General features: G+C 38.3%; 50 protein-coding genes (1 of these 50 only partly in view). 13 read left to right on the forward strand and 37 right to left on the reverse strand.

The window, feature by feature from the left end; genetic code table 11:
* Positions 1-23 precede the first annotated feature (23 nt).
* The 6 genes from BUB03_RS02425 to BUB03_RS02450 form a co-directional block, all read right to left on the reverse strand.
* Positions 24-719, reverse strand: a complete 696-nt coding sequence (locus tag BUB03_RS02425) for a VIT1/CCC1 transporter family protein (RefSeq protein WP_040994231.1) — start codon at positions 717-719, stop codon at positions 24-26.
* Between the two features lie 249 nt (positions 720-968).
* On the reverse strand, positions 969-3434 hold the full coding sequence (locus BUB03_RS02430; protein ID WP_083538856.1) for a glycoside hydrolase family 3 N-terminal domain-containing protein: 2466 nt from the start codon (positions 3432-3434) through the stop codon (positions 969-971).
* A gap of 115 nt (positions 3435-3549) precedes the next feature.
* The gene (locus BUB03_RS02435) at positions 3550-4425 is read right to left on the reverse strand and encodes an alpha/beta hydrolase (RefSeq protein ID WP_073060022.1); all 876 of its coding nucleotides are present in this window, start codon (positions 4423-4425) and stop codon (positions 3550-3552) included.
* Between the two features lie 8 nt (positions 4426-4433).
* Positions 4434-5600 (reverse strand): esterase, encoded by a 1167-nt coding sequence (locus BUB03_RS02440; protein WP_073060024.1) that lies wholly within the window; start codon positions 5598-5600, stop codon positions 4434-4436.
* Positions 5601-5760: 160 nt separating this feature from the next.
* On the reverse strand, positions 5761-8052 hold the full coding sequence (locus tag BUB03_RS02445; protein ID WP_073060026.1) for a glycoside hydrolase family 3 protein: 2292 nt from the start codon (positions 8050-8052) through the stop codon (positions 5761-5763).
* Between the two features lie 10 nt (positions 8053-8062).
* Entirely contained in the window at positions 8063-10288 is a 2226-nt protein-coding gene (locus tag BUB03_RS02450; protein ID WP_073060028.1) for a TonB-dependent receptor, read from the reverse strand.
* 398 nt (positions 10289-10686) lie between these two features.
* Between BUB03_RS02450 and BUB03_RS02455 the strand changes: the two genes are divergently transcribed.
* A complete protein-coding gene (locus tag BUB03_RS02455) occupies positions 10687-11436 on the forward strand; it encodes an NUDIX hydrolase (RefSeq protein WP_040994221.1) in 750 nt (249 codons plus the stop codon).
* 11 nt (positions 11437-11447) lie between these two features.
* On the opposite strand, the gene BUB03_RS02460 is transcribed toward BUB03_RS02455, so the two are convergent.
* The gene (locus tag BUB03_RS02460) at positions 11448-11840 is read right to left on the reverse strand and encodes a winged helix-turn-helix transcriptional regulator (RefSeq protein WP_040994219.1); all 393 of its coding nucleotides are present in this window, start codon (positions 11838-11840) and stop codon (positions 11448-11450) included.
* A 54-nt stretch (positions 11841-11894) separates the two neighbouring features.
* Here BUB03_RS02460 and BUB03_RS02465 point away from each other — a divergent pair, with 54 nt between their 5' ends.
* The 3 genes from BUB03_RS02465 (at position 11895) to BUB03_RS02475 (ending at position 15042) form a co-directional block, all read left to right on the forward strand.
* Positions 11895-12758: an SDR family oxidoreductase gene (locus tag BUB03_RS02465; RefSeq protein ID WP_228374776.1), complete on the forward strand. Its 864-nt coding sequence runs from the start codon at positions 11895-11897 to the stop codon at positions 12756-12758.
* Between the two features lie 19 nt (positions 12759-12777).
* Positions 12778-13095: a hypothetical protein gene (locus BUB03_RS02470; RefSeq protein ID WP_073060030.1), complete on the forward strand. Its 318-nt coding sequence runs from the start codon at positions 12778-12780 to the stop codon at positions 13093-13095.
* Positions 13096-13530: 435 nt separating this feature from the next.
* On the forward strand, positions 13531-15042 hold the full coding sequence (locus BUB03_RS02475; RefSeq protein WP_073060031.1) for a serine hydrolase domain-containing protein: 1512 nt from the start codon (positions 13531-13533) through the stop codon (positions 15040-15042).
* A gap of 113 nt (positions 15043-15155) precedes the next feature.
* On the opposite strand, the gene BUB03_RS02480 is transcribed toward BUB03_RS02475, so the two are convergent.
* The 8 genes from BUB03_RS02480 to BUB03_RS02515 form a co-directional block, all read right to left on the reverse strand.
* Positions 15156-15827, reverse strand: coding sequence for a MarR family winged helix-turn-helix transcriptional regulator (locus BUB03_RS02480; protein ID WP_073060033.1), 672 nt, complete (start codon positions 15825-15827; stop codon positions 15156-15158).
* A 63-nt stretch (positions 15828-15890) separates the two neighbouring features.
* Entirely contained in the window at positions 15891-17174 is a 1284-nt protein-coding gene (locus tag BUB03_RS02485) for a cryptochrome/photolyase family protein (RefSeq protein WP_073060035.1), read from the reverse strand.
* Positions 17175-17217: 43 nt separating this feature from the next.
* Entirely contained in the window at positions 17218-17907 is a 690-nt protein-coding gene (locus BUB03_RS02490; protein ID WP_073060037.1) for a lycopene cyclase domain-containing protein, read from the reverse strand.
* Entirely contained in the window at positions 17904-18356 is a 453-nt protein-coding gene (locus tag BUB03_RS02495) for a sterol desaturase family protein (RefSeq protein WP_040994205.1), read from the reverse strand. The genes BUB03_RS02490 and BUB03_RS02495 overlap by 4 nt, the downstream gene beginning before the upstream one ends.
* A gap of 1 nt (position 18357) precedes the next feature.
* The gene (locus BUB03_RS02500; RefSeq protein ID WP_073060039.1) at positions 18358-18825 is read right to left on the reverse strand and encodes an SRPBCC family protein; all 468 of its coding nucleotides are present in this window, start codon (positions 18823-18825) and stop codon (positions 18358-18360) included.
* Between the two features lie 53 nt (positions 18826-18878).
* Entirely contained in the window at positions 18879-19715 is an 837-nt protein-coding gene (locus BUB03_RS02505) for a phytoene/squalene synthase family protein (RefSeq protein ID WP_073060040.1), read from the reverse strand.
* Position 19716: 1 nt separating this feature from the next.
* Complete coding sequence (locus BUB03_RS02510; RefSeq protein ID WP_073060042.1) at positions 19717-21207, reverse strand: phytoene desaturase family protein; 1491 nt, start codon at positions 21205-21207, stop codon at positions 19717-19719.
* 37 nt (positions 21208-21244) lie between these two features.
* Entirely contained in the window at positions 21245-21904 is a 660-nt protein-coding gene (locus tag BUB03_RS02515; protein ID WP_073060044.1) for a MarR family winged helix-turn-helix transcriptional regulator, read from the reverse strand.
* Between the two features lie 399 nt (positions 21905-22303).
* On the opposite strand from BUB03_RS02515, the gene BUB03_RS02520 reads away from it, so the two are divergent.
* From BUB03_RS02520 to BUB03_RS02530, 3 genes are all read left to right on the forward strand, one after another.
* Entirely contained in the window at positions 22304-22771 is a 468-nt protein-coding gene (locus BUB03_RS02520; protein ID WP_073060046.1) for a PA2169 family four-helix-bundle protein, read from the forward strand.
* 97 nt (positions 22772-22868) lie between these two features.
* A complete protein-coding gene (locus BUB03_RS02525) occupies positions 22869-23711 on the forward strand; it encodes a transporter (protein ID WP_073060047.1) in 843 nt (280 codons plus the stop codon).
* Positions 23712-23821: 110 nt separating this feature from the next.
* The gene (locus BUB03_RS02530; protein ID WP_073060049.1) at positions 23822-25063 is read left to right on the forward strand and encodes a YaiO family outer membrane beta-barrel protein; all 1242 of its coding nucleotides are present in this window, start codon (positions 23822-23824) and stop codon (positions 25061-25063) included.
* 7 nt (positions 25064-25070) lie between these two features.
* Here the strand turns inward: BUB03_RS02530 and BUB03_RS02535 are convergent, their stop codons facing one another.
* Genes BUB03_RS02535 through BUB03_RS02550 form a run of 4 tightly spaced genes read right to left on the reverse strand, consistent with a single transcriptional unit; the run spans position 25071 to position 33843 of the window.
* Positions 25071-28502, reverse strand: coding sequence for a sulfatase-like hydrolase/transferase (locus BUB03_RS02535; protein ID WP_073060051.1), 3432 nt, complete (start codon positions 28500-28502; stop codon positions 25071-25073).
* Complete coding sequence (locus tag BUB03_RS02540; protein WP_073060053.1) at positions 28496-29563, reverse strand: HEAT repeat domain-containing protein; 1068 nt, start codon at positions 29561-29563, stop codon at positions 28496-28498. The genes BUB03_RS02535 and BUB03_RS02540 overlap by 7 nt, the downstream gene beginning before the upstream one ends.
* 6 nt (positions 29564-29569) lie before the next feature.
* On the reverse strand, positions 29570-29926 hold the full coding sequence (locus BUB03_RS02545) for a response regulator transcription factor (protein ID WP_073060056.1): 357 nt from the start codon (positions 29924-29926) through the stop codon (positions 29570-29572).
* 11 nt (positions 29927-29937) lie between these two features.
* Complete coding sequence (locus tag BUB03_RS02550; protein ID WP_073060059.1) at positions 29938-33843, reverse strand: response regulator; 3906 nt, start codon at positions 33841-33843, stop codon at positions 29938-29940.
* 270 nt (positions 33844-34113) lie between these two features.
* Here BUB03_RS02550 and BUB03_RS02555 point away from each other — a divergent pair, with 270 nt between their 5' ends.
* Complete coding sequence (locus tag BUB03_RS02555) at positions 34114-34902, forward strand: PhzF family phenazine biosynthesis protein (RefSeq protein WP_073060062.1); 789 nt, start codon at positions 34114-34116, stop codon at positions 34900-34902.
* An 85-nt stretch (positions 34903-34987) separates the two neighbouring features.
* Here the strand turns inward: BUB03_RS02555 and BUB03_RS02560 are convergent, their stop codons facing one another.
* The 18 genes from BUB03_RS02560 to BUB03_RS02640 form a co-directional block, all read right to left on the reverse strand.
* A complete protein-coding gene (locus BUB03_RS02560) occupies positions 34988-35734 on the reverse strand; it encodes a M17 family peptidase N-terminal domain-containing protein (RefSeq protein ID WP_073060065.1) in 747 nt (248 codons plus the stop codon).
* A gap of 130 nt (positions 35735-35864) precedes the next feature.
* The gene (locus BUB03_RS02565) at positions 35865-37235 is read right to left on the reverse strand and encodes an alginate export family protein (RefSeq protein WP_073060068.1); all 1371 of its coding nucleotides are present in this window, start codon (positions 37233-37235) and stop codon (positions 35865-35867) included.
* A 1-nt stretch (position 37236) separates the two neighbouring features.
* Complete coding sequence (locus BUB03_RS02570; RefSeq protein WP_040994179.1) at positions 37237-37662, reverse strand: DoxX family protein; 426 nt, start codon at positions 37660-37662, stop codon at positions 37237-37239.
* 133 nt (positions 37663-37795) lie between these two features.
* Positions 37796-39334, reverse strand: a complete 1539-nt coding sequence (locus tag BUB03_RS02575) for an amidohydrolase (protein WP_262484326.1) — start codon at positions 39332-39334, stop codon at positions 37796-37798.
* A 47-nt stretch (positions 39335-39381) separates the two neighbouring features.
* A complete protein-coding gene (locus tag BUB03_RS22015; protein ID WP_228417744.1) occupies positions 39382-39567 on the reverse strand; it encodes a hypothetical protein in 186 nt (61 codons plus the stop codon).
* 67 nt (positions 39568-39634) lie between these two features.
* On the reverse strand, positions 39635-40324 hold the full coding sequence (locus tag BUB03_RS02580) for a hydrolase (protein WP_040994175.1): 690 nt from the start codon (positions 40322-40324) through the stop codon (positions 39635-39637).
* 487 nt (positions 40325-40811) lie between these two features.
* Positions 40812-41522 carry a 6-phosphogluconolactonase gene (pgl, locus tag BUB03_RS02585; RefSeq protein WP_073060071.1) on the reverse strand — a complete coding sequence of 237 codons (711 nt, stop codon included), beginning with the start codon at positions 41520-41522 and terminating at the stop codon, positions 40812-40814.
* 21 nt (positions 41523-41543) lie between these two features.
* Positions 41544-43025, reverse strand: coding sequence for a glucose-6-phosphate dehydrogenase (zwf, locus tag BUB03_RS02590; protein ID WP_073060074.1), 1482 nt, complete (start codon positions 43023-43025; stop codon positions 41544-41546).
* Between the two features lie 9 nt (positions 43026-43034).
* Positions 43035-44453, reverse strand: a complete 1419-nt coding sequence (gene gndA / locus BUB03_RS02595) for an NADP-dependent phosphogluconate dehydrogenase (RefSeq protein WP_073060077.1) — start codon at positions 44451-44453, stop codon at positions 43035-43037.
* A 147-nt stretch (positions 44454-44600) separates the two neighbouring features.
* Entirely contained in the window at positions 44601-45476 is an 876-nt protein-coding gene (locus BUB03_RS02600) for a pirin family protein (protein WP_073060080.1), read from the reverse strand.
* Between the two features lie 238 nt (positions 45477-45714).
* The gene (locus BUB03_RS02605; protein WP_040994165.1) at positions 45715-46299 is read right to left on the reverse strand and encodes a Crp/Fnr family transcriptional regulator; all 585 of its coding nucleotides are present in this window, start codon (positions 46297-46299) and stop codon (positions 45715-45717) included.
* 9 nt (positions 46300-46308) lie between these two features.
* On the reverse strand, positions 46309-46620 hold the full coding sequence (locus tag BUB03_RS02610) for a hypothetical protein (RefSeq protein ID WP_073060083.1): 312 nt from the start codon (positions 46618-46620) through the stop codon (positions 46309-46311).
* 130 nt (positions 46621-46750) lie between these two features.
* Complete coding sequence (locus BUB03_RS02615; protein ID WP_073060086.1) at positions 46751-48361, reverse strand: Na+/H+ antiporter; 1611 nt, start codon at positions 48359-48361, stop codon at positions 46751-46753.
* 100 nt (positions 48362-48461) lie between these two features.
* Positions 48462-48809 (reverse strand): cupin domain-containing protein, encoded by a 348-nt coding sequence (locus BUB03_RS02620; RefSeq protein WP_040994161.1) that lies wholly within the window; start codon positions 48807-48809, stop codon positions 48462-48464.
* Positions 48810-48895: 86 nt separating this feature from the next.
* Complete coding sequence (locus BUB03_RS02625) at positions 48896-49516, reverse strand: alpha/beta hydrolase (RefSeq protein WP_073060088.1); 621 nt, start codon at positions 49514-49516, stop codon at positions 48896-48898.
* Between the two features lies 1 nt (position 49517).
* The gene (locus tag BUB03_RS02630; RefSeq protein WP_073060091.1) at positions 49518-50471 is read right to left on the reverse strand and encodes a VOC family protein; all 954 of its coding nucleotides are present in this window, start codon (positions 50469-50471) and stop codon (positions 49518-49520) included.
* An 82-nt stretch (positions 50472-50553) separates the two neighbouring features.
* Positions 50554-50847 (reverse strand): GNAT family N-acetyltransferase, encoded by a 294-nt coding sequence (locus tag BUB03_RS02635; protein WP_073060094.1) that lies wholly within the window; start codon positions 50845-50847, stop codon positions 50554-50556.
* 60 nt (positions 50848-50907) lie between these two features.
* Entirely contained in the window at positions 50908-51840 is a 933-nt protein-coding gene (locus BUB03_RS02640; protein WP_073060097.1) for a ring-cleaving dioxygenase, read from the reverse strand.
* 425 nt (positions 51841-52265) lie between these two features.
* On the opposite strand from BUB03_RS02640, the gene BUB03_RS02650 reads away from it, so the two are divergent.
* From BUB03_RS02650 to BUB03_RS02670, 5 genes are all read left to right on the forward strand, one after another.
* Positions 52266-53087, forward strand: a complete 822-nt coding sequence (locus BUB03_RS02650) for an alpha/beta fold hydrolase (protein WP_073060102.1) — start codon at positions 52266-52268, stop codon at positions 53085-53087.
* A 399-nt stretch (positions 53088-53486) separates the two neighbouring features.
* Positions 53487-53924: an SRPBCC family protein gene (locus tag BUB03_RS02655; protein WP_073060106.1), complete on the forward strand. Its 438-nt coding sequence runs from the start codon at positions 53487-53489 to the stop codon at positions 53922-53924.
* 231 nt (positions 53925-54155) lie between these two features.
* Complete coding sequence (locus BUB03_RS02660) at positions 54156-56558, forward strand: hypothetical protein (RefSeq protein WP_073060109.1); 2403 nt, start codon at positions 54156-54158, stop codon at positions 56556-56558.
* A 214-nt stretch (positions 56559-56772) separates the two neighbouring features.
* Complete coding sequence (locus BUB03_RS02665) at positions 56773-57093, forward strand: helix-turn-helix domain-containing protein (RefSeq protein WP_073060113.1); 321 nt, start codon at positions 56773-56775, stop codon at positions 57091-57093.
* Positions 57094-57281: 188 nt separating this feature from the next.
* On the forward strand, positions 57282-57671 hold the 5' end (the start) of the coding sequence (locus tag BUB03_RS02670) for a cytidine/deoxycytidylate deaminase family protein (RefSeq protein ID WP_073060117.1). It continues 1767 nt past the right edge of the window; 390 of the gene's 2157 nt are visible here — the first part of the coding sequence; the start codon lies at positions 57282-57284; its stop codon lies beyond the right edge, outside the window.

A 57671-nucleotide genomic window follows, 5' to 3' on the forward strand; every position in this document is an offset into this window, starting at 1 on the left:
TTATTTTTTATTTGATCATATCTTTACGCTACAGAAACTCCAAAGAGATGCCCAATTAAAGCCGTAATTCCCATCGCAACAGTTCCCCAAAAGCAAATCCTCAATACAGCAATTCCCATTTTAGAACCGCCTGTTCTTGCTGAAATCGCTCCCAAAATCATTAAAAATATAATTGAAAATCCATACTGAAAATATACCATCTGTTTAATGGGTGCCAACAGCGAAACTGCAAAAGGAAGCAAAGCACCCAAACCAAAAGAAGCAAAAGAAGCCATCGCTGCCTGCAAGGGTTTTGCCTGTGTAATTTCATTGATGCCCAGCTCATCATGAGCGTGAGCCGCCAAAGCATCGTGCGCTGTAAGTTCTGTAGCAACCTGCATAGCAGTTTCTTTGCTCACCCCTCTCCTTTCGTAGATTTTTGCCAGCTCCTGCAATTCTATCTCAGGAATTTCTTCAAGTTCACGCTGTTCCCTGGCTAGATCTGCTTTTTCCGTATCTTCCTGAGAACTCACAGAAACATATTCTCCTGCAGCCATCGACATTGCACCGGCAATCATTCCGGCTAAAGCAGCAAGAATTATCGTATTTCTATCCGGAGAAGCAGCAGCTACTCCAATCACAATGCTTGTGGTTGATAACAACCCGTCATTCGCACCTAAAACTGCAGCACGAAGCCATCCTACCCTATTGACGTAATGTTTTTCTAATTGATGATGCATACGCTGTTCGTTTTAAAAAACATGACTTGCCAAACAATATTCAACAAGTCAAGTATTAAAATTTATTTGAATCTTAAATTTAAGCAAATAATATCAGAAGTCATCGCCGTCAGATATATCAATGTTTTTTAGCTTCTCAGTTTCTTTTTTTGAAACATATTTGGTTTCGCCTGATTAATATTTGTTGGATAGCCGATCCGAAAGAAAATCCTGAAGAAAAAATTTCAAGTGATCATACTTATGAATTACCTATTCTTTTTTGGGCTTCAGATCTTCAAATTGCTTATCAGCAGGAAGAATGTGCTGTACCTTTTCAATCACCAGCTCTTTCGTTAAATTAATTTCGGTCTTTTGCCTGATATCCAGCGAGGAGGCTCCTACCAAAATTTTATATGTTCCGGGTTCGGCGACCCATGCTGATTTTGCTGTTTCAAATGAAGCTAAATCTTTCTTGTGTAAAGTTAAAGTGACCGTCTGTGTTTCACCGGGATTCAGTTCTTTTGTTTTTGCATAAGCTTTTAATTCAGACTTTGGTTTGTCGATTGTCTTTCCGGGTGCAGAAAGATACAATTCAACGATCTCTTTTCCTGATGCTTTCCCAGTATTTTTAATATCAACACTTACTTCCAAAAGATCATTGAAAGTCTTTGAATTTGTTCTGATATTTGAATACTCAAAATCAGTATATGATTTTCCGTAACCGAATTCAAATGAGGGTTTTATCCCAAACGTATTGAAATAACGGTATCCAACATACACACCTTCCTGATAGGTCACATCTGTAGGATTATCCGCCGGTTCTCCCGGAAAATTCTTTGCGGATGCATGATCCGTATACTTTACAGGGAAGGTCATCGTCAATTTTCCGGAAGGATTTATCTTTCCTGAAATCACATCCGCAACAGAATGGCCTCCTTCCTGTCCCGGCTGCCAGGCCAGTAATATGGCATCCGCCTTGTCTTTCCACGAAGCTGTTTCAATGACACCGCCAATATTCAGTATTACGACTATCTTTTTTCCTTTTGCATGGAAGGCTTTGGAAATTTTATCAAGCATTTCTATTTCCTCCGCTGCCAGATTAAAGTCATTGTCTACTACCCTATCACCACCTTCACCGGAGTTTCTTCCCAGTGTTACAAAAGCAATTTCAGAAGTTTCTGCCTTTTTAGCGATAAAAGCATCATCCATCTTCATTTCAGGAAGTCTCTCCGGCAATGCTAAAATTCCCCTGGCTTTTCTTCTTTCTTTTTCTGCTGCTGCCTCTTTTTCAGCATGCGGCTTATACAATTCTACCAGCTCCTTGTCCAATTTGTAACCTGCAGCATTCAGACCTTCCAAAAGTGAAACCGTATGTTTGTTATTCACACTTCCACTTCCGGTACCTCCTGTAATCCATGCATAAGACGTCACCCCGAACAAAGAAACTTCTTTCTGCTTGTCTGCAAAAGGTAAAGCTCCATTTTCATTTTTAAGCAAAACCATTCCTTCTGCCGCCGCATTTCTGGTTACTGTAGCGTGAGCATTAAGATCGGGACTGTCACTGTACTTATAATGCGCAAATGTTGGCGTTCTGAAAACATATTCCAAAATTCTTTTCACGTTGAGATCAGCTACTTCCTGAGATAGTTTCCCTGAGTTCAATGCTTCAAGCAACACTTTTTTCTGTGCCGGAATCCCTGGCATCAAAAGGTCGTTTCCTGCATTCATCTGTTTGACAACATCAGAAATTCCGCCTGTTCTGATCGATTCAAATCCGGGGAAACCACCGAACCAGTCGGTCATTACAATTCCTTTAAAACCCCATTCGTTTCTTAAAACCTGGGTCAGTAAATCTCTGGAATCTGAAGTATATACACCATTCACTTTGTTATAGGATGACATTACCGTCCACGGCTGGGATTCTTTTACAGTGATTTCAAAATTCCTAAGATATAATTCTCTCAGAGCTCTTTCGGATACATGGGCATTGATTGTCAAACGGTTTGTTTCCTCATTATTGGCAGCAAAATGTTTAATTGAAGTTCCTACTCCCTGGGACTGAATCCCGTTGACAATTGCAGCAGCCGTTTTCCCTGAAATTAAAGGATCTTCCGAATAATACTCAAAATTTCTTCCGTTCAACGGATTTCTCTGGATGTTCAAGGCAGGCGCCAGCAAAACATCTACTCCGTATTCTTTCACTTCATTTCCCATGGCTTTTCCCACTTCTTCGAGCAGAGTTTTGTTCCAGGTCGATGCCAAAGCCGTTCCTACGGGAAAAGCCGTCGCATAATACGTTTTTGAATCATTTTCCCTAGTTGGTGCAATTCTTAAACCCGCAGGCCCATCCGCAACCACCGTCGCAGGAATTCCGAATCTGTCAAAATTGGCTGTTCCTCCAGCTGCTCCGGGAACCAACCCTTGTTTTGAATCACCGACAGGTCCGGTCAGAACTTCAATTCCTGGCATTCCTGTTCCAATCAGAAGGTTTACTTTTTCTTCGTTGGTCATTTGTCTGATGATCGCATCAATTCTTTTATCAACAGAAAGTCCGGTATCTTCCCAGATATCGAGTTTACCATTTTCATTAAGGTCTTTGAATGTCTTTCCGCCAACGGCAACCGTCGGATTATTTTGAGCCTTTGCTAAAGGTGAAGCTGCTAACAAAGCCAGGAACAATCCTGCAAACTTTGCTTTTTTCGAAAGTATCAGCAAAGTAGTTTCGTTCTTGTTCATACTATATTACGTTTCGTTATTGTTAAGAATTTCTGAAATTACGGCAGAAAGCGGTACGGACCAGTTACTGCCGTAAAAGAAAGTATATTATTGAATTTTTCAGTTTGATTAAGTATTACAAAAATTTATGGAATCTCAACCAATCCAAATAAACATCCGACCACTTATCGACAGGAAGATTCTGTTTTCCCATACCGAAACCGTGGCCTCCTTTTTCGTAAATATGAAGTTCGGTTGGTTGTCCTGCTTCCAGCCATTTGTTGTACAGTAAGACAGATTTCGGAGCGAGTTTCAGTTGGTCATCACTTGCAGCGCAAATAAATAAAGGAAGAGACGATTTTGGAATTTCTGTATCTAAAATTTCCTGACTTGGCCCTCCATAAATGGAAGCTGCGAAATTTGGTAAAGTGGCAGCATCTTTACTATGAAAAACGCTTTCCAGGATTACACTTGCTCCTGCAGAAAAACCAATTACACCCAACTTTTCAGGATTGATATTTAATTCTTTGGCGTGGGTTCTGATATAGGTAATCGCTGTTTTAATATCGTCTCCCGCCATTACTTTGATAGGTGCTGTTTTCGCATCAAAGGCTTTCCTGTCTTTGATATTTTCCATCATTTCCTTTGCAGGATCATTGGATTTTGTTTCCAGCAATCTGTATTTTAAAACAACCGCTGTGATTCCGTTTTCTGCGAGTTTTTTTGCCATATCAATTCCTTCACGTTTGATGGATAAGCTTTGAAAGCCACCTCCCGGAGCGATAACGATTACTGTTCCGTTCGCTTTAGATTGATCAGCTTCAAAAACTAAAATCGAAGGTTGAGTAACGTTGAAAACCACTTCTGTTTTGAACAGCTCGTTGAATTGCTGTGCTTCTTTCTGTGTCCAGTTTTCTGTTCCGGGCGCTTTTCCTTCGTATAATGAAATTGATTTTTGAGCATATGCATTGTACATCCCTGCTATAAATAATGCTATGAATATTTTTTTCATTTTTCAATTTATTTGAATAATTGTGGAAGAAAGTCATTAAGGTATGTTCTCCAGTTGCTCCAGGTGTGACCGCCTTCGGATTCTACGTATTGATATTTGAAGTTCATTTTATCGAGTTTCTTACGATATTCTTCTACATTTTTGTAGAGAAAATCAGTCTTTCCGATGGCAATCCAGTAGAGTTTGTAGGAATTGGTCTGCTGGGTTTTCAGTTTTTGGTCCAAATTCTGATAAACCGGACTTTTCTTTTCATCGGGCGGAAGAATCGCCGGAGAAAAAAGCCCGATATAATCAAACGTTTTCGGCTGATTGGCAGAAATATACAGAGAATGAAAGCCACCCATTGAAAGCCCGGCAACAGCGCGGTTCTCAGCATTGGCTTTTACTCTGTAACTGGACTCTGTAAAATCCATAATTTCTTTGAAGTAGGTTTCCATATCGCCACTGAAAATATCAGGTGTTCTCATATCGATTTTATAAAAACCTTTGGAAGACTCTCCCGGCGCCGCTGAATTACTGGTGTGTCCGTTCGGCATTACAACAATCATCGGTTTTGCTTTTCCCTGTGCAATCAGATTATCCAGAATCTGTGAGGCTCTTCCTAAAGTCATCCACGCTTCTTCGTCGCCCCCCATTCCGTGTAAGAGGTACAAAACAGGAAATTTCTCTTTGGAATTTTCATATCCCGGCGGAGTGTAAACCGTTAATCTTCTGTCTTCTTTCAATCCTTTTGATTGGTACCATCTTTTGGAAACTGTTCCGTGCGGGACATTCTGAACTTTGTAATTTTCGGATGGTTTTCCGTCAATCAACATCATACTCATCACTGATGAAACGTCACGAACCTGATAGGAATTGTTCGGGTCGTTGGCTTTTACACCATCAACAATAAACGAATAGGTGTAAATATCGGGATAGAAATCATTTTTTGTGAATGACCAAACACCGTCTTTGTCTTTCTGCAAATCAACAGAACCCGGCTCCATTCCTTTTGACGGAAACCAGTTTCCCTGCAGTTTTACGCTGTTCGCATTGGGAGCGAGCAGACGAAAGGTAACATTCTGACCGTTGATTTCGGGAGAAATTAAGTTTTTCTTTCCGCTGAAATCGAGGTTTTCCTGGGCAAACATCAATGAACCAAGCATTAATGAATAGATTGTGAATTTGATTTTCATATTGAATTGTTTTACCACAAAAGGCACAAAAGTTTTTTGATTTTAACACATTAATCACTTTAGATTTAGCTTTTGTGGCTTTTTTGGTTAAAAAGTTAAACAGTTTTTAATTCAAAAATAAAATTCTGAGCCCGTAAAAACAGACTCAGAATCCTTTCAATTACTTTTTATATTTCTCTGTTCTTGCATCTTTAATCACGCCGGACCAGTTCATTCCGTACCCAAAATCATAATTGTGCCCTTCAGAGTCTTTGTGCGTTTCCATATCGTAAGGAACATCTTCTTTTTGCTTTTCAACAGTCGCCATATTGGCAGGCATCTGAAGGGGAAGCAATCCCGAAGGCTCATATTTTCCGGTTACGATATCCACAACTGCCTGATTGGAGACATTGAAGTTCATCAAAATTGCATCGGCATGCTTTTCAAATTCGTTGAAAACCATCGGTTTTGAAGCCGTTACAGAAACAATGACAGGTTTTCCGTTCATCGCTTTGTAGGTGTTTTCAATTGTCAGTAAATCTGTAAAATTGGTAGCCGTTGAAGTTTTATTTTTGAATGTTCTGTCATGTACATTCGGAGCTACAACCGGATCGCCTGCTGCAATACTTTTCTCACGGGCTTCGGTTGCCGTATACGTTTTGTATTGAAGGGAAATCGGAAGGTAACCGTTTCCGCCTTCTGCTGCATCAATATCACTATAGCCGCCTTCTTCACTGTGCGGACTTTTCACAAAGACCAAAGCGAAATCGGCTTTTGCAGGGTCTTCAGTCACGTTATAATGCTTTTTGATTTTTTCGATGTCAACAGGATAATCCAGAGAGGGCGCCGTGTAAATTCCCCACCAGTTAAACGTTGCCGGAGAATACCTCTTCGGGATATAAACCGTTTTTCTTTCTTTGATGGGAAGAATATTGGCTCTATTTTTCAACATCACAATGGATTTTACCTGAGCTTCGTAGCCCGCCTTCATAAATTCAGGATTACCAACAATCTTTTTGGTTTCTTCAACGTTGACATAAGGATTCTCAAACAATCCCGTTCTGAAGAAATTTCTCAGCAAACGAACGGCAGATTGCTCAAATTTTGCACGATATGCTTTCTCACCGTGCTCTTTTACACCCATCTGATAGGCTTCCAAAACAGGTCCTTTATCATTATTTCCTCCGAACTGGTCAACACCGGCTTCCAAGACTTTATAATGACGTTCAGCGATAGATAATTTCTCAGCGCCCCAGGGTTTTCCGGCAAATCCGCCCGGAGTTTTGGGCTCGTCAGCTGTAATCAGCCAGTCGGTGCATACTACACCGTCGTATTTATATTTTCCGCGAAGCAAATCTGTGATCAGGTATTTGCTGTAACCGTTTCCAACGTTTTCGCCATTTTTGGTGTCCTGATTAAAACTAATCGTGTAATAAGGCATCACTGCAGAAGCTTCTTTTGTTCCACCATTTAATTTGAAAGCACCTTCGGTAAAAGGCTTTACGTGATTCCGGAAGTTATTTCCGGGATAAACCGCAAATTTCCCCATAGCCCAGTGCCCATCGCGGCCGCCTTCTTCAGGGCCGCCTCCCGGCCAGTGCTTCACCATTGCATTCACACTTTTGTTACCCCAGCCGTTTTTACTTCCGATGGTCGTCTGGAAACCGTCAATATAACCTCTTCCTAAATCTGCTGTCAACTCCGGACTTTCAGAGAAAACATAAGCGATTCTGTACCAACGCGGTTCTGTCCCCAGGTCGATCTGAGGCGATAAAGCAGTTGAGATTCCCAATGCTCTGTACTCCTGAGCAGCAATGTTTCCGAATCTTTTAACCAGTTCAGGGTCGAAAGTTGCTCCCATTGCCAATCCGTCCGGCCAAAGTGAAATCTGCCCGCCCGCGCCTTCATTAAATTCCGCGGTTACCGTTGCAGAATGCCTAGGATCTGTACTGTTGTTGGCTGGAATTCCCAATCCTAAACCTTCGATATAAGCCTGGATATTGTTACTCCATTGGGCTGCAATTTCAGGTGATTCAACGGTTGTTACCAAAACGTGGCGAAGGTTGTCTTCCTTCAGGAATTTCTTTTGCTGGTCTGTTAAATCAGAAGCTTTTGCTCCGCTTTCTTTATACAGCTTTCCGTTGTATTTTCCTGCCCGGAAACCGTCTGCCGGAGCGGGAACAGATTGATGGCCGCTGTACAGCATCAAACCTGCAATCTGTTCAACGGTCATTTTCGAAGCCAAATCTTTCGCTCTTTCATCTACCGGAAGTCTCCAGTCTTCGTATTTGTCAAGTTTTCCGTTCTTGTTTAAATCTTTGAATTTATTTCCTCCAACCGTCAGAATTTTGACTCCTGAATTGGCGGAATATCCTAAAACAGGACCTTTGGGATTCTGAACTATCTGAATATCCTGTGCAAATGCTGTTACTCCTAAAAATAATGTAGCCACATTTAAAACTGTTCTTTTCATTGTTTACATTTTAGAAATTGAAGTTTACCGATAATTGACCTGTCAATGGCATAATGTACGTTCCTGTCAATAGTTTTCCGTAGTATGGACTTGCGTCTGTAATCAACTCAGCACCATTGATGGTTCCGCTTGCTCCTCTTTGATTCAGAAAGTTGATCACCGTTGCACCAATGTTGATATTTTTGTTGACCGTATAACTTACGCCACCGAAAGTTTCCCATCTTGGAGCGAAGTATAGGGCATTCGTAAGGTTCGCATATTGTTTCGAAAAATATCTGAAACTCGCCCAGAACCTCCATTTGTCGATAGAATAGCTTGGATCGATTTCCATCAATACTTTAGCAACACCCAACACGTTGTTGTCATTGTAATCATAGTCTTTTCCGAAAGCATTGAAATTAAATTTTTTGTACACCGGATTTTGTAAAGTAATCAGATAATGAAGGTTAAATCCTTTGAATGGTTTTAAAACAAAATCCGTAGTCCAGCCCAGAGTCTGAATATCATAATAAACAGTCGTGGTTTGTGCTTCTGAACTATTGGCAGGATTTACCAGGTTATATCTGTTAAGATTATTATTTTTCTTCAGATACGTAGCTTGGGAAATCAGCTGGAGCCAGTCTGTATTCCAGAATACTCCGATTGCTCCCAAGGGGCTTTTAATTTTATTGGTATTGGGTTCAAAAGCCTGGGAGTAACTTTCCAATCTTCTGTTTTCTTCTGTATATAAGAAGTTGGCTAAAACTCCGAAGTTTTTGGTAACGTTGTAAGTTGCATTCAAACTTCCTGCAATCTGGAAGAAACTTTGGCTGATGTGATTAAACTGACCAGGATTCGTAAAGCTAAAACCGATAGTTCTCGGAGTCAGAGAGTATTCTCCGTCAATGATGTGATTTCTTAAATGCAAACCATAGCTCAAATTAAAATTGTCGGTAACTTTCCATTCGTCTGTACCATACATTGAAAGTTTATTTTCTGTTCCACTGTGGTACTCTCCGCCTGCATTGTAGTTGTAGAAGCCGTCAGCATCGGTATTGGGACCAATCAGCCGCTGAGGCTGCGGTTCAACAGTCTGGAAGAAGAAAGAACGGTTGGATGTGAATTGGTTCACGTGGTAATATTGTTCCAATATTCCGAATGTCACATTATGATTTCCAAGCTGTTTATTCAAAGAAAAACGCCCGGCAATATTCGTAATGGGAGTTTCGGGTGTATGCATTCCCAAAATAGTTCCTACCGGCCCGGAATAGGCCTGCCCGGTGGAAGCCAAAGTATATCCTGCTGAAGGATCCGCATTGAAAATACTTAAAGGAATCATATTGGACATTTTCGCTTTTGAAAAATGCGCTCTTGTCGAGAATTTGAAATTCCATCCGTTGTTCAAAAGATAATTACCAAAAACATCTATATTATGAGAAGTTGACCTGTTATCTTCGTCATTCATTGATGCCCAGTAATAGTTTCCTGTAAGAATATCTTTCATTTTCATCTGTCCGTCCCTTACCACATAGGAATCTCTACCGATTTTGAAATTGTCAAGCTCGGTTACTTTACCTTCTGCTCCGTATTGAAAAACGGCATAATTGGTTATGCTGTAAGAATCTGCATATTTGTATAAAACTGAAATTTTACCCTTATCATTATTGAAGTATTTGGTAACCCCTGCTCTGAAAATCTTTGTTTCATCAGCATTTCTTGCAAAACCCAATTTATATGTACTTGGATCATAATTGGCAAAAGCTCCTGCGGTATAGGTCCAGCCGTTTTTGGAAATCGGTCCGGAAGCATTGACGTCGCCCTGCAGCCAACCGAAAGTACTTGTTGTAAGTTTTCCTTTTAATTTAAAATCCTTGGTTCCTGTTTGAGCATAAGAATTCACCGCAAAACCCAGGTCACCCATTGTATTGGCTAACTGGTCCATTTTTAAGAGTCCGGTTCTTTCCAGTCCAACACTTTGCCTCCATGTTTTATTAGGCAGTTCAGGCCAGAAAAAATAAACAACCGGAAGGTCATTTTCAAGGATCGTGATCCCTCCAACGGTAGAAGGAAGACCTATATTGACATCGCGGGGGCTGGTATTGTTGGCTGCATTGAGCATCACATTCCTGTTATTATCCTCTTTGGAAGAAGTTATTGCTTTTTTCTTAAGGCTTAGGCTGTCGGTCTGCTGGCCAAATGCTACCCCACAAGAAAACATCAGCAACAATGTAGAAATTCGGAGTTTTGAGTTTTTCATAATTAGCAGTTAATCTTTTTTTTGTTTGGATTGTGTAATAAAATATTGAATTTCAATAAGGTAACTGGTCATGACATACAATAAAAAACAACAGATATTATCTATTGAGCTTTTGATATATCTTAACAATTTTTAGTTGCTTCATAATGAAGCGACTCAATATTACATTCTTTTTCTGATACAGCCAAATGAATGTTAAAAAAAAATTAACAAACAATTATTCAATTGATTTACAGTAAATTACAATAAGGTTATTTACAATTTTATTACAAAAAGAACTTCTATTGATACAGAATCTTAAACTATATGTTACCAAAAAGTAAAGCCTGAAAGCCCAGATTCTTGCTCCTTCCTTAATATCATCTTAACTTTGCCCGACACGAACAATTAAAATAGATATGAATCCCCATACACAGATTTTACAAAAATCAACTGAAGCCTATCAGCTCTATCTTCCCCATATTTCTATCGATACTGTGATCTTTGGATTCAGTGAAAACGAGCTCAAGGTCCTGGCTATTAAAATGAAATTTAACAAGCAATGGTTTCTACCGGGCGGCTATCTTAAAAAAGAAGAACATATTGATGATGCAGCAGTAAGAATTTTACAAGAGCGTGCCGGTGTAACCGATATATTCCTGGAAGAGTTTTCCGTTTTTGGAAGGAATGGCCGGAGCGAGGAAGTTTTTAGCGATTATGATGAGAGTTTGTGGCATAAGCAAAGGTTTATTTCTATCGGCTATTATGCACTTGTGAATTATCATGATGTTTCTCCAAAAGCTGATGAGCTGAGCGACGAATTTGAGTGGCTTGATGTTAATAATCTTGATCATTACCTCATCACAATGGATCATAAACAAATAATCTTAAAAGCTTTATTAACACTCAGGGAACGAATAACTTACAAACCCATCGGATATAACCTGCTGCCGGAAAAATTTACAATGACAGAATTGCAGCGATTATATGAAACGATACTGGGCAGGAGTCTGAACAGAGGTAATTTCTACAGAAAAATAAAAAACCTGGGAATTCTAACCAAGTTGGATGAACAACGAAAAGGAGGCGCTCATAAGGCACAAGATGTTTATTCCTTTAATAAGGAAAAATACGAAAAGGCTCTTCAAAATGGAGTAAACAGTTGGTAATTGGTTTTTAATCAATTACTAACTTCATTAGGTTCATCGTAAGTATTCTCCCCCATTCTTTTTAAAATAACTTCCCTTAGCCTGTCTTCATGCTCATCAGCCCAAAATCCTAAGGTAGAAATTACAGGAATCAGGGTTTTACCAAAATCTGTGAGGAAATATTCAACTTTCGGTGGAACCTGGGCATAGATTTTCTTTGTAACAAGTTCATGCTCTTCAAGTTCTTTCAGCTGGATATTTAAAACACGTCTTGAAGCATCGGGAATTTTACGGTTTAATTCACTTGGACGCAGATGACCCTGATTGATAAACCATAACAGACGGATTTTCCATTTACCATACAGGACTTCACCGATAAGGTCAAGACCGCAGTTTAAATTCAAAGGTATTTTTCTTTCACGCATACACAAATTTAGTCCAATGTACCAAATTGTACAATAGGGGAAAAAATTATCCCTATGCAATTCGGTTTTCCGTTATTGCCTGAAAGAGTGATACTTCGGAAATTTGTATCAAAGAATTCAACAATGGAATATCAATTTAATTACAACAACGAATTACAAGGTAAAATTGCCTTGGTAACCGGTGGAACAAAAGGAGCCGGAAAAGCAATAGCAGAAAGACTGTTACAAGCTGGTGCAACGGTTATTATTACTGCAAGAAATGCACCTGAAGAAGAAAACAGCAACCTGCATTTCATTCCTTCTGATCTGAGTAAAGCAGAAGGAACACAAAAAGTAATCAGCGAAGTACTGTCTACTTATGGCAGGCTGGACATTCTTGTGAACAACCTTGGTTCTTCATCAACACCCGCAGGTGGCTTTGCCGCATTGAATGATGAAGACTGGGAATCGACCCTGCAGGCTAATTTACTTGCTCCGGTTCGACTGGACAGAGGATTTCTACCACAAATGATTGAGCGAAAGAGTGGTGTAATTATTCACATCGCGTCAATTCAGGGCAAATTACCTCTTTATGATTCAACCTTACCTTATGCTGCTTCAAAAGCAGGATTGAGAAACTATAGTAAAAGTTTATCGAACGAAGTGACTCCCAAAGGTATCCGGGTGCTGACTGTTTCACCAGGGTGGATCAATACAACAGCTTCGGAAGCCTGGCTGGGTGAAATTGCGAGAAATGCGAATAGTACTGTAGAAGAAGCGCAACAAAGCGTGATGGATGCATTGGGTGGAATACCTTTCGGAAGACCTGCCGAACCGAAAGAGGTAGCTGAATTCGTTGGCTTTCTTGTTTCACCAAGAGCCGGCTATTTAACCGGAACTGAATTTATAATTGATGGCGGTACAGTACCAACCATTTAATCATCTTAAATATTATACAATGAATTTACCTAACATTATCTCAGAATTAGTGAAAGCCCAAAATGAGTTTGACAGTACAGCTTATGCCAATTGTTTTGCTGAAAATGCAGAAGTATTTGATGAAGGCAAAACCCACAACGGAAAAGCAGAAATTGAAAACTGGATTGACAAAGCCAACAAAGAATACAGAGCCAGTATGAAGCCATTAGATTATAACGAAAAGGAAAACATCTTATCGGCTGAAACGTCGGGAACATTTCCGGGCAGTCCTATTGTTTTAAAATATCATTTTCAGTTGTCTGATGGATACATTCAATCATTGAAAATAACCGGTTAATATTTTGCCGATAACAGAATATTAGTGGTCACAACTTTAAAAAGCGCAAATTTTTCTTAAAATCTGCGCTTTTTTATCGTTGGTACTCGTACGGCTGTTTTGTGCATTCACGTTACCTAAAGTAAAAAAGATCAGTAAAAGCAACAGATAATTTTTAGTCAAGTTTTTCATGAGTGCATTTTTTTAATTAACCTGAAATAAAGTTAAATAATTTTTGAACGTCATTCACAGAAACGAAACAAGGCGGTTTTTAATTTGACGATATAATTTAATATGCTGATATTAGAGAACGAAGCCTTACATTTATAAAGAAAAAAGAATGATTAAACTGAAAGAGAATAAACAGGAGAAATATTATTAAAAAAATCAATCCCTGATGTAATAAAAATTGCTTTTGAATCGTCTTTATACTGAAACAGATAACCAAGAATAGAAATGAAAAAAATACATCTCATCCTGCTTCTCTCTTTATCACTGAATATTTTTGCCCAAAATGTAAAGGATAAAATAAAATCATTTGAAGATAACCTGCTGAGCTGGGATCAGTCGAAAACTAAGAAATGGACCTTAAAAGAGAGGATGGCTTTCTACAATATGAATGCGGTAAGCATCGCAGTTATTAAGGATTATAAAGTAGAATGGGCAAAAGCATATGGATATGCAGATGTTGCTGAAAACAGACCGGCAACCCCTCAAACATTATTCCAGGCTGCGTCCATCAGCAAATCTATCAATAGTCTTGGTCTTTTGAAGCTCGTTGAGCAAAGAAAACTAGGTTTGGATGATGACATCAATAATTATTTGAAAAGCTGGAAATTCCCATACGATTCGGTTTCAAAAGGAAAAAAAATCTCCATAGCGAATCTTTTAAGTCATAAAGCAGGACTATCCGTTCATGGTTTCGGAGGTTATCAAAGAGGAAAAGAATTGCCTACAATAATACAGATTCTCAATGGTCAGAAACCTGCTAACTCCCCGGCGGTACGGTCTGTTTTTGAACCCGGCCTTAAGTTTCAGTATTCAGGAGGTGGAACTACCATTTCACAATTAATCCTTGAGAATACAACAGGAGAAAAATATGAGGATTACCTACTGAATAATATTCTTTTGCCTTTGGGAATGAATGAAAGTTCTTATAATCAGCCACCGTCCCAGGGAAAAGAAAAATTACTGGCAACGGCTTATAACAATGGAAAAGAAGTACAAGGCAAATATCACATCTATCCCGAAAAAGCAGCTGCCGGTTTATGGACAAACCCAAATAATCTGGCGAAATATATCATCGAAACACAATTGTCTTTGTTAGGAAAATCAAATAAAATTTTGTCCAAAGAAATGTCTGTAAAGAGAATTGAGAATAATTACGGGGTATTTCTAAATGATTTCAAAGGCACAAAATACTTCGGTCACAGCGGTGGAAATGAAGGTTTTGTATGCTATTATATCGGAAGTGTAGAAGACGGAAATGGACTGGCTGTAATGACTAACGGAAATAATTTTAAATTAATCGAAGAAATTCTTTTAAGCATTGCCAGTTTGAACCACTGGAAGAACTATCCTATCGAACCTCAAAAAGAATCTATTGGCCTAACAATCAGAAAAGAATGTTTAAAAAACATTGATAAAGGAATTGCTTTATATAAAGATCTTAAAAAGAATAAGCCTGATGATTATAATTTCTCCAATGAAAATGAATTGAACGAACTAGGGTATGAATTTCTAAGAAATGGTCAAACAGATGCAGCGCTTAAGATTTTTGATTTAAACGTCAATGAATTTCCAAAGTCAGGAAATGTTTATGATAGTCGTGGGGAAGCTTATTTTAATAAAAAAGAATATGCACTGTCAAAGAGCGATTACCAGAAAGCACTGGAACTTGATCCAGCCAATGCCAATGCAAAGGAAATGATTCTGAAAATCAATGAAATTACATCCACTAAAAAATAAATCAAACTTTTAAAATATATTGATATACTTAAATGTACCAACAATAAAATCAGGTTTCACCCACCGTTTTGGAAGAAATAAAACCTTGGTACATTTAAGTATATCATTCAGTATCAAAATGAATATTCATCATATATGATATTAATGAGCTGATCAGACTGGATATTCCGTGAAAAAATAGGATAATGAAAACTATCCAGTTTATTTAAAATACGTATAAGCTCCATTTTTTCACGATAGTTAAGATTTCCGGCAACAATATTGGTCGCCTGACGGATCTTTTCCATCTGCTTTTCGAGGATCAATAATCCTCTTTCAGTAATACGGATTAATTTACTTCGTTTATCCAGATCAGAGTCAGCCTGTTCAATAAGTCCCTGACGCAATAATCTGGCAATAATAAGCATACCCACGGGTTTATCATGAATATTTTTCTTAATCAGAGCCATCTTGGTCATCTCACCAAAAGCTTTCAGATTGATCAGATAAATAAAATCTTCCTGAGTAGAAAATTCAGAATTTGAGATTGCAGACTTCGAATAGGTTTTGGCATATCGGTTAAGGTGAACAAGTAATGTACTTATAGCACTTTCCGGCGTTCTTCCATTCTCCTTTCCTTCCCAGTAAGGTTCTTCGGGACGTTCTTTCTGGTCAGCATTCTCCTTATCCGTAACCCATGCTTTAAAGCCCTGAATACTTCCCGGATATAAATCAGGACAAGCCTGGATTTCGGTTTCAAATTCCTGCAATAGGTCTATAAAGTCTTTTATAAGTGTATAATTCATATCCGTTAAATAGTTTACAAAAATACCTAATTCCTCAAAAAATTAAGCAATATATATGGTCTCTTATTCTGCCAGTGCTTCTTTATAAGCTTTTAATGCTCTGTCCCTGGCTTTTGTATGCTCAACGACAGGTTCTTCCACATAATCTTCAGGAAGCCACTTTCTGATATACTGAGAATCTTTATCAAACTTTTTTGTCTGTTCATAGGGATTAAAGATCCTGAAATACGGTGCTGCATCACAGCCACAGCCTGCAGCCCACTGCCAGTTTCCGTTATTGGCTGCCAGATCATAGTCTAGCAATTTTTCAGCAAAATAGGCTTCTCCCCATCGCCAATCAATGAGCAGATGTTTGGTCAGAAAGCTTGCGGTGACCATTCTTACCCTGTTGTGCATAAAGCCGGTTTCATTAAGCTGCCTCATTCCTGCATCTACAATAGGATATCCGGTTTTCCCCTCGCACCATGCCTTAAATTCCTTTTCGTTGTTTCTCCAGGCAATATTCTCATATTTCTTTTTAAAACACTGATGAACAACATCTGGAAAATGATACAGGATCTGCATAAAAAACTCTCTCCATATAAGTTCATTAAGCCAGACTTCATTATGTTTAACGGCATATTGCACACATTTCCTGATCGAAATAGTCCCGAAACGAAGTGCAGTCCCAAGATGGGTAGTATGATCCATTGCAGGGAAATCCCTGTACTTTCCGTAAGAATCTATTATATCTCTGTTCAACTCTGGTTCCGTGAACTCAAGCTCTGTTTTCTCAAATCCGATTTCTTTCAGGGGAATGATCTCTGAAGGCCCTTTATAATTTGCAAAATGGGTCAAGTCTGTAGTAAGCGTTTCTATATTTTTCAAGTTTTCTTTCCATTTTTTTGAGTATGGGGTGAAAACTGTATACGGAGAAAGGTCATTTTTCAGAATATCATTTTTTTCAAATATGACCTGATCTTTAAAATCTTTCAGCTGAATATGATGTTTGAGCAGGAAATCCGCTATCTCACGGTCCCTTTGTATGGCCTGCGGTTCATAATCCCTGTTGCAAAAAACTTTATCTACGTTAAAATCCTGAATGATTTTTTTTAAAACCTGCATTGGAGTACCGTGATAAACATAAAGCCCGCTGTTATGCTTTTTCAGTTCTTTATGAATACGCTGTAAAGCCTGATGGATATAGTCTACCCTTCTGTCTTTTTTATCCTGAAGCCTGTTCAGTATATCGGTATCAAAAATAAAGACCGGAATAACCTTTAATCCTGACTGAAGGGCATGATAAAGCCCCACATTATCTTCCAGCCTGAGGTCTCTTCTGAACCAAAAAATATTCACTTTATCCATGATTTATCTTTTTAAAAAGCCTATTAGCAAGGTAAAAAATAGTCTATTTTTCATTTTTAGTTATTTTTTTAAAGAAGTAAATATTGAGTAAAAACTGGCTGTAACCGTAAACGGCATCTTCAACAGGGATAGTGCCCATTCTGACGCCCAAAAAATCATCAGGATTATAATTAACAACTGGGGAAGGAATGAAAGATCCAGTCAAAATTCCGTTCACTGCGAAAAAACCTGGCATCAAAACGAGATATACAAAGCTGGCCTTCCCTATCCACTCTTTTTTAGCAATAAAATGCAGGTAACAAAGCGTGAATATGGTTATGATCACTGTAAGCAAGGTATATATTCTATCATAGTAAAGAAGTCCTACAACACTGAGAACAATAACAGCCGTAAAAACGATGATATTATTAAAGGCATCAGCCAATCCTAAATCAAAAAATTTCTCTATACAGTAGTAAGTAAAAACACAGGCAAAAGGAATACAGTAAAAAAACAGCCATTCTTCAATGGGAAGTCCAGCTATTTTGAATCCTAACGTATACCTAAGATCAAACCACCATACTCCTTCTGCAGTGAACCAGATATCCCAGATGATAAAAGGAATTGCCACAATGGTGGACGACAGCAGAAACTTTCCGAAAAGCCTGTTAAACTGTATTCTTTTATCAAAAGAGGCTAAAAAACAGATAATGACCGTAAAAAAGTTAATCAGTATGTAAGTATAAGGCATCATTTTTTATTGAAATACATTTTAAAATATTTAACAGGAACCCAGAGAAAACCGAAACATTCTCCATCTTCTTTCCCCAAATGTTTGTGGTGCTGTTTATGGGCACGTCTGATCGCAAGGAAATAAGGATTATTTGTTTTGCTAAAAACTTTTGCCCGCTGATGAATAAAAATATCATGTACAAAGAAATAAGCCATTCCGTAAAGACTTATTCCAAGACCTATAAAAAACCAATGGCTGAATTCCTGCTTTACTCCCAGATATAATAAAGCAATGGCCGGGCTTGCAAAAATGAAAAAAAAGAGATCATTTCTTTCAAGCTTCCCGTCATGGCTATGATCATGATGATCCCGGTGCAGGCTCCACAGAAAGCCATGCATAATATACCGGTGGATCAGCCATGTAGCTCCTTCCATGGTAATAAATACTCCTAAAACGATCAGAAAATTCATTTTAATTATGCTTATGGTTAAAAAGATTATCCAAAACCGTGTATCTGAAATCGAAAATACTTTTGAGCTTTTCTTTTACGAATAGCTGATGGGCAATTTTACCTAAAATCCCCATCGGAAGTTCATAATCTACCGTGTCTTTCATGAGTACCCCATCCTTATTCGGAATAAATTCATGAAAATGATTCCAGTGCTTATACGGACCTTCTTTCTGAAAATCTGTAAAACTTTTATATTCTTCTACCTGGCTGATAATAGTCTTCCACCTCATCGGGATTCCCAGTAAAGGAGAAACCTTATAGTCTATTTCCATTCCTTTAAAAACAGGCTCATCCTGAACATCTGAAAGAACTACGAAATTCATGCTTTCAGGGGTTATTTCTGATAAATTATGAGGGGATGAAAAAAACTTCCATGCCGTTTCCATATCACAATTCAGCTGCTGCTCTCTGTATAATCTGTACATCATTTATTCTTTTATTGATTCATAAACCTTTCGAAAAACTGCTATAAGACAAACTGTTAGAAATAAGCAGATTTGTACCGTATGTAGCTTTTGAATGCAACCACAATCTTCTGCGAATTGGCGATCCTTATCCTCTGCTGTAAAATACGCTGAGAACTTGTTTTCTTTATTTTTTCGAAAAGAGAAAGGTAATATCTGTAGGCCAGGTATACTCCAAAAATAGCAGACCCGGGCAGTTTTTTAATTCCCTGCAATGCTTCGTTAAATTCTTCTTCAATTTCCTTTTCAATCTGGACCTTTACTTTATTATCAAACACGGACATGTTCAGAGATGGAAAATAGGTCCTGCCCAATACCTGATAATCATCTTTCAGATCCCGCAAAAAATTAACTTTCTGAAAAGCTGACCCAAGCTTCATCGCAAATGGCTTAAGCTTCTCATACTGCTCTTTATTGCCTTCTGTAAAGATCTGGAGGCACATCAGCCCCACCACTTCCGCAGATCCGTAGATATATTCTTTATACAGTTCCGAGTTATAATCAATTTTATGAAGATCCATTTCCATGCTGTGTAAAAACTGATCTACCAACCGGATGTCAATATCATACTGACGAACGGTTTCCTGAAATGAATGCAGAATAGGATTGAGTGATATGCCATCTTCCAGCGCATCATATGTTTCAGCCTTTAATCTCCTTAAAAGCTTCTCTTTATCATAGCCGTGAAAACTATCTACAATTTCATCTGCAAGGCGCACATAACCATAAACAGCATAAACGGCAGGTCTGATGGAAGGCTTCAATGCCAGTATTCCCAATGAAAAACTGGTACTGTATTTTTGTGTGGCGGACTTACTGACTTCGTAAGACAATTCATCAAACAGTTTTTTCATATTATTTTATTTTTAGTTTACTAACTTCAATCCCTACAATTTTCCCTGAAATGACGGATGGCGGAACTCCCGGTCCCGGAACCGTTAATTGTCCCGTATAAAAAAGGTTTCTGATCTTCCTGTTTTTTATTTTAGGTTTTAAGACTGCTGTCTGTGACAAAGTATTTGATAAGCCGTAAGCATTGCCCTGATAAGCATTATAATCTGAAATAAAATCACTTACACAATAGCTTCTTTTGTATTCAATTCGGGAAATAAGATCGGTTTCACCGGTATGCTTTTCAATTCTTCCAAGCATTTCCCTCAGATATTTTTCTCTTAAAGATTCTTCATCGTGTATTCCCGGGGCAAGCGGCAGCAGCAAAAAAAGATTTTCACAACCTTCAGGAGCTACATCCGGATCTGTCTTGGAGGGACAACACGCATAAAAAAGAGGCTTGGAAGGCCATTTCTTGTTTAAATATATACAGTCTACATGATTGTCCAGATCATTTTCAAAAAATAGGGTATGGTGTTTCAGATGAGGAATCTTTCCTTTGACTCCCAGGTAATAAATAAGGCATGAAGGAGCAAAGGTCCTTGTTTTCCAATAGGCATCATTGTAGTTTCTGAGTGATTTAGGAATTAGTGTTTCCGTATGATGATAATCCGATGAGGCAATGACTGCATCAAATTCATAATCTTTACCATTTGCTGTTATTGAATTAACCTTCCCGTTTTCTGTATTGATTTTCTGTACATCATGATTAAAATGAAAAGTCACGCCCTGCTTTTCAGCAACTTCTTTCATCGCCAGAACAAGCTGATAAAACCCTCCCATTGGGTATTTTGTTCCCAAAACGTATCCCCCGTAATTCATAAGGCTGTAAAGAGCCGGAATATTCTGAGGGGAAGCTCCAAGGAATATAACGGGAAATTCCATCAGGGATCTGAGTTTCGGATCAGCAAAATACCCTGAAACATATTTCCTGAAATCACTTAAAAGATTAAGCTTTACAGCACTGCCTGCTATTTTTAATGAAGCGAATTCAAACCAGTTGTAACATGGCTTGGTTACGAAATCTTTCATTCCTACTTCATACTTGAATTGGGCAGACTGCATGAATTTGTCATACTTCTTACCCGCTCCCCGCTCTATTTTTTCAAATAACTCCCGGATATCTTCATTTTTTTCGGGAACTGTAACCTTCTCTTCTGAAAAAACCATCTCAAACTGAGGGTCTAAAGAAACCAGTTTAAAGAAATCAGATACTTTAAAGCCAAAATCTGCGAAAAACCCTTCAATAATATCAGGCATCCAGTACCAGCTGGGCCCCATATCGAAAACATAACCTGTTTCTGTTTTAAATTGTCTTGCACGTCCGCCAGGCTGGGGATGCTTTTCAAATACATGTACTTCATTTCCTGATTTTGCAGCATAGGCAGCAGCAGAGAGTCCGGAAAATCCAGAACCTATCACCGCAATTTTCTTTCTTGAGCTTCCCCTGTTCATTTTTTTATTTAATAGTTTTAATGGTATTAATACTGCATTAATTCAACCTTTTATACACATTATCCAGCAGATCTCTGGCTTCCAGATTCATACGGTAAAAATTATCGTGAAATTCATCAAGTTTAGAGAGTATCGCTATGAGCAGCTTTTGTTCAGAATAATCCAGGTTTCCTACCATAGCTTTTGAAACTTTACCGATTTCATCCATGTGCTCTTCCAATACGGAAAGTCCTTTTTCCGTGATCTGAATATGCTTTGTTCTTTTATCTTTTTCTGTGACTGTCTGCTCAGCCCAACCATTACGGATTAAGCGGTTAATGATAACTATGCCTGAAGACTTCTCCTGTATATTACGTTTTATCAATTCCATTTTTGTCATAGCGCCTATCATTTTCAGACTTATCAGGTAAATGATATCATCCTGGCTTGTAAATACCGAATTGCTGATTGACGACCGTGAATAAGATTTTGCATACCTGCTCATTCTTATCAGCAAGGTATTGATGATGATGTCTGAACTACTTTCCAATTGTTTTCCTCTCCAATCCGGATCTTTCTGTTCAGAACCACTTTTACAGGAAGTGGTAAGCCATTCCGTAAAGCCCTGAAGATTATTGCTGTATACCGCTTTAGCTTCATTTTGCTCTGAAAATTGCTGAACGAGTTCTACAACTGCTTTTATAAGATCAAAATTCATTTCAAACCAATTAGTATACAAATATACTTATAAAAGAATATAAATATACTTTTATTTTGATTTTATTTTTAATTTCCTGGATTAAAGATGAATTTCACTTTAAATAAAAGAAGCTAACGGAAAGATCAAATAACTGATAAACAATACATTAATCCCAATACGTCTATGAAAAATTAATCAGGATAATTATACCAACTTCTATAAAATTGTATATTAATACACTAAATACATTCTATCAATTTGCATTTTAAATAAAAGAAGGTCATCGGAAATACTACAATAACAGCATCATGGATGCCACATTAAAATTTATGAATTATACAATAAAAAAGATAATACATACCACAAAATAAACGCTGAGGGCATATTTATTGTTTAATATTTTAAAAATAATTTAATATGGAAAATGCTAAAACAATTTCTACCCTCAATGATTTACTTCATATAACCAATGACAGGATTAAGGGTTTTGAAAGCGTAGAAGGAAAAGTTTGGGAAAGCTATTCTGACCTGAAAGGGGAATACGATAAAATGATCTCCCAATCAAAAGTAATGAAGAATGAAATTATCAATCTCATTACCGAAAGAAGCGGAAATCCCGATGAAGACACCTCATCACTGGCAGGCAGCCTCCACCGGACATGGATCGACATTAAAAATTCTTTACCCAGAAGCAATAATGATAAAGAAACATTGGAAAATGTAGTTTTTGGTGAACAACATGCTATTGAAGCTTATGAAAACGCTTTGAAAAGTGGCAATCTGTGTGCGGAAAGCTCTAAAGTAATTGCAGAACAGCTAAGGCAGCTTCGTACTTCTTATCATCAATTCCATAATATCGAGCATTATAAGAAAAAAGATGAATAATCCATTCATAGCAGGGATATCTATTTTACAAACCACCTTAACCGGAAGTATTTGCAATTAATGGGGTCCCAAACATTAAAACTTTTAAATAAAACCTATGAATGACCTTTATTTTTTTTCAAAATTAGCTTTTGCCGCTTTATTTATCCCGTCAGTGTACTTTGCACAACAAGAGCCTCACAAAAGCTACTCAATTTTTAATCCTGTGCCACGGGAACATATGAGAGAGATGGAAACCGATCGTCCCGATGTTACCGAATCTCCTTACACTGTAGATGCAGGCCATATTCAATTTGAAACAGACCTGGTAAGACTCATCAATGAGAAATCAGATGTACAGAAAACAAGTACATTACTCATCAATCAGGCAAACCTGAAGATCGGGATTACCGGTAATACTGCCATACAAGTCGGTTTCCAGACCTACGGCCGGCAAAAGGAGAAGGACTTAAGTTCAGGTTCTGAAGAAGTGAATAAAGGAATCGGCGATATAACCCTGAGAATAAAACAAAACTTAACAGGAAACAATCATGGTGATTTTGCACTGGCTGTTTTACCGTACATAAAATTTCCTACTTCTGAATATGAGGAAAGCCGCTATGAATATGGCCTGATTGTACCTATGTCATACAAATTATCCGGTGACTGGAAACTTGGATTGCAGGTGGAAATAGATAAGCTCAAGGATACGGATCAGCCTTCAATGCATACCGAGTTCCTGCAAACACTGACGATTAGCCATCCATTATCCAAGGGAATTGACTGGATAGCGGAAACCTATTATACGTATGATTTTAAATCCCATGAATTTTCAAATTTTATCAATGCCGCCATTCAAATGGAAGTTGTAAAAGACCTTAAATTCGATCTCGGAATTAATTATGGAATACAGCAGACTGCTGACAAACATTATTTCATTGGTTTATCTTATCGCCATTAAAAATATAGAGATAAAAATTTATTACTAGTAAATTGATCACAAAAGTTCAATATATTTGTTATTAAGATACAATTCAGCTATAAAAAAAATTGATTAACCATCTCACTTCAATGAAAACATACTTTGGATATTTAGTTCTTCTGGTATTGGTATTACTTCCGTTACAAATATATGCCCAGCAAAATGCGTCAGCTGACGAATTATTTGCAAAAGCAAGAACAGCTGCATTTGAAAATAAAGATTACGCCACCTCTATTTCACTTGCCAAACAGGCCCTGGAAACGGCACCCGACTATACTGATATTTCAATTTTTTTAGGTAGAGTTTATACATGGAATAAAGATCCGGAGTCTGCAAGAGCAGTTTTTGAAGATCTTGGAAGAAAAAATATTAAAGATGAAGATTATTTCATTGCCTATGCTTCCCTGGAATATTGGAATGACCGGTACAGCGAAGCCAAAGAGATCATCAGTAAAGGATTATCCTCTCACCCACAGTCTGAAGCACTCTGGCTTTTGAAAGCAAAAGTAGAATATGCAGATAAAAATTATATTGAATCTGAAAAGGCCATCAAAGCTGTTCTAGCGATTAATCCAAAAAACACGGAAGCCAACAGCCTGGCCGTAAGGGTGCATGAATTTACTTACAAAAATGCTTTAAGTATTCTTTACAACTATTCTCATTTCGACAAACAGTTCGATGACGACTGGCATGTTGTAGGACTCAGTTATAAAAGAGTCACACCTATTGGCGCAGTGATCATCAGGGGAAATTATGCCAATAAATTTGCAGAAGACGGAACCCAGATTGAGCTGGAAGCTTATCCGCGGTTATCCAAAATGTTTTATCTCTATGTGGGAGGCGCCTACTCCAATGATGTTGGACTGTTCCCGAAATACCGAACAGGAGTTTCCCTGAACGCTAATCTTCCCAAGAGTTTTGAAGCAGAAATCGGATACAGGCAGCTTTACTTCAGCAAGAATATCTGGATGTATACTGCATCTGTCGGGAAATATTACAAAAATTTCTGGTTCAATATAAGAACGTACATTACGCCGGACAACAAAAATATTTCACATTCCTACACAGGAACGGTTCGTTACTATACAAAAAGTGCACAGGATTATTTTGGCTTTCAGATCGGTACGGGAATCAGTCCGGAAGAAAACAGGAATAACCTTCTGGAAAACGAAACCTTTAAGCTTAAAACCTTCAAAATAGGGGCTGAATATAATTTTTCACTAAAAGCCAATATGTTTTCCGTAGGAACCATGTATTACAATCAGGAATACCTCCCGAATCAAAAAGGAAATCAGTTTGATATTACCTTAGGCTATACAAGAAAGTTTTAATCCGTTTTTATTTATTTTTTTTCATAAAATTAACCATGACAGAATCCGGCATTAATTTCCTGCTGGCATAAAACCTTGAGTTCATACTTTTAAACTGATTAAAACGTCCACTGATCAACTTCAAAGCAGAAGCATCATCAGAAGGATCTTCCTCAGAGTTTTTAAGCGTAAACAACTGTCCTTCATGAAGATAATATTTATCTGAAACAAAATCAATCATCATATTTTTACTCTGCATCATAGGAATTCCGGCTTTGCTTATCTGCGAATCCGGAGAGAAGCCTCGTCCTACCCAGGTAACAGTAGACGGTGTACGGAGTTTATAATTATTCCTGTAATAGGCTAAAAGAGATGGAGCAACATCAAAATGACTTGCCGTTTTCAGAAAACGTTTCGGCTCTTTCAACAATGGTGAATAGATCAGCAATGGTACATGAAACCTGTCAATCTTAGATTCCAATGTAATTTCCGGCATACTGTGATCGCCTGTTATAACGAAAATCGTATGCTGAAAATCCGGACGTTTGCTGTAATCTTCAAAGAAGTTTTTCAGGGCATCATCTGCATTCAGGACAGAAATCAACTGGTTTTTATTGCCTTCCGCCCATTTTTTCTGCTCCGGATTTAAGAGATTGGATTGTAATCTTTCATTATAAAGTTTTTCATAATACGCCCTGTTATTAATCAAAAACGGATTATGTGTAGAAAGCGTAAGAAGCATATTAAAATAAGGTCTTTGCTGTAATTTCTGCGTCTCCAGAAACTTTTTGAAAACCGCCTGATCTTCATAGCCCCAGCTATCTCCATCGGTTGCCGGAAGTCTTTTGTAAGAACCGCCGAACGATGCAATATCTACAATATGATCTACCTTACTGTATTCCAGAAAATTTCTGTAACGGTCAAACAATAAATTCCCGCCATAGAAAAATCCTGTTTCAAATCCATTGGCTTTTAAAACATTATAAAGATTGAAATGTTCCGGTGTATTTTCAATTTCCAGGAATCCGTTTTTACCAAAAGGAAGTGACCCAGTGAGCGAAGGCAAGGCTCCGAACGTCCTCCCCGCAGAACTTAAACTGTTCTCCCAAAATAAACTTTTACTGGCCAGAGAATCCAGAAAAGGCGTAAAATTCCCCACATACCCTTTGGGAGAAGTATAAGCATGCCCAAAACCTTCCATTACGATAAAGACAAGATTCGGAACTTCTTCAGACCTATTAAAATAAGCGCCTAAAAAGTCAGGAGTATTTTCTTTTCTCCAAAAAGGAAATGACGGATCGAGCATTTCGGCATTGGCTGTAAACTTTCCTTCATCATTAATAAATTCACTGATTTCAGGATGACTGCTGATAAAATTCTCTTCGTTGGATATAAAGAAATAAGCCCATTTACTTTTTGAAGCAGTCTGGCTGAAGGTATTATTGGTCTGGTTTAATTCCTTAGACTGCATCATATTTTTGGGAATAAAAAAAGCAATCAGGCCAAGGCTTAAAAAAACGATTCCTATATATTTTGACTTAAAGGCGGATCTTCCTGCCATCCATAAAGGAATAACACATATTGCAATCAAAATTCCCAGCAGCGCAAAATTTTTGAAATTAAGCATTCCGCCCGCTCTTAAAATCTGCTTGATCTCATCTTTGCTGTAATACAAAAGATCTGCACCAAGCATATTTTGGGTTTCGGAGAAATACAAGAAGAGAATATATTGCGTAACAGCCACAAATCCGAATACAACCAGCGCTGATAAATTGGCCCAGCTTTCTTTTATAGAATTGATTATTAAATAAATAACTCCAAAAACAAATATCAGTTTCAATGCAAACAAAATATTTTCCAAAAAGAGAGGTCCTGCAATAGAAGAGGAATTAAATCTCGGAAAAGAATACCTGTACCAAAACCATTCTGCAGCAACACCTACTAAAAATAAGATCAGAAAAACCAAAGATATCATACCCAGTTTCCTCAACCCATGGTTAAGAATAGCTGCAACTCTTTCCTTTAAAGGTAAATTTTTGGTATTCTGATTGAAACCCTGCCTTGTCATCTCGCCCCATCCGTGGGATTTTTTAAAATAATCTATAAACCCGTTCACTCCTGCTTTCACCACGATTGGATGAAAATAAAACGGTTCTGAAAAAGCAGTTCCTATTAAGGTAAGAAAATCTTTTCGTTTGGTATATACCTGATGGCTGACAAGATCCACCAGAATCCCGTAAATAGAGTAAAGAAACCCCATGGATATCACCAATGCAAACAAAATCGTAAAAAATGACCAGTTGATAATCCCAAACAAAAGAAAAACAATAAAAATGATGTATCCCAAAAACTCAACCAACGGACCCAGGAACTCAAAGAAAAACCAATAAGGGAGGCTTACCATCCCCAACTTTCCGTATTTTGGATTGAACATCATTTTCCGGTGTTTCCATAAAGTTTCAATGGTTCCCCGCATCCAGCGGTTACGCTGTTTTTTCAGGATATCCTTGCTCTCAGGAACTTCCGTCCAGCAAAGCGGATCAGGAATTGTAAGAACTTCATAAGGCTCATTCCTTTCTTCCATATATTTCCTCATACGGACTACCAGTTCCATATCTTCGCCTACTGTGCTTTTATCGTACCCGCCACACTCCAGAACGATTTTCCTGTCGAAAACCCCGAAAGCCCCGGAGATCAGAATCAGTCCTGAAGCCCTGGACCAAGCCATCCGTCCCAATACAAAAGCCCGGATATATTCTAAGGCCTGTGTTTTTCCCAGCAGTGTTTTAGGCATATTTACGCTCACTACTTTCCCGTCTTCAATTACGCAATTGTTGGCAAGGCGAATCACCCCTCCGCAGGCAATATATTTTTTGTCGGTTTGTTCAAGAAACGGTTTTGCCAGTTTCAGGATCGCATCCTGCTCCAGGATACAATCTACATCAATACACACCAGATAATCCCCGGAAGAAACATTAATGCCTACATTCAAGGCATCAGCTTTACCGCCGTTTTCTTTATCCACAACGATAAGTTTTTTAAAAGCCTGATTTTTACTTTTATAAACTCCTTTTATCTTATTGGTTTCAATTTTCCCCTGCACAAAGAAAGACACTCTTTCCAGCTCGTAAGCTTCGATCAGTTTTTGGATAGAATCATCCTTACTCCCATCGTTAATAATGATAATTTCAAGGTTGTGATAATAAAGGGACAACAACGATCTTACATTTTCCACTATGGTCATTCCTTCGTTGTAAGCAGGCGCAAGAAGGCTGAAGGTGGGCGCATTGGGATTGGCAGCAATAATACTGTAATCGGTAAATGTATTTTCTTTTTTATAGCGTATCACAGCTCCCAGCGCGTAGACTCCGATCCATCCATAAATAATAGCTACCGCAGTCCCGTACAGCAGAAATAACCATATAATAACTTCATAGATAATGTGTGAGAATTCTAACATACTTTTTCCTGAAGTGCGTATTTTATAATTTGAATTAATTTTTCGGACGCCGTTTCATCCCGGGAAAGTTTAGCTAAATATTCCTGGTGCCCCAGCTCAAAAAGGGTTTCCGCGGCATACACCTTGATCGCCGTATTACTGTTTTCCAGTAATTCTTTTTTAACCAGATCTGTACAGCACTGGTCTTTGGAAATTTTCATCACACGAAGAATTTCAAGCTGAACTTCATGCGGCTGATCCGGATAAACTTCCGTAAGAAAACGAATTGTTGAAGGGTTTTCCAGTGATAAAATCGTCTGTACGGCCTGTACCCTGACCTCAACTGAGGAATGCTCCAAAAGAGTAACCACAATTGGATAAAAAGGAAGCATTTGAAATTTCCTCAGCAATTTCAAAGTAAAAATAATCACGGAGTCATTGGGGCTTCTGAGCCAGCTTTCGATAGCTTCTCCTGAGTTTTCCGGTACGCTGGTGATAGAAAGAAGAAGACGGAGCTGCTGCCATTCTGAAATTTTTTCTGTCGCAGTATTCAGAAAGTACAAGCCTTCAAAACCTTTAAAGCTTACCATGGCGTACTGCGCTTCCTGGTAGACCTGCGGGGAAGGATGTGATAAAAAAGAGGAAATTCTGGGAAGACTTTCTTTTACTTCCATTACCGTAAGCTCCTGTATTCCGCCGGCGATGAGGTAAGGTTTCTTCTGATCAAGCTTTTTGGCAGCTTCCTGCTGGAGATGATATTCTTTGAAGAGGTTTTTAATTTTAATTTTTGCTGATCCTGAGAATTTCTTTTCAGAATCTACAAGTTTCTGCAGGAATAAATTCCGGAATGACGAATTCCCCGAAGAAGCCATAAAATTTTGATCCAAAGACAACTCCTGATCTTCATAAACAATAACTTCCGATATTTTTTGATTAATAACCTTTACCCATTCTGAGATTCTCACAGATTCCTTATATTGAAAAAAACTGTAAAAAAGTACCCCTATAATTAATAACAGTACGAGCAACAGCATCCCAAGGAAAACAATAAAAAGAAAATGTACAGAAGTGGTAAGCAGCATATTCGTTTATTTAGGGATAAATCTTTTAATTCTCAGCATCAGTTCATTCGGGCTGAACGGTTTTATAATAAAATCCGAGGCCCCGAGGTCAAAAGCATTAAGCACCACCTCTTCCTGCCCCATGGCAGACAGCATAATCACAGGAATTTCCTTCCCCATCGTTTGTATTGCAGAAAGTATTTCTATTCCTGAAGCAAAGGGCATCATGATATCTGTAATGGCAAGGTCCACCTCTCTCTCTTTTAAAGTTTCGATGGCTTCCTTTCCGTTTCGGGTAAGGATCACTTCATGACCTTCCTTTAATAATTTGTGTTCTATCGTTTTTAGAATCAGTTCATCGTCTTCAGCGATCAGAATCAACATAGTTTTTATTTTTATTTTATTAAACCATTTATTAAATTTAATCCGATTGTTATTTCATCAATTATTTCCTGCAGTAAGGATGAGAAATCTGTAGTTTCGTCCACTTTATTTTCCCAGTATAAAGCGGTTTCTGCCAGCTTTATCAATCCGGCTGTTCCGGCCGTCCCTTTCAGCTTGTGAAGGATTTTTTTCATTTCTTCAACATTTTCTTCGGCAGCGGTATTTTTTATATTGTTTTCGGCCTCGGAAAGCTGCTGGATGACCAGGTTCAGAAACATTTTTCTAAAATCTTCATCATCGTCTCCCGTTTGATCATTGAGAAGGTTCAGGTCAAGATATCTTTCCATTTGTACAGTGTTTTTATGTTCTGCTTTATTGCCGGAAATATATTTTGTAAGCATTTCAAAAAGATCTGCCTGCCTTAAGGGTTTCGGAAGAAAATCATTCATTCCGGACATGATGCATTTTTCCTTTTCACCTATTATGGTCCCTGCTGTGACTCCAATAATCGGGGTATCCTGATATCCGGGAAGAAGACGGATCTGCTTGGTGGCTTCAATACCGTCCATTACAGGCATCTGAACATCCATCAGGATCACCGAAAAATGTTTGCTTTTGCATTGTTCCAAAGCTTCCAGTCCATTAGTTGCCTCCGTAAGCTGTGCATCAGGAATCAGGGACTTCATCATTCTATTGTTAAGTACCATATTCACAGGATTATCATCCACAAGCAAAACACGGAGATCAGGCGGAAATAAAGAAGTTTCCATTTCCGACTCCGGAGCTGCGGGTATTTCTTTTACATTATCCTGTACGGCACGTTTCAAAGTTTGATAGAGCTCTTCCGACTTTATAGGCTTTAAAAGGAAGTATGAGTTTTCGTCCTGCCTGAAAGAATTGATCACATCATGTTCTTCTGAAGAAGTATGAAGGATAACCAGAGGGGAAGTTTCATGGTTCTGAATGAATAATTCCTTAATTTTTTCAATGGTTTCCAGCCCGGAAATTACCGGCATATGGTAATCCATTAAAATAACATCAAAACGTTCTCCCGCCAGTAAAATCTGTAAGGCTTCCATTCCGTTGGCTGCCAGTTTTGATTCAACTTTTTTATACGCCAGCATGTGCTGAAGAATCACCCTGTTGGCCTCATTATCATCTACAATAAGAACTTTTTCTATTTTCAGTTCTTCATCTTCACCGGTTTCGGATATCTCATAAGGAACCTCAATATCAAAGAAAAATACAGACCCTTTTCCCGGTGCACTGTTCAGGGAAAGGTGGCTTCCCATGTAGCCTAAAATATTATTCGATATCGTAAGTCCCAACCCTGTTCCACCGTAGCGTTTGCTGATGGAACTGTTTTCCTGTGTAAAAGCATCAAAAATATGCTGCTGCTTTTCAAGCGGAATACCTATTCCTGTATCTCTTACAGAAAATCTTAGTGATATATTTTTATCGCAGATATTCAGTTTTTCTACTTTAAGCTCAATTTCACCTTGCTGTGTGAATTTCACTGCATTCCCTAAAAGATTGATAAGAATCTGCTTCAGCCGGGTTTCATCCAGCCAAAGTATTTTCGGCAGTCCCTGCTCGATATTGAGCAGCAGCTCAATATGTTTTTTCTGCGACTGATAAAGAATTACATTGACGACCTGGCTGACCAGATCATAAACGTTGGATTTTTCAATGAGGAGGTCCATTTTACCGGACTCTATCTTGGAGAAATCCAGAATGTCATTAATGATAGCAAGCAGATTTTCCCCGGATTCATTAATATAATTAAGATACTGGGTTTGTATTTCATTGAGTGGAGTTTTTAAAAGCAGGTCTGAAAATCCTATAACTCCATTCAGAGGTGTGCGGATTTCGTGACTCATGTTGGCCAGAAAATCAGATTTGGCCTTGCTCGCAATTTCTGCCATTTTTTTTGCATTTTTGAGCTCTTCATTGACTTTAACAGCATTGGTAATATTCTGAACAGAAACTATTACACCACCTATCACACCCTCTGAAAGATACCATGGCCCTACTTCCACATTGTAATGCTGGATTCCTTCTTTATGTAAAAGTTCAATGGCAAAATCATCATTTTTATAGACCTTACCGCGTAAAGCATCTTTGTAGATCGCTTTTCTCTCTTCTGGAACATCGGGAGAAATGGTAAAGATATTCTCTCCCGTCAGCTCCACATTATTCATATTGAATTCTTCTTTCCAGCTGGTGCTTACCGAAAGGTAATTAAGCTCTTTATCAAACATCGCTACAGGAACGGGCACGTAGGTTACGAAAGACTGCATCATTGCCTCTTTGTTCGCAAGCTCCAGATAAATCTTTTTAAAGGCATCAATATCCTGAATGATCCCAAAAACCCTGTTGCATACCCCGTTTTCAAACTCCGGGATTCCTTTTACTCTTACCCAGATCGTAACGCCATCATTCCGGACAAGCCGAACCTCTTCATCGTAAGGAATACCTTCCGAAACAGCTCTTTTGAAAAGAAAATCAATTTTTTGCCTGTCTTCATCTTTGTAAAAACCAATTGCGTTTTCGAGATCCGGCTGGAAATCATAGTCTATTTTATGAATTTCTTTTGTCGTCTTTGACCAGAATACAGCATTATTCTTAAGATTAACTTCCCAGCCGCCCACCTGGGCAACCGAGCTTGTCTGCTCGAGCATTTTCTTAGCATATACCAGATCTCTTTCCAGGGTTATTCTTTCGGTAACATTCAGCGCTGTACTTACTACGTAGGGATTCCCGTCTTTATCGGTTTCTACAAGATTATGGTACATCCAGACCAGCTCTTCTCCTTTTTTTGACCTGAGGATCATTGTCCCGAAATCTTCCTTGTTCTGGTTGATCCGCTGCAGATATTCTTCCAGTAAAGGCCAGTTTTGCTCAGGAACAAGGTCTTTCAGATTCAGTCCCTGTACTTCTTCCGCAGAATATTTCAGGGTTTCTCTTCCTTTTTCATTCACTTCAAGAATATTCCCCTCCATATCGTGCATGCTCATCAGGCCGATGGCATTTTCAAAAAAGCTTCTGAAACGGCGTTCAGAGCTTTCAAGCTGAAGCCTTTCTTCAATACGCTGGGTAATATTAATTCCGAAACAAAAAATTCCGGAATGATTCTGATTCTGCTTCAGATACCATTCTATAAGAATAGGAGCAGCGTCATATATCTTTGTGGAGGTTATAAATACCAGTTCTTCATCAGTCTTGAGAAAGTTTTTTAATCTGAGCTCCAAGGAAACATCCTGTTCTCCCAGAATTGTTAAAAAGCTCTGATGAACAGCCTGGTTTTTGGGTATCCCAAAAAGTTTTTGAAATGCCGGATTTACTTCTTTGAGAATAAATTCGTTATCAATGACGCAGATCAGATTATTGGAAACATCAAAGGTTTGCTGGAAATATTCAGCCCGAATATTTTTTCTTTTGTTCAGGAAAAACTGTGTAACTGCATCACCTATTTTTTTAAGGGCGGCAATCTGGTTTTCCGAAATAGTTTTAGGCTTGTAATCAATAACGCAAATAGTTCCCAATACAAAGCCTTCATCATCTATCAGCGGTATACCTGCGTAGAATCGGATACCCCCTTCAAGTATTATTGAGTTACCGGATGATCTGCTGTCCGTCAGGGTATCGTTAATTACCACCACATCTCCGCTTGCAACAGAATACTGGCATAGTGTATTTTTCCGGTCCACGGCATCCAAAGAAAGCCCAATACAGCTCTGTATCGTCTGAATCTCACTTTCCATAATGGCAATAAGCGAGCTGGGACAATCTGCAATCAGACACGCAGCTTCTGCAAAAACATCTAATTGAGGATCCTTTGGAAGGTTCAGAAGATCAAACAGTTCCAGTTTTTTAATTCTTCCCTTTTCATTGTCAGGTACTGGATAATTATCCATAATATTAATTACTACTTGTTTTATGTTAAATATAGTCAGAATATTATTATAAAAATTATTTTTATAAACTTAATTATTTCATAATTAATAGATACAATAATCAATTATTGATAATAATATTGCATAAATAAGAAAAATTAACCAGAATATACATAATGGATAAATACAGATATTTCATAATGATCCTGCCAAGGCAGTAAGAGTATAATTAAACCAAAGTATGCCCTGAAAATAAATTATCTTTGCAACACACGTAAAATTTTGTCAATCATGAAGTTAGAATTATATCAAATAGATGCTTTTACAGAAGAGATTTTCCATGGGAATCCCGCATGCGTTGTCCCACTAAAAAACTGGTTGCCTGATGAGATACTTTTAAAAATAGCCCGCGAAAATGCTGTAGCCGAAACAGCTTTCTTTATTGATAATGGCAATACTATTCATCTGAGATGGTTTACCCCCGAAATAGAAATGGACCTGTGCGGACATGCTACCCTTGCCACAGCCCATTGCCTGGCTTCTATTTTAAACTATCAAAGCAGCAGGATGGTTTTTCAAACCAGAAGCGGAGAATTAACGGTCGAAGTTAAAGATGGAATGTATTATATGGATTTTCCGTCAAGAATGCCTGAAAAATCGGCTCTTCCGGATATAATAAGCCAATCCCTGAATATACAGCCTAAGGAGGTCTTCCAATCAAGAGATTATGTTCTGGTATATGAATCTGAGGAAGACATAAAAAATATCAAAATTGAAAGATCTGTTTTTGACCTCATCAATCTGGACCCGGGAGGGGTTGTAGTAACAGCAGCAGGTACTGACAGTGATTTTGTTTCAAGATATTTTACTCCGCAGTCGTCCATTCTTGAAGATCCGGTAACCGGCTCTGCCCACTGCTCGCTTATTCCGTTATGGTCATCAAGATTAGGGAAAGATAAGCTATTCGCCCGCCAGCTATCGGAAAGAGGCGGCGAGCTTTATTGTGAAAACAAAAAGGAAAGAGTAATTGTGGCAGGTAAAGCCAGAACTTATTCCGAGGGATATTTCCGGATAGAATAATGGTATTCTGAAGAGATTGAAAAGCCAAATGGCGCCACTTTTAAATAAGTGGCGCCATTTTTAATAATATTTTAAACCAGAAATCTTATTTCTTTAATTCAGCAATCGCGTCTGAAATTCCACCGCCTGCAATTTCAAAGAAAGAGGGTCCCGCCAACAGGTATACTTTTTCTAATTTCTTTGTTTTGGACAGGTTGTGTTCTTTCAAATAGGTTTCAGAGCGGTTCGCACTGACAATACCTTTCACTACATTTCCCGCTACCAAAGCTGTTGGAGAATCTATCCCTGCATCTTTTAAATCGCTTGCAAACGCAAAATTGGTTACGCCTAATCTCATTGCTTCGCGGGCAGCTACTTCTCCCACTGAAGTCATCAGCTCAGGAGTGAAGTTGTTTCTGTTACCCAAACCGATCAGCAATAATTTTTTCGCTGACATAGAACCTGCCGGAGGTGTTATTAAAAGGGTTTCAAGGGAATGTCCCTTAAACTGTCCCGACTGTCTGATTTTTGTAAATTCACCTTTAAGTGCTTCATCTAAATGCACCAACCCGTTCAGATTGGCAGGTAAAGCCTGGGCACTGTGAATATCATTTTCCGTGTATTCGAACACACAAGCAACCTGAAGCTGGGCATCGGCAGAGGATGGTCCCTGAACCAGTCCAATCATTGAAATCCCATCCACTGAGCCCCAGTTTTTTGATGTTCCGACGGCTGTGGTTTTTGCAGATGAGTTGGCTGTAGTTGTAGTGGTTTGAGCAAAAGTCAGGGTTGAAAATGCTAATCCGGCAATGAATAATGATTGGCTAAGGATATTGGTAAGTTTATTTTTCATAATGATTGATTTTAAGTTATTATTTTGTCTAATTGTTAATTATTGTTTTACTGTATATCAAAGGTAGGTTTAGAAATAAATTTCAGCATTGATGTGGGATAATTAAATATGAATTTTATTTATGCTTCATCTAAAATTTAAAAACGATTCTTGAATTGACGAATAATCCGTCCTTGTCATTTTCAATAATGTCATCTACGAATTCACCGGTTTTGAAATACTGAATTCCAGTATTGAAGGTGAAAAATTTATTGATCTTATAATTAAAGCTTCCTAAAAAAGCAGTTCCTATGTATCTCTTTTTGGAATTCATTGAAGTCAGGTTCAGAGAACCGCTTGGCCTGTACACACCGTCCTGGATGGAATATCTCCAGTTGAAAACCACATCTGCCTGGACCGTTATTTTGCTGCTCAGATCTACCGTTGCATAAGGATGGATGTCAATCAGATTCACAGGTCCGATTTGCGGATTGAATCCGAAATACCCTCCTTTCGGATAGAGCGGATTGAAAGTTCCCAGCTTTCCATCATCTTTGTTTCTGTCTCCGGAAATATAATCGTTGCGAAGATTGATCGTAGGTTTTCCTTTTACATTTTCAAACATATAACCAATATCTGCAGAAGCCGTCCACGCGCTGATCGTTCCTTTGTTGAAGTTCCCGAACTGATAAGCCGCTTCAAAGTTGTAAATAAAACCACCGCCATATTTCCAGAATCTTCCGCCTAATGTATGTCTTGTTTCATCCCCGATTCCGTCTTCAAAACGTGAGTCTTTCCGGTGAATTCCCAGATAATAGAATTCCAGATTTCCGCTTTTAGGAAGAATCAGAGTGTTGTAACTTCCCCAAAGATTGATGGATTTTGAAAGTTTATTATCAAAAGCCCCAGTATTGATTTCGCTTGCCATCATCATAAAAGCATCCGATTTGAAGTTTCCTTTCTGATACATCAGCTTTAATCCATCAAAGTACAGTCTCAGGTTCGGGCCTTCCCGTACAGAAATCAGTCTTCCGCTTCCGTAGTCCAGTTCCTGTCTTCCTGCGCGAACGGTTAGTTTTTCTTTTTCATTTTTAACCGCATCCACGTCTATAAAAAGGTTCTGAACATTCAAGTGATCTTCATCAATAGGTCTTGGCCCGTTCTTTCTTCCGTTTTCCCATGCACTTCTCAACTGTCCGAAAACCCTTACCCGCGAGCCTAAATGCCAATCTGCATGAACCGTATATCTCTGGATAAAAAACGGGTTGCTTCCAATTCCCAGCCTTCCCCAGTCTTCGTTGTTGAATTCCACAAACTCTGCTCTTGCTTCTCCGCCTAAGGATAAATATTTATTACCCTTGTTTTCGGACAGCGGAATGTATTTCAATGAGTTATAAAATGTTTTTGCAGAATCCTGATACGCTTCATAATTTTCATCAAACCTCATCAGTTTAAATTGTGCAGAAGTATAGACGGGCAGCAAAATCTGTGCGATCAGTAATATTGTAATGAACTTCTTCATGCTAAACCTTTCTTAAATAATTATCGACTGAATATTTTCCGGGTCCCACAAAAAGCAGAAACAAATAACACAGGCTGTACATAAAAGGGGTATCTTTTATCAGCAAAGCATCATTCCAGTGAAGAATAAAATAGCCTGTGAGCGTCACCGCCAAAATCGGGAGAACTGCAATTCTGGTAAAGAATCCGAAGATAACAAATACCGGGAACACCAGGTTGGCCGCATCTGCAAAGAGACTATTGAATGCTTCCGGAAGATGCAGAGGATTAGGAACTTTTTCAGCTTCCGCAACGCCCACACCTAGCTTTTTCAATCCGTGTGCTGTGATTAATTCTACTGATAATAAAATTCTGAATACCAATAAAGCGATATGAATTAATTTTCCTTCAAGGCTGGTATTGGTGATGGTTTGGATGAGCTTTTTCATAGGTGTAGGTTTGAAATGATTGGATGATGGAATTGAATCGTGTATTCTTTTTAAACCACCCCGTCAAAAATTCTTTGAATTTTCGCCATCCCTCCAAAGGAGGGGAATTTTGTGCGAAGTAGTTTTAGTTTTCTTATTTCGTTTGGTATCCTCCGTAATATTTTACCGGTGACCATTCCGGGATTACAGGAAGTGAAGCCGGAGCAACATTTTTATAAGTTTCGTCCCCATACACTACTTTCCCGTCAACAATGGTTAGCTTTGAAGTAATGTCTTTGATCTCTTCCTCATTGACACTGAAATAATCTCTGTCTAAAATCGTAAGGTCTGCGAAATATCCTTTTTTGATTTTCCCTTTTTCGTAATCCTTTATCAGTTCATATCCTCCGAAAGTGGAAAGTGATAAAGCTGTTTTTCTGTCTAAAGCATTTTCTTTTGCCATTACCTGGGTTCCGCCCAATGTTTTACCTGTAGTAATCCAGTATAAGGCAACCCAGGGATTATAACTTGCGACTCTTGTTCCGTCTGTTCCCAATCCTACAGGAATTCCCATTTCCAGCATTTTCTTTACCGGTGGAGAAGCCAGTGCTGCTTTTTTCCCGTAGCGGTGGATGAAACTTTCGCCCTGATACGCCATTCTGTGCTGTACCGCAATTCCGCCGCCTAAAGCTTTGATGCGTCTCATATTATCTTCAGAAACCGTTTCTGCATGGTCGATGAACCAAACCAATCCGTTTAATGGTGTTTCTTTATTTACTTCTTCAATAACATTCAGGAATCTTGTGATGCTTTCATTGTAGGTGGCGTGAATTCTGAACGGCCATCTTTTTTTAACCAGAAGGCTTACTACTTCTTTCATATTTTTCTCCATTGTTGCGGGCAACTCGGGCCTTGGGAAAAGGAAATTTTCAAAATCCGCACCATCTGAAACCAAGTTCTCCCCGCCTCCATTTACGTGATAATCAATTTCATTATGGCCGTTATGACCGTGGTCATCGATGTCTACCATTCCTGTCCATTTCGTATAATCTGATAATTCTGATCCTTTCTTTTGGGCAAACAAATAATAAGGTAACCGAACCGTAATTTTTCCCTGCTTGTTCAATGCATCCGTTGTTCCGTAATCGTCAGGAAAATTCTGAAAACCGCCGCCTGCATCCATTACAGCAGTTACGCCAAGACGGTTTAATTCGGTCATATACTGCAGTGTGGAATTTTCTTTCTCAGCTTCTGTCAGCTCAGGTAGTTTTGCCAAAGTTGAATACAGGATAAAGGCATTAGGCTCTGCCACCAATAAACCTGTCGGGTCGCCGTTGCTGTCTTTCTCAATTAAGCCCTGTGCCGGATTTGGCGTGTCGCCGTTGATCTTTAACTCTTTCAAACCTGCTTTATTCAGCCATGCTTTTCCGTAGAGATACATTACGAAAGCCGGAACATCACCTGTCGCTTCGTTGATTTCTGCCAAAGTCGGCAGTCTTTTTTCTTCAAACTGATATTCGTTCCAGCCACCAATTACTCTCACCCATTGACCTTTCGGTGTTCTCTGAGCCTGCTCTTTCAGGATTTCCAAAGCTCTTTTCAAAGTTTTCACACCGTCCCAGCGAAGCTCGGTATTGTAAAATCTTCCGCCACGGATTACGTGCAAATGACTGTCAAATAATCCGGGAATCACTCTGTTGCCTCCAGCATCGATGATTTTTGTATCGCTTCCTTTTAATTTTAAGATTTGGACATTCGTTCCTGTCTGGAGAATTTTATGGTCTTTGATGGCAATTGCCTGAACTTCCGGATTTTATCATCCATTGTTGTGATTTTTCCGTTGGTGACGATCAAATCGGCTTTCTGGGCGTTGAGCAGCCCTGCACCTAAGATGAATGAGAATAGAATTTTATGTAGTGGTTTCATAATTTACTTTTTAATGGTTTGAAGAAAAGGCAGGCAGTTTTTTTAACCTGCCCTTGTTAAGAGTTGATTAATGCTTAAGCATATCCTGAGCATACTGGATTCCCAATCCGTAAGCACCACCATATTTTTTCATTAAATCGTTAACCGGTTTGTAGGTTTCTTTTCTTGACCAGTCTCTCTGTAATTCAAGAACATACTGAACAGAGGTAATAGGATGCACCCCAGCCTGAACCATTCTTGTAACTGCCTGGTCGTGAGCTTCTTTTGAAATATCACCTGAAGCATCTGTGATGACATACACTTCATACCCTTCATCGATGGCGGATAAAGCCGGTCCTACAACACAAACACTTGTCCACAGACCCGCAAGAACCAGTTTCTTTTTGTTTTTCCCTGTAATGGCTTTGTGAGCGTTCAGATCTTCCCAGGTGTTCATTGTGGTTCTGTCCACATATCCGCTTGTTGCTTCAGGATACACTTCAGAAATTTCAGGGAAAACAGGCCCTGCGAAAGATTTTTCTGCAACTGTTGTTACCACTGTCGGGATATTAAAGATTTTTGAACCTCCGGAAATTAGGGCTACATTGTTTCTCAGCTCTTCCATGCTGATGCTTTTTGTAGCGAATGCCATCTGCCCTTCGTGGTCAATTAAAACCAAAGCATGGTTAGTTGGGTCCAACATTAATTTTCCAGGTTTCTGAGCGAATGCTGTTACTGATAATACTACTGTTGCGAATGTTAAGATTAGTTTTTTCATAATGTTTAATTTTTAAATGTTGTTTATTATAATGTTGTTCTAAATTTTAAATCTTACCTGGTATTTGTTTGATTTTGATATGACAAATTTAGGACGGTCAGAAAGCCTGCACATTTAACTAGTTTAATAAATTAATTTTCATGAAAAAAAATTTAGTTTATTTTTATCAGATATCTTTTTTAAGTTAGTATTATTAATCTGAAAGCAGAATTAAATTAATTTAAAACAATGAATATCAATATATTACTAACACACAATACAATAACTAACAGTAGAATTCAGACAAAAAAAACAGGCTTGAATTATAAAAATTCAAGCCTGTTTTCACAAATATATCACTCAACAATGAATGAGTGTTTAATTTTTTTATTGTAATAAGATCATTGATTCCTGAAGTACTTTTTTATTTTTCAGGTGAATGATATGACAAATTTATGACTATAAATCTTACCGGACATTTAACCAGATTAATAAATCAGTTTCAACATCAGGCGCCAGCCTCTTTATCCGTAAAAAGCTGAACTCCGTTTCTCTTTTCAATTAACTGAAGCGGATACATCTCAGGATTATACTCTCCGTTCAAAACTTCATTTAAAGCATGCTTTTTAGAGGTCCCGAATGTAATAATCAGGATATTCTCAGCTTTATTGATAATAGGCGCAGTCAGTGTAATTCTGAACATTTCCTGAGGCTTCAGATAATAGGCATCCACCCACTTTTCTTTTTCGTGCAGAATTTTTTCCCCCGGAAATAAAGAAGCCGTATGACCGTCATCCCCCATTCCTAAAAGGATAAAATCGAAAACACCATCAGCTCCCAAAACATTTCGGATTTGTGCTTCATATCCTTCAGCATAATCTTCAGGGTCGATTCCGTCTTTATACATCGGGAAAATGTGATCTTTATTAACAGGAACTTTATCCAGGAGGGTTTCAAAAGTCATTTTCGCATTGCTTTTTTCATCATCAAGAGATACCCATCGCTCATCTACCCAGAAGAAATATACTTTATTCCACTCTACTTTCTCTGCATATTCCTGAGTCGCCAAGAGGCTGAAAATAGCCTTCGGAGAAGAACCGCCGCTTAAGGCAACAACAAATTTACCATGCTTCAGGATAGATTTCCCGGAAAGCTCAACAAAGGTATCTGCTGCTTTTTTATATAAGGTATTCAGATCATCAAATACTGTAATATTCATCTTTACTTTTTTAATTCAAAATTAAACCCACTGGTGGCCCTGTCTTTCTACCAGCGCATTGCTGTCTTCAGGTCCCCAGCTTCCTGCTTCATAATTGGGGAAAGAAGAATCTTTGTTTTTTTCCCAGGTTTCCTGAATGGTTTTTACAACATCCCAGGCCTCTTCTACCTGATCAGAGCGCATAAACAATGTAAGATCACCTATAAGTGCCTCTAATAGCAAGGTCTCATAAGCTTCTGGAGTATCCGTCTGGCAGGCAAAATTGTCAAAAATCATTTCCACAGGCTTTAATTCTAACGAAAGCCCTGGTTTTTTCGACATAAAAAGCAATCTGATATCCATTTGCGGCTGGATGTTAATAATCAACCTGTTGGCGGATAAAAGGGACGAACTTTCCGAAAATGTAGAATGCGGAAGGGGCTTAAACTGAATGGTAATATAGGAATGCTTTTCTTTCATTTTCTTTCCTGTACGAACGTAGAAAGGAACGTTTTCCCATCTTTCGTTATCCAGGTAGAATTTTATAGCGGCAAATGTTTCTGTATTGGAATCAGGAGCAATTCCTTCTTCCTGGCGGTAACCGTTTACTTTGATACCGTTTACCTTCCCTCTTCCGTACTGCCCTCTCACTGCATAATGATCTACTTTATCCGGCGAAATCCTGCGGATTGATTTCAAAACATCCACTTTACGGTCCCTGATCTCTCCGGACTCCAGTGAAACCGGCGGTTCCATGGCCACCATGCAGAGAATCTGCAAAAGGTGATTCTGGATCATGTCACGCAAAGCACCGGTCTGCTCATAAAAACTTGCTCTTGTTTCTACACCTACTTCTTCTGCAACGGTAATCTGCACAGATTCTATATGCCTGTGGTTCCACAATGGTTCAAAAATTGAGTTTCCGAACCTGAAGGCTAAAATATTCTGAACGGTTTCCTTACCCAGATAATGATCGATACGGTAGATCTGCTCTTCCTTGAAGGTTTGTGAAAGCAGATTGTTCAATTCTATAGCAGATTCTTTATTGTGACCAAACGGTTTCTCGATAATAATCCGGTCTCTATCAGGATCAGAAGCTATAGAGGTATTCTTGATATGATTGGAAATAACGGACACAAAATTCGGTGCAATCGAAAGGTAGAAAAGCCTGTTGCCTCTTGTCCCGTAAACCTTATCAAAATTTTCCAGTTTCTGGGACAGTTTTTTATAGGAATCTTCTTCATCCAGCTGATGCTGAAAATAAGAAATGTGTGCCTGGAAACCAGCCCAGTCTTCTGTAGTAACATTCTTCCTTGAAAAGCTCTTCAGATTTTCTTTAATATAATTTCTAAAATTTTCGTCAGTATTCTCAGCTCTTCCTAAAGCTAAAATATTGAAGCCTTTTGGCATTCTGCCATCAATGTATAAATTGTAAAATGCAGGAAAAAGCTTTCTTTTTGCCAGATCTCCTGTTGCACCAAAAATAACAATAGTGGTTGGGTGCAGGATTGTATTGTCGCTCATTTTCCGATTTTAGTTATTAACGTTTTGCCATGAAGTATGAAAAACTCCCTCTCTATCCACTCTTTGGTAGGTATGCGCTCCAAAATAATCGCGCTGGGCCTGAATAAGATTCACAGGTAAAGATTCTGTGGTATACGCATCAAAATATCCCAAAGTGGTTTGAAGTCCTAAGCTTGGAATTCCGTTTGACACGGCAAAAGCCGCCGTTTTTCTCAGAGACTTAATTTTAGACTGTACGATTCCGGAAATTTCCTGATTCAGTAAAATATTAGATAAATCAGGAGCCTGCGTATAAGCTGAATAGAATTTTTCCAGCAAAACTGAGCGGATGATGCATCCCCCTCTCCAGATTTTGACAACGTCTTTTAACGGAATTTCAAACTGGTATTCTTCAGAAGCTTTTACGAGCAATGCCAAACCTTGCGCATAGCTGATTAAAGTAGCCAGATACAGCGCTTCACCCACTTCTTGGATGAATAATTCTGTATTTTCCGGCTTGATAATTTCTTCCTTAGCGTATAATTGAGACGCTTTCACTCTTTCTTCTTTATAGGCTGATAGAATTCTTGAAGTTACTGCAATATCGATGGTCGGAATAGAAACACCAATTTCCATTGCCTGTTCGGAAGTCCATTTTCCGGTTCCTTTTGCTCCGGCTTTGTCTAAAATCTGATCGACCAGAAAACCGTCTGTCAGCTCATCTTTTTGTTTAAAAATATCCCTTGTGATTTCAATCAGGAAAGAATTCATTTCACCTTCATTCCATTTTTTGAAAACTTCGTATAACTGATCGTTGTTCAGGTTTGCGCCTTTTCTTAATAAATCATAAGCTTCACTGATCAACTGCATAATGGCATATTCGATACCATTGTGAACCATTTTCACATAATTTCCTGCTGAACCTTTGCCCATATATGCCGTGCAGGCTTCACCATTCACTTTTGCAGCAATTAATTCCAGCATAGGCTTAAGCAAAGTAAAGGCTTCCAGATCTCCGCCGGGCATGATGCTTGGTCCTCTTCTTGCGCCCTGCTCACCTCCGGAAACCCCCATCCCCATGAAATGCAGGTTCTTGGATGTTAAATCAGCAATACGTCTCTCGGTATCTTTGAAATAAGAATTTCCGGCATCTACCACAATATCTTTAGGACTGAGAAGCGGTGTAATATTTTCCAGAACGGCATCTACCGGTTTTCCAGCAGGCACCATTAAAATAATCTTCCTCGGGGTTTCCAGAGCGGATACAAAATCTTCAAGAGAAGCTGTTCCTTTCACCTGCGTTCCCGGAGTTGCCCCGTTATGAAGCTCTTTTACTTTTTCCTCATCCAAATCGAATCCTGCTGTAGAAAAGCCGTTGTCGGCAATATTGTAAAGCAGGTTTCTTCCCATTACTCCGAGCCCGATGACCCCGTAATTATACTTTTCCATTCTTACTTAAGATTTATTTAATTTTTACAGTCGATAAAATTACGGAAATGCATACCAGTAAAAAAAAATATCCGTAATTTCTTTCAATTGTTATTATAGTTTTAATACATAAAAAAACTGTCCTAAAATAAAATACATTCAAGCTATTTACATCGTCATCGGAACTTCCATCAATAAAATCTCTGTATTTTCGGAAGTTGATTTGATGTTCAGGCCGGAAATATCCCAGACTCCGAAGCCGTCTCTTTCTTCCAGCTTCTGTCCTTCAATTTCTGCGCTTCCTTTCAGAATGAAAACATAAACTCCGTTTCCTTTTTTCTTAATCTGGTAACGGGTCTCGATATTATTTTCAAAATTTCCAAGGTGAAACCAGGCATCCTGATGAATCCAGACTCCTTCGTCATCAGCATTCGGAGAAAGAATCTGCTGAAATCTGTTTTGACTTTTTGTTTTATCTAAAGTAATCTGGTCATATCTGGGAGTCACATTTCTCTTGTTCGGATACACCCAGATTTGAAGAAACTTCACCAGACTGTCATTATTTTTGTTGAATTCACTGTGCATAATTCCTGTTCCGGCACTCATCACCTGGATGTCTCCGCTCCTGATAATTGCTGAATTTCCCATGCTGTCTTTATGTTCCAGATCGCCTTCCAGCGGAATGCTGATGATTTCCATATTATCGTGCGGATGGGTCCCGAAGCCTCTTCCTGCTTCCACTTTATCATCATTCAGAACTCTTAAAACTCCGAAGTGCATTCTTTCCGGGTTGTGATAATTGGCAAAACTGAACGTATGGTTACTCACCAACCAGCCGTGGTCAGCTTTTCCTCTGGAATCTGCCTTGTGAAGTACAGAATTGTCTTTAATTTTTGAATCAGTATTCGGTAAATGGTTATATCCGATGGGTTCTAACGGTTCAATTTCGTCGATCTCATTTTTCATTGTGTTGCCTAATGAAGCAGATGCTACAAACATTCCTGTTCCCAGTAATCCTTTCTTTAAAAAATCTTTTCTGTCCATATCTGTTGTTATTTATTTTGTTTTGATGGAACAAATTTAAGAGGATGAAAAACAGTATACATTTAACTGGTTTAATAAATTCATTTTTGTGAAAAATTTATACTTCAAATTCCTCTTTCCGAAGGAATGGATTTTGTGAAACAAAAAAACGGGGTGGTTTACACAACGTATAAACCACCCCGTCAAAAATTCTTTGAATTTTCGCCACCCCTCCACAGGAGGGAATTTTGAGGATGTATTATTTATTTTTACTGGCAAGACGTTTCCTGATCGTGCTTACAAATTCTTTAGAAACCCCAAGATAGGAAGCTATATAATATTGCGCCACACGTTGCGGAATGGTGGGATATACCCTGATAAATTCCAGGTAACGTTCTGTTGCCGGTTGGGAAATAGTGTTGATCAGACGGTTTTGCAGGGTAACTACATACCGTTGTATCATCATTCTGAAGGCCCTCTCAAACTTCGGAACTTTTTGCAGCAACTCTTCTTTGGTCTGCGGATTGAGCATATAAATTTCGGTATCCTCCAGGGTTTCGATAAAAACTTTAGACGGCGTCTGATTATTAAAAGAAGCAATATCTGTAATCCACCAGTCTTCAACGGCAAACAGAAGGGTTACTTCAAAGCCGTTTTCATCAAGATAATAAGTACGTACGCAGCCTTCTTTTATAAAACCTTCGAACTGGCAAATCTCACCTTCCCGAAGCAAAAGCGTCTTTTTGGGAAACTTCTGAAGCATCAGCAAATCTTCATAAATTTTTTCTTCTTCCGGGGTTAATGTGACAAATCGCGAGATGTTTTTGATGATATTTTGAAACATAAATTTATTTTACGGCTGCAAATTAGGGAAAAGTGTGTAAACTTCATTCTTCAGGAGCCCGCTTCCACCGCCGTAGTGGTCGATTACTTTCACATCTTTGTCCAGATTTTCACAAAAAACTTTGATCTCATTTTCGAATTCCTCATCCAGTCCTGAGCTCAGCAAAACAATATCTACCTGATTTTCTTCAATATAATCCCGGCAAACCATTTCATCACTCTGTATTTCCGCTTTCCAGCCGTCATTATTTTCGATAATTCTCTTTAATGTTTCAAGAATTTCCTGATTTTTTCCAATGACTAAAAAATTTAATGTTTTCATTTTTAATTGTTGTATCAAAGTTATTTTTTAGGAGCTATTCCCACTATCCACTATATCTTTTTTCCAGCTGCCTTATTCCATACGCAAAAAAAGGATGCCGTTACTATCGGGGCTAAGAAACAACTCTATATTACAAATGTTTGTTTCCGGTAATCCTCAGTTCATTCAGATCCAGCTGGGATTCTGCTTTTCGGATTTCGTCATCACTGAACTCTTTTTCCCTTTTAATCTTAAATAATTCTTTTCGCTGCAAGGCAAAAATATCAAGCATGATTTCGTGGTATTCGTTCAGGTCACTCCTTCTGTTGGTACACATTTCCAATGATTCCAGATGACTTTGCTGCTGTACGATATCGTTTTCAACAGTATTTTTAAAATTCTCCACCAGGCTGTTGGTTTCCAGACTGGACTGGTATTTTTCATTCAGCCGGTTGACGGCAAGATTATCCAGCCTGATCTGAATCGCCGCCTGCTGTTCGTGAGCAGGTAGAATGGGATCAATTTCCCCGATTTTGGTCAGCCTGATAATCAATGGCAGTGTCAATCCCTGAAAAACCAAAGTAACAAAAATAACGACAAAGGTGATAAAAATAATCAGATTCCGCATCGGAAAAGCAGTTTCATCATTCATCATCACTGGAATCGACAAGGCTGTTGCCAGCGAAACAACGCCACGCATTCCTGCCCAGCCAATAATCAGAGGGTTTTTCCATCCCGGACTTGGATCTTTCCTTATCTTTTTACTCAGCCACCTTGGCACATGCGCTACGGGGTAAATCCATAAAAGACGCACCACAATAACGATGAAACTGATAATCAGACCATATTTAATTCCTTCCATCAAAGATGTTTCACCCAAACCGTTGATGATATCCGGAAGTTCCAAACCAATCAGGACAAAAACCAGGGCATTCATCACAAAAATCAAGGTATTCCAAACGCCTGTCATATTGATTCTGGTCATACCGGTTTTGAAAATTTCATGGGAACGGAAAGACATAAACAGTCCGCCGCTTACTACAGCCATTACTCCTGAATAATGAAAATGCTCAGCTGCTAAAAATAAAACGTAAGGCGTAATCACCGTCAGGGCTGCATCAATCGCCGGAGTTGTCGGTAAAAACCGGTGAATGGCATAAAAAACATGGGCTCCTGCAATTCCTACCACCACACCCATTCCAGCTACCAGGAAGAATTGTCCCGTTGCTTCCTGCATCGAAAACATTCCTGTCATGACGGCTGCTAAAGCAAATCTGAAGACGATCAGTGAAGATGCGTCGTTGATCAAACTTTCGCCTTCCAGCATTGCAATGGTACGTTTCGGAACTTTCAGCCCTTTTAAAACCGTTGTGGCTGCAATTGCATCAGGAGGAGAAACAATTCCGCCAAGCAAAAATCCCATTGCCAACGTGAATCCCGGAATCAATGCCTGTGAAGCGAATGCTACAACAATGGACGTCAGGAAAACCAATCCGAAAGCCAATAACCCGATGGTGCGTTTCCATTTCCAGAAATCGTTCCACGAGGTATACCACGCAGCTTCGTACAATAACGGCGGCAGGAAAATGAGGAAAATAATGTCGGGATCCAGCTTTAGAACCGGAACACCCGGAATTAAACTGATTCCCAAACCTGCCAATACCAAAAAAATGGGATAAGCAATCCTGATGCGCTGCGCAAGCATTACCAGAAGCATTACGATAATTAAAAGTCCCAGAATTAAAAGAAGTTGTTCGTGCATAGTTTTTTTGTTAGATGCTGAATGCTAGATGTCAGATATCGAAGTTAAATTATAATTTGATGTCTAGCTTCAATTTCTAGTTTCTTGTTTCTTGTTTCTTTTACAAATGAATAAAAATTGAGGTTCTTTCCTTCTTTTCAAGGTTTTTTGTTTTATGGCCTTTACCCGAAATATCTTCCACTAAAAGAATTTCACCGGTCTGGAACTGTCTGATTTCTCCCAATGAAGTTTGTATCTCGACACCGCCGTCTAGAAGTACAATATACTGCCTCTGAGGAGCGTGATGAAAATCGTAATCATATTCCGCAGAAACTTTTCTGAATTGCATTTTTTTAACGTTGATATCATCAGATAAAAATCCAATGTCTCCCTGATCGGTTAACGGAATTTCGATATCTTCAAAATGGGATTCGCCGTTAATGTCGCTGAAGATTCTTGTCATTTTCATTTTGATGTAAGTTTTAGTTTAATATACTTTTTATTAGCCACGAATGCACTAATAATTTAATCCGTGTATTCGTGGCAGATAACTAATTATTTGAAAACAATAGAATTCGCGAGTTCTATTTCTTCCTGATTGATAGAATGTCCGAAGTTAGCATACACTTTTTCCGTAACATCTGCATTCATTTCTTTCAAAATATTGGCAGTTGCATACACTCTTTCCACCGGAACATGAAAATCCGGATTGCTGGTTCCGAGGAAAACCGGAGTTTTGGCAAAATCACCCTGATAATTCTCACGGTTTATTTTTTCACCGATCACTCCGCCAATAATTGCTACCGCTCCACCAAATCTCTGCGCATTTCTTGCCAAAAATTCCAATGTTAAACATGCTCCCTGCGAAAACCCGAAAAAGTAAATATTTTCAGCTTTAATTCCTGCATCCAAAGCGGTTTGAACCGTTTTTCCGACATTCTCAACAGCTGATGATAACCAGGGTTCATTTTGCTCAACGGGAGCCATGAATGAAAAAGGATACCAGGTTCCGTTGGTGGCCTGTGGCGCCAATAATGCATAACCTTCCACATTCAGATGTTGTGATAAGCTCAAAATATCCTGTGCGCTTCCTCCTCTGCCGTGAATCATTACTAAAGCTTTTTCAGCTTCATTCAATGATTTTCCTCCTGTTTTTATATCTAAAATATGACTCATTTTATCTGTATTTTTCTGTTGGATAATTAAATTTTGGTAAAACTCCCACCAAATGTTCTCTTTTCTCTTCAAATTGTGACGGCAGGCTCAGATGCTCTCCCAAAGATGCCAATTCCTCATCTATGTCGAAGCCCGGACCTGAAGTGGCAATTTCAAATAAAACCCCGCCCGGCTCTTTGAAATAGACGGATGTGAAGTATTTTCTGTCTTTCACTTCGGTATGCTGCAATCCGAATTTGTTTAATTTTTCAATCATTTCAAGCTGCGTTTCTGCATTTGGAGTGGCAAAAGCGACGTGATGAACTGTTCCTCTTCCTGCCAAACCTTTCAGGGCGTTTGGAGTGCAAAGCAGATCAACATATTTCCCCGGTTTATTTTCCGTTCCGAACCTGAATCTGTCTGAGCTTTCAGCTTTTAACTGATGGTCCATCTGGGTGGTTAATAAAGCAGCCGTCCTTTCGTAGGCATCCAGCCAGATTTCAACATGGTGAATTCCTTTAATGGCATAATCTTTCGGAATAAATCCGTTATAGTAACCTTTTCTGTCATCTTTATCATTAAAAACCAGTTCGAGACCTAATCCGTCAAAATCTTCCAGATACACAAAAACTTCACCGGAAAATCTTTGCTGAGGCTGTTTAAAGGGAATATTAAACTGTTCCAAACGGTTCGTCCAGTAGTCCAGAGAATCGATGGAGAGTGAAAAAGCCGTTGTATTCAGCATTCCTTTGCCATGCCTTCCGTTCACCAGACCTTTACCGTACGGAAAAGTGGTCATAATAGTTCCCGGAGTTCCGAATTCGTCGCCGAAATAGAAATGGTAAACATCGGAATAGTCAAAGTTGACGGTTGTTTTCACCAACCGAAGTCCTAAAACTCCGGTGTAAAAATCTATATTTTCCTGGGTGTCGCCGGTAACGGCGGTAACGTGGTGAAGGCCTGTGATGAGTGACATAGTGGTTGGGGTTTCGGGTTTAAAGTTTTGTGTTTCGGGTTCCGGGTTTCGAGTTTTGGGTTTAATGTTATCGTTGTTCGGGTTATTCTTCTTTTAACCAGACATCGTTGTATTCTTCGGGGTTGCGTTTGAATTGAGCATGAACGTAAGGACACAGCGGTACGATCTTCAAATTGTTCTCCCTGGCATATGATACCAGCTGGCTGAGCAATAATTTGGCAAAACCGTTTCCTGCATATTCATCATCAACTTCAGTGTGATAAACGGTTAGCTTATTTCCAATGACCGAGATGTCCATTTTACCGATTTTTTTATCATCTGAGAAAAGCTGAACTTCTCCTCTCACGTTTCCTAAAACTACTTTTGTTGTTTCCATATTGCTTATTGCTTATTGCTTATTGCTAAAATATAATTCTTATAAAAATGAAGGAATGACCTATGATAACTTCGGTAAGACTTCTTCTATTTTTTCACGTAATCCTTCGTGCTGTTTCGGAAGTTTTAAATTTGTTCCCAATTCATTTAAAGGTTCATCTACAGTAAATCCTGGATTGTCCGTTGCAATTTCAAACAAAATACCGCCCGGTTCACGGAAATACAAGGAGTAGAAATAATCCCTGTCGATCTTCGGAGTGATGTTTAATCCTGCAGACAATACTTTTTCTCGGAATTCCATCAAAACATTGTCATCTTTCACTCTGAATGCAACGTGGTGGTTGGTTCCTGCCGCATTTCTTCCTGCTAAAACCTTATCGTTTTCGATGATGTCAACAAGATTGGCAGTTTCAATGGCATCTGTGGCAAAACGATATCTTTCGCCTTCCTGTTTCTGTAAACCGTACCCGAAAATATCAGTTAAAACCTTAATGGTAGGATCTGCTTTTTTCAGGGTTAAAGTAATGTTGTGGAAGCCTTTCAAAGCGTTTTCATCCTGAATATCATCGGTTGTCCATACTTTTCTGTCATCTGGTGTTGAAGATTCTATGAACTGTAGCTGCAAGCCGTCAGGATCGTTGAATGAAATAAGTTTTTCTCCGAAAATTTCACCTTCTTCAACCGCTACATTAAATTGCGCCAACCTGTTTTTCCAGAATTCCAGGCTTCCTTTTGGAACTGAATATCCGATGTGGGTTGCCAGACCGGAACCGTTTGTTCCCTTACCAATTCCTTCCCATGGAAAGAAAGTGAGGATCGTTCCAGGAGTTCCTTCTTCGTTTCCGAAGTAAAAGTGATAGGTTCCCGGATCATCAAAGTTAACGGTTTTCTTTACCAGCCTTACGCCTAAAACCTGGGTGTAAAAATCTAAATTTCTTTTTGCGTTGTCTGCTATTGCTGTAATATGGTGCAGTCCTAATATTCTATTTTCCATTTTGCTGATTGTTTAATTTTTATATGACAAATGTATGGCGACAGGAAATGCTGCACATTTAACTAGTTTAATAAATTACATTTTAGGTTGTTTTACTTTTTTAAACCAGAATAATATATAAGTAAAACATTCAGAATAATGGATAAAGGGTATCTATATATGAATATCCTTAATAATATATATTCAAATACAGTAAAGACTCTTGAACAAGCTCAGAGTAACAAACCGGGCTTTATATATAATAATGAAAAACGAAAGTTCATATCAAGATTTACAGACGTAATTTTAAAATGTTTAATTTTTTTTATCAAAATGAACAAAAATTAAACTAGATTAATTTCTATCAGAGAAAACCTCACTAAATTTGCTAAAGAATTAAGAAAAAAAGTAAACAAATATTAACAACACCTTAAAAAAAGTAAATTATGAGTACATTAAAACTAAAAGACGGAACAGAGATTTTTTATAAAGACCAGGGAGAAGGACCGGTACTGATGTTTCACCATGGATGGCCTTTGTCATCAGACGATTGGGATGCACAGGTAATTTTCTTCCTTCAGAAAGGCTACAGAGTGATAGCGCACGACAGAAGAGGCCACGGCCGTTCCAGCCAGAATATTTACAATCATACTATTGAGCAATATGCTTCTGATGCAGCTGAACTGGTAGAATTTCTGGACCTGAAAGACGTAGTTCACATTGGCCACTCCACAGGCGGTGGTGAAGTGATCCGTTACGTAAATAAATATTCCAACGGCAGAGCGAAAAAAGCAGTATTGATCAGTGCTGTTCCGCCGGTAATGGTAAAAAGCGAAAGCAATCCTGACGGTGTTCCAATGGAAGTTTTCGACAATATCAGAGACCAGACCCTTAATAACAGAAACCAATTTTACCTTGATCTAACGGTTCCTTTCTACGGATATAACAGAGAGGGTGCCGATGTAAAAGAAGGAATCCAGAAAAACTGGTGGAGACAGGGACTAATGGGCGGAATTGTTGCTCACTACGATGGCATCAAGGCGTTTTCCGAAACAGATTTCACAGAAGACCTGAAAGCAGTTGATATTCCGGTATTGGTTCTTCACGGAGAAGATGATCAGATTGTTCCGATTGAAAATTCGGCCATCAAATCTGCAAAATTACTGAAAAACGGTAAACTTATTACTTATCCGGGATTCCCTCACGGAATGCCGACTACAGAGCATGCAACAATTAATAAAGATCTTTTGGAATTTATCCAGGCGTAATAAACTTATTATAGTATAGAAAGGTGAATCTTTTGATTCACCTTTTTTATTTCCCACAGATCTCACAGATCTGCACAGATGTTTATGCTATCCTTTTATTCAGAGTGCTAAAATTATGAAGCAATCATTCGTGTAATCTGTGAAATTCGTGGGAAGAAATTAGAAAACTGTTATGTGATTCATCTTCTTTTCTATTGCCACTGATCTCACGAATTTACACGGATGCTTTATGTTTGCGGGAAAAATTAGAAAATAAAATCTTGCCATATGCCAAGATGTACAAAAAAATTAAAACATAAATTCGAGTCAGTATATCGCCATACAAACCCTCTAAGACAATCATTAAATATTTTGCTTAAAATAGTTTAACATCCTTAAGGAAACTAAAAAACAATCTATATGGAAAATTATAATAATACAATAGAGCTGGATGCTCATCCGGAAAGTATATTTAGTGCCCTGACCAATGGCATACCCTTTTGGTGGACAGAGATGTTTGAAGGTTCTTCAAATGAACAGGATAAATCTTTTACCGTTCGTTTCGGGGAACAAATTTTTAAAAAATTTAAAGTACAGGAGCTGATTCCCGGTAAAAAAGCAGTATGGTACGTGGAAGATTCATTGTTAAATGTCCCAGGATTAAAAAATCAGAAAGAATGGATCGGTACAACCATTATTTGGGAAATCACCGAGAGCAAAAGCAGAACAGAATTACATCTTACCCATGTCGGATTACGTCCCGATATTGAATGCTACGATATCTGTACAGACGGATGGAAACAATTCACTGCAAGCCTGAAATTGTACCTTGAAACAGGGAGAGGTAAGCCTTTCTGAATCAAGAGCAGTCATCAACGGAAGCGGTATCATAGACGGTTAACGCAATCTACAATATCCTTTTCAATTGCACAAAACCCAAAGACTATAAAAGAATCCTATCTACAAGTTCGGAAAATCAATTCTGAAAGATATAATCATTCTTTATTCTGAAATAAGAAGCTAAAATATCAATGCTCCAACCCTTTAAATCGCTACATTAGCACCGAATTAAAATGCGTTGAGATTTCTATGAAAAATATGTTCTTTGTATTGCTTATTTCAATGGTACAGCCTGTACTGGCACAAACTAAACTTGAAAAAGCACTTACCAGTCTTGAGAATAATTACGGACAGGAAAAAGTATACTTACTTACCGATAAATCACAGTATGCAGCCGGGGACAAAATATGGTTTAAAAGTTTTGTATTTGATGGGTACAACCGTTCTGCATTATCTACTACTCTATTTGTTGAGCTGTACAATTCTGATAAAAAAATTATAGACTGGAAAACGGTACTCCTGACCAATGGTGAAGGAAGCGGAGATTTCCAACTGAAAGAAGACCTTCCCGAACAGGTGTATTTTGTAAGAGCTTATACGCCTTACATGACCAATTTTAACGAAGATTTTCAGGTGGTGAAAACCATTCCGGTGTACAATCCCAGCTCCAAAGAATCTTTGGTGATCTCTAAGAGCTCCGACTGGTCTGCAAAAGCCTTTCCGGAAGGCGGAACTTTCATTAACGGGGTTCCTTCGAAATTTGCCGTAAGATTATCCAGCAACACTTCCCTGCCGGAAAACTGGTCCGGAAAAGTGATAGATACCCAAAATCCCAACGTCCCTGTCACTACATTTAAATCTTTTGACAGAAATGTTGCCTCATTTAAAATAACGCCTGCTTCAGGAAAAAAATACCAGGTAATTATCCAGGACAATGCAGGAAAAAGCCAGACTATAGATTTACCTCAGGTTGCAGACAGCGGCCTCAATTTGCAGGTGTACAGCTCTAAAGAAGGGATTAAATATACCTTAAAAGGCGTCAACCTGAAACAACAGCTTCAAAATTATAAGATTATAGGAACCATCAATAATCACCTGGCGTATAAAGCCAATATCAATCAGCTAACCAACGAAGCTTCAAGTCTTATTCCTACAAAAATAAGCAATGGAGCTAACGGTATTCTGCAATTAGCCATTTTTGATGACCAGGACAATCTGGTTGCCAAAAGGCTTTGCTTTATAAAACCTGGCAACTTAAAGATTGAGAAAGCAGAAATTGTAGGCCAGAACATAAAACAAACCCCAAGATCTTTTAACAGCATTGATCTTTCCCCCGAGTCTTATTTTAAACATTATACCGTTTTGGTAAGTGAAGACGACGGCACCCAGAACCCGGAAGAAGAAAATATACTGAGCGCACTTTGGTTAACGGGAGATTTTACTTCAAAAATAGACAGTCCCGCACAATATTTTTATCAAAATGCCAATACTGAAGCTTTGGACGCACTCCTTATTTCTGAAAGCTGGCAGAGATTTGACTGGAATTCCTTACTTAGCGGAGCTGTGCCCACCATAAAAACCATTTCTCAACCCTATCTTTCTTACAAGGTAAAGCCTATTAAAAATGGGTCCATGCTGATCAACACCCCTGTAAACTTAGTATTGAGATTAGGTAAAAATGAACCTTCCATTAATCAGTTTATCACAGATCAAAACGGATATGCTTATTTAAATAACATTAACAATGATGAACCCCTGAATGTTTCATTGTTTGTAAATTCAGAAAATGATAAAGAATCCGGCACTGATAATCTATTCGTCACTGTAGAACCATTGGTAAATCCCGTACCCTTTAAAGGCAATTTCCCGGGAACAAAATATACATTAGTAAAAGCCGGTGAAAATAAAACCGTTGCTCCAATCATTTCCAGGGCTATCAACACCCAGAAAAATACAAAAAAGATCGAGAATGCAGATGTACAGATTGAAGAAGTAAAACTGGTAGGAAAAAAGCAGGATCCCAAAGAAGAGCTGGATAAACAACTGTCCACAGGAATGTTTAGCTCTATGAATTCCACTATATTCGATTTCGTGAATGAAGACCAGCATATTGCCGGATCCAATAATATATTTGACTGGCTGCAGGGACGGGCGGCCGGTTTAACATTTCAACGGAATAATTCAGGAGTTAATGTTCCTTATATCCGCAATCAGCAGGCTAAGTTGTATTTAGACGAGACGCCTACGGATCCTTCAATGATTGCCAACCTTCCTGTCAACAATATCGCTATGGTAAAAATTCTTAAAGGAGCCGGATTAATAGGTGATGCAGTACTCATCTACACCATGAAAGGCAATATGAAATCCAAAAGCAATGAAAAAGAAGCACAGAAAAACAATTCATCTGTGATAAAAGGATATGATAAACCTTCGGAATTTCTTGTTGAAATGCTGGATAATGATGATCCGGCAAAGAAAATTGAAAACGATACCCGGGAAACCCTTTACTGGAATCCTAATTTATTCGACAGCGATTATGTTCCTCCAAGAATAAAATTCTTTAATAACGACAGCGCCAAACAATACAGAGTACTCATCATAAGTTTTGATGAAGATGACAATCTTCTGTATGATCAGAAAATCTTTAAATAACAGAGTTTTCCGGATTAAAAAGCCTTTCAGTTTTCCTGAAAGGCTTTTTGTTATTTAATTCAGCAGTTTTATTTTTTTAAAAGTTTTTGAAACCCGGATAGGAACCGTCGGGCGGACCGTTTTTTTAACGCAAAGGTTTTAAAAAACTCTTTTGATTTTAAAATATGCACTATAGTACATAATATTTTTTGATGTTTTTCATTCACTTTGACTTATGAATAAATCATTAGACGAAATAGAAAGATTTGTTATAAAACGTATAAAAGAAATCCGCGAAACAAAAGGTGTTACTCAAGAAGAACTCTCTCTTTCGATTGGTAAGAATATCGGATTCATTTCACAGATAGAAGCCCCTTCTAAAAAAGCTAAATATAATTTAATTCACTTAAATTTAATTGCCATAGCATTAGGTTGTTCAATTAAGGACTTCCTACCTGATGAACCAATTAAAGAGAAGAAATACGATATTAAAGAAATTAAAACAAAAAAATCTGACGAGAGTTGGGATTTTGTTTTACCATTTTTTAATAGATAAAAGTAAACAATCTTTTAATTTTAATTTTACTGAAAATATATTCGTCTAATGAACGAAATATATACAAATCAAATTAAAAATTCATCACACAAACATAAATTCTATTAAATAATTTTTTTTTATTGTATGAAAATATTTACTTTTCTAAAATAAAATCAATTATAAAACTAAAACTTTAAAAACTTAAGATGGATGTAAATAAATTATACGAACTAAGGAGTAATTTTATCATAATTGGATTGACTGGTAGGATGAGAGGTGGAGCAAATCAGCTAACAGAAATTCTATGTAATTCGGACAATCCTTTTACAAATGATAACCTTAAAACAGAAATAGATTTTATAAAATCACAAAACTTAAATGAGGGATTAAAAAATGAAATTCTTTGCAATTTCATCAATTTCAATAATGGAACTATTAAAAATTGGAATAAATTTGAACTTCTTGAATATAAAAAAGTCATTTTTTTTAATTTTTTGTTTGATTGTTATAAAGAGGAAGGTGATTTTTTACTAAATATTCCAACAAAGATTATTCAATTAGGATCATATAGAAATTTTGAATATGAAAGATTCGGA

This window comes from Chryseobacterium oranimense, from assembly GCF_900129755.1.
GTDB classification, from domain to species: domain Bacteria; phylum Bacteroidota; class Bacteroidia; order Flavobacteriales; family Weeksellaceae; genus Chryseobacterium; species Chryseobacterium oranimense.

What these genes read in the sequence shown, in the direction of transcription:
- BUB03_RS02425 (WP_040994231.1), bottom strand. Translation starts at nt 719, where the DNA reads ATGCATCATCAATTAGAAAAACATTACGTCAATAGGGTAGGATGGCTT.
- BUB03_RS02430 (WP_083538856.1), bottom strand. Translation starts at nt 3,434, where the DNA reads ATGAACAAGAACGAAACTACTTTGCTGATACTTTCGAAAAAAGCAAAG.
- BUB03_RS02435 (WP_073060022.1), bottom strand. Translation starts at nt 4,425, where the DNA reads ATGAAAAAAATATTCATAGCATTATTTATAGCAGGGATGTACAATGCA.
- BUB03_RS02440 (WP_073060024.1), bottom strand. Translation starts at nt 5,600, where the DNA reads ATGAAAATCAAATTCACAATCTATTCATTAATGCTTGGTTCATTGATG.
- BUB03_RS02445 (WP_073060026.1), bottom strand. Translation starts at nt 8,052, where the DNA reads ATGAAAAGAACAGTTTTAAATGTGGCTACATTATTTTTAGGAGTAACA.
- BUB03_RS02450 (WP_073060028.1), bottom strand. Translation starts at nt 10,288, where the DNA reads ATGAAAAACTCAAAACTCCGAATTTCTACATTGTTGCTGATGTTTTCT.
- BUB03_RS02455 (WP_040994221.1), top strand. Translation starts at nt 10,687, where the DNA reads ATGAATCCCCATACACAGATTTTACAAAAATCAACTGAAGCCTATCAG.
- BUB03_RS02460 (WP_040994219.1), bottom strand. Translation starts at nt 11,840, where the DNA reads ATGCGTGAAAGAAAAATACCTTTGAATTTAAACTGCGGTCTTGACCTT.
- BUB03_RS02465 (WP_228374776.1), top strand. Translation starts at nt 11,895, where the DNA reads ATGCAATTCGGTTTTCCGTTATTGCCTGAAAGAGTGATACTTCGGAAA.
- BUB03_RS02470 (WP_073060030.1), top strand. Translation starts at nt 12,778, where the DNA reads ATGAATTTACCTAACATTATCTCAGAATTAGTGAAAGCCCAAAATGAG.
- BUB03_RS02475 (WP_073060031.1), top strand. Translation starts at nt 13,531, where the DNA reads ATGAAAAAAATACATCTCATCCTGCTTCTCTCTTTATCACTGAATATT.
- BUB03_RS02480 (WP_073060033.1), bottom strand. Translation starts at nt 15,827, where the DNA reads ATGAATTATACACTTATAAAAGACTTTATAGACCTATTGCAGGAATTT.
- BUB03_RS02485 (WP_073060035.1), bottom strand. Translation starts at nt 17,174, where the DNA reads ATGGATAAAGTGAATATTTTTTGGTTCAGAAGAGACCTCAGGCTGGAA.
- BUB03_RS02490 (WP_073060037.1), bottom strand. Translation starts at nt 17,907, where the DNA reads ATGATGCCTTATACTTACATACTGATTAACTTTTTTACGGTCATTATC.
- BUB03_RS02495 (WP_040994205.1), bottom strand. Translation starts at nt 18,356, where the DNA reads ATGAATTTTCTGATCGTTTTAGGAGTATTTATTACCATGGAAGGAGCT.
- BUB03_RS02500 (WP_073060039.1), bottom strand. Translation starts at nt 18,825, where the DNA reads ATGATGTACAGATTATACAGAGAGCAGCAGCTGAATTGTGATATGGAA.
- BUB03_RS02505 (WP_073060040.1), bottom strand. Translation starts at nt 19,715, where the DNA reads ATGAAAAAACTGTTTGATGAATTGTCTTACGAAGTCAGTAAGTCCGCC.
- BUB03_RS02510 (WP_073060042.1), bottom strand. Translation starts at nt 21,207, where the DNA reads ATGAACAGGGGAAGCTCAAGAAAGAAAATTGCGGTGATAGGTTCTGGA.
- BUB03_RS02515 (WP_073060044.1), bottom strand. Translation starts at nt 21,904, where the DNA reads ATGAATTTTGATCTTATAAAAGCAGTTGTAGAACTCGTTCAGCAATTT.
- BUB03_RS02520 (WP_073060046.1), top strand. Translation starts at nt 22,304, where the DNA reads ATGGAAAATGCTAAAACAATTTCTACCCTCAATGATTTACTTCATATA.
- BUB03_RS02525 (WP_073060047.1), top strand. Translation starts at nt 22,869, where the DNA reads ATGAATGACCTTTATTTTTTTTCAAAATTAGCTTTTGCCGCTTTATTT.
- BUB03_RS02530 (WP_073060049.1), top strand. Translation starts at nt 23,822, where the DNA reads ATGAAAACATACTTTGGATATTTAGTTCTTCTGGTATTGGTATTACTT.
- BUB03_RS02535 (WP_073060051.1), bottom strand. Translation starts at nt 28,502, where the DNA reads ATGTTAGAATTCTCACACATTATCTATGAAGTTATTATATGGTTATTT.
- BUB03_RS02540 (WP_073060053.1), bottom strand. Translation starts at nt 29,563, where the DNA reads ATGCTGCTTACCACTTCTGTACATTTTCTTTTTATTGTTTTCCTTGGG.
- BUB03_RS02545 (WP_073060056.1), bottom strand. Translation starts at nt 29,926, where the DNA reads ATGTTGATTCTGATCGCTGAAGACGATGAACTGATTCTAAAAACGATA.
- BUB03_RS02550 (WP_073060059.1), bottom strand. Translation starts at nt 33,843, where the DNA reads ATGGATAATTATCCAGTACCTGACAATGAAAAGGGAAGAATTAAAAAA.
- BUB03_RS02555 (WP_073060062.1), top strand. Translation starts at nt 34,114, where the DNA reads ATGAAGTTAGAATTATATCAAATAGATGCTTTTACAGAAGAGATTTTC.
- BUB03_RS02560 (WP_073060065.1), bottom strand. Translation starts at nt 35,734, where the DNA reads ATGAAAAATAAACTTACCAATATCCTTAGCCAATCATTATTCATTGCC.
- BUB03_RS02565 (WP_073060068.1), bottom strand. Translation starts at nt 37,235, where the DNA reads ATGAAGAAGTTCATTACAATATTACTGATCGCACAGATTTTGCTGCCC.
- BUB03_RS02570 (WP_040994179.1), bottom strand. Translation starts at nt 37,662, where the DNA reads ATGAAAAAGCTCATCCAAACCATCACCAATACCAGCCTTGAAGGAAAA.
- BUB03_RS22015 (WP_228417744.1), bottom strand. Translation starts at nt 39,567, where the DNA reads ATGAAACCACTACATAAAATTCTATTCTCATTCATCTTAGGTGCAGGG.
- BUB03_RS02580 (WP_040994175.1), bottom strand. Translation starts at nt 40,324, where the DNA reads ATGAAAAAACTAATCTTAACATTCGCAACAGTAGTATTATCAGTAACA.
- pgl (WP_073060071.1), bottom strand. Translation starts at nt 41,522, where the DNA reads ATGAATATTACAGTATTTGATGATCTGAATACCTTATATAAAAAAGCA.
- zwf (WP_073060074.1), bottom strand. Translation starts at nt 43,025, where the DNA reads ATGAGCGACAATACAATCCTGCACCCAACCACTATTGTTATTTTTGGT.
- gndA (WP_073060077.1), bottom strand. Translation starts at nt 44,453, where the DNA reads ATGGAAAAGTATAATTACGGGGTCATCGGGCTCGGAGTAATGGGAAGA.
- BUB03_RS02600 (WP_073060080.1), bottom strand. Translation starts at nt 45,476, where the DNA reads ATGGACAGAAAAGATTTTTTAAAGAAAGGATTACTGGGAACAGGAATG.
- BUB03_RS02605 (WP_040994165.1), bottom strand. Translation starts at nt 46,299, where the DNA reads ATGTTTCAAAATATCATCAAAAACATCTCGCGATTTGTCACATTAACC.
- BUB03_RS02610 (WP_073060083.1), bottom strand. Translation starts at nt 46,620, where the DNA reads ATGAAAACATTAAATTTTTTAGTCATTGGAAAAAATCAGGAAATTCTT.
- BUB03_RS02615 (WP_073060086.1), bottom strand. Translation starts at nt 48,361, where the DNA reads ATGCACGAACAACTTCTTTTAATTCTGGGACTTTTAATTATCGTAATG.
- BUB03_RS02620 (WP_040994161.1), bottom strand. Translation starts at nt 48,809, where the DNA reads ATGAAAATGACAAGAATCTTCAGCGACATTAACGGCGAATCCCATTTT.
- BUB03_RS02625 (WP_073060088.1), bottom strand. Translation starts at nt 49,516, where the DNA reads ATGAGTCATATTTTAGATATAAAAACAGGAGGAAAATCATTGAATGAA.
- BUB03_RS02630 (WP_073060091.1), bottom strand. Translation starts at nt 50,471, where the DNA reads ATGTCACTCATCACAGGCCTTCACCACGTTACCGCCGTTACCGGCGAC.
- BUB03_RS02635 (WP_073060094.1), bottom strand. Translation starts at nt 50,847, where the DNA reads ATGGAAACAACAAAAGTAGTTTTAGGAAACGTGAGAGGAGAAGTTCAG.
- BUB03_RS02640 (WP_073060097.1), bottom strand. Translation starts at nt 51,840, where the DNA reads ATGGAAAATAGAATATTAGGACTGCACCATATTACAGCAATAGCAGAC.
- BUB03_RS02650 (WP_073060102.1), top strand. Translation starts at nt 52,266, where the DNA reads ATGAGTACATTAAAACTAAAAGACGGAACAGAGATTTTTTATAAAGAC.
- BUB03_RS02655 (WP_073060106.1), top strand. Translation starts at nt 53,487, where the DNA reads ATGGAAAATTATAATAATACAATAGAGCTGGATGCTCATCCGGAAAGT.
- BUB03_RS02660 (WP_073060109.1), top strand. Translation starts at nt 54,156, where the DNA reads ATGAAAAATATGTTCTTTGTATTGCTTATTTCAATGGTACAGCCTGTA.
- BUB03_RS02665 (WP_073060113.1), top strand. Translation starts at nt 56,773, where the DNA reads ATGAATAAATCATTAGACGAAATAGAAAGATTTGTTATAAAACGTATA.